69 protein-coding genes (1 of these 69 only partly in view) are annotated in these 53,517 nt (G+C 44.9%); 45 read left to right on the top strand and 24 right to left on the bottom strand.

The window, feature by feature from the left end; all coding sequences use genetic code 11:
* The 14 genes from ACHUFM_RS14570 to ACHUFM_RS14505 form a co-directional block, all read left to right on the top strand.
* A protein-coding gene (locus ACHUFM_RS14570; protein ID WP_394183052.1) for a helix-turn-helix domain-containing protein crosses the window boundary here: on the top strand, window positions 1-9 show its 3' end. The gene continues 885 nt to the left of window position 1, outside the view; 9 of the gene's 894 nt are visible here — the last part of the coding sequence; its start codon lies off the left edge, out of view; it ends in the stop codon at window positions 7-9.
* 200 nt (window positions 10-209) lie between these two features.
* Entirely contained in the window at window positions 210-1,037 is an 828-nt protein-coding gene (locus ACHUFM_RS14565; protein ID WP_394183050.1) for an AraC family transcriptional regulator, read from the top strand.
* Between the two features lie 66 nt (window positions 1,038-1,103).
* Window positions 1,104-1,685, top strand: coding sequence for a LysE family translocator (locus ACHUFM_RS14560; protein ID WP_394183049.1), 582 nt, complete (start codon window positions 1,104-1,106; stop codon window positions 1,683-1,685).
* A gap of 283 nt (window positions 1,686-1,968) precedes the next feature.
* The gene (locus ACHUFM_RS14555; RefSeq protein ID WP_063333637.1) at window positions 1,969-2,175 is read left to right on the top strand and encodes a RebB family R body protein; all 207 of its coding nucleotides are present in this window, start codon (window positions 1,969-1,971) and stop codon (window positions 2,173-2,175) included.
* A gap of 249 nt (window positions 2,176-2,424) precedes the next feature.
* On the top strand, window positions 2,425-2,685 hold the full coding sequence (locus ACHUFM_RS14550) for a RebB family R body protein (protein ID WP_063333638.1): 261 nt from the start codon (window positions 2,425-2,427) through the stop codon (window positions 2,683-2,685).
* A gap of 48 nt (window positions 2,686-2,733) precedes the next feature.
* Window positions 2,734-2,994, top strand: a complete 261-nt coding sequence (locus ACHUFM_RS14545; protein WP_063333639.1) for a RebB family R body protein — start codon at window positions 2,734-2,736, stop codon at window positions 2,992-2,994.
* 37 nt (window positions 2,995-3,031) lie between these two features.
* Window positions 3,032-3,292, top strand: a complete 261-nt coding sequence (locus tag ACHUFM_RS14540; protein WP_394183047.1) for a RebB family R body protein — start codon at window positions 3,032-3,034, stop codon at window positions 3,290-3,292.
* Between the two features lie 79 nt (window positions 3,293-3,371).
* Window positions 3,372-3,647, top strand: coding sequence for a RebB family R body protein (locus ACHUFM_RS14535; RefSeq protein ID WP_063333641.1), 276 nt, complete (start codon window positions 3,372-3,374; stop codon window positions 3,645-3,647).
* A gap of 90 nt (window positions 3,648-3,737) precedes the next feature.
* On the top strand, window positions 3,738-4,031 hold the full coding sequence (locus ACHUFM_RS14530; RefSeq protein ID WP_063333642.1) for a RebB family R body protein: 294 nt from the start codon (window positions 3,738-3,740) through the stop codon (window positions 4,029-4,031).
* A 93-nt stretch (window positions 4,032-4,124) separates the two neighbouring features.
* Window positions 4,125-4,556: a RebB family R body protein gene (locus ACHUFM_RS14525; RefSeq protein WP_063333643.1), complete on the top strand. Its 432-nt coding sequence runs from the start codon at window positions 4,125-4,127 to the stop codon at window positions 4,554-4,556.
* Window positions 4,528-4,791: a hypothetical protein gene (locus tag ACHUFM_RS14520; protein WP_156486268.1), complete on the top strand. Its 264-nt coding sequence runs from the start codon at window positions 4,528-4,530 to the stop codon at window positions 4,789-4,791. Before ACHUFM_RS14525 ends, ACHUFM_RS14520 begins: the two co-directional genes overlap by 29 nt.
* Window positions 4,792-4,799: 8 nt before the next feature.
* Window positions 4,800-5,069 (top strand): RebB family R body protein, encoded by a 270-nt coding sequence (locus tag ACHUFM_RS14515; RefSeq protein WP_063333645.1) that lies wholly within the window; start codon window positions 4,800-4,802, stop codon window positions 5,067-5,069.
* Between the two features lie 107 nt (window positions 5,070-5,176).
* A complete protein-coding gene (locus tag ACHUFM_RS14510; RefSeq protein WP_063333646.1) occupies window positions 5,177-5,365 on the top strand; it encodes a RebB family R body protein in 189 nt (62 codons plus the stop codon).
* 13 nt (window positions 5,366-5,378) lie between these two features.
* The gene (locus tag ACHUFM_RS14505) at window positions 5,379-5,648 is read left to right on the top strand and encodes a hypothetical protein (protein ID WP_394183044.1); all 270 of its coding nucleotides are present in this window, start codon (window positions 5,379-5,381) and stop codon (window positions 5,646-5,648) included.
* Window positions 5,649-5,725: 77 nt separating this feature from the next.
* Here the strand turns inward: ACHUFM_RS14505 and ACHUFM_RS14500 are convergent, their stop codons facing one another.
* Window positions 5,726-6,268: an isochorismatase family protein gene (locus tag ACHUFM_RS14500; protein ID WP_394183043.1), complete on the bottom strand. Its 543-nt coding sequence runs from the start codon at window positions 6,266-6,268 to the stop codon at window positions 5,726-5,728.
* The gene (locus tag ACHUFM_RS14495; protein WP_394183042.1) at window positions 6,265-7,239 is read right to left on the bottom strand and encodes a DMT family transporter; all 975 of its coding nucleotides are present in this window, start codon (window positions 7,237-7,239) and stop codon (window positions 6,265-6,267) included. Before ACHUFM_RS14495 ends, ACHUFM_RS14500 begins: the two co-directional genes overlap by 4 nt.
* Before the next feature lie 129 nt (window positions 7,240-7,368).
* Here ACHUFM_RS14495 and ACHUFM_RS14490 point away from each other — a divergent pair, with 129 nt between their 5' ends.
* On the top strand, window positions 7,369-7,842 hold the full coding sequence (locus tag ACHUFM_RS14490) for an Lrp/AsnC family transcriptional regulator (protein ID WP_394183041.1): 474 nt from the start codon (window positions 7,369-7,371) through the stop codon (window positions 7,840-7,842).
* Window positions 7,843-8,113: 271 nt separating this feature from the next.
* Here ACHUFM_RS14490 and ACHUFM_RS14485 read toward each other — a convergent pair whose 3' ends face one another.
* The 6 genes from ACHUFM_RS14485 to ACHUFM_RS14460 all read right to left on the bottom strand — a co-directional run bounded on the left by ACHUFM_RS14485 (window position 8,114) and on the right by ACHUFM_RS14460 (window position 12,669).
* Complete coding sequence (locus ACHUFM_RS14485; RefSeq protein ID WP_394183039.1) at window positions 8,114-9,706, bottom strand: hypothetical protein; 1,593 nt, start codon at window positions 9,704-9,706, stop codon at window positions 8,114-8,116.
* A gap of 51 nt (window positions 9,707-9,757) precedes the next feature.
* Window positions 9,758-10,351 carry a hypothetical protein gene (locus ACHUFM_RS14480; protein ID WP_394183037.1) on the bottom strand — a complete coding sequence of 198 codons (594 nt, stop codon included), beginning with the start codon at window positions 10,349-10,351 and terminating at the stop codon, window positions 9,758-9,760.
* Between the two features lie 85 nt (window positions 10,352-10,436).
* Complete coding sequence (locus ACHUFM_RS14475; RefSeq protein ID WP_394183036.1) at window positions 10,437-11,153, bottom strand: hypothetical protein; 717 nt, start codon at window positions 11,151-11,153, stop codon at window positions 10,437-10,439.
* A 95-nt stretch (window positions 11,154-11,248) separates the two neighbouring features.
* Window positions 11,249-11,869 (bottom strand): hypothetical protein, encoded by a 621-nt coding sequence (locus tag ACHUFM_RS14470; RefSeq protein WP_394183034.1) that lies wholly within the window; start codon window positions 11,867-11,869, stop codon window positions 11,249-11,251.
* Window positions 11,870-11,922: 53 nt separating this feature from the next.
* On the bottom strand, window positions 11,923-12,222 hold the full coding sequence (locus ACHUFM_RS14465; RefSeq protein WP_394183032.1) for a hypothetical protein: 300 nt from the start codon (window positions 12,220-12,222) through the stop codon (window positions 11,923-11,925).
* Window positions 12,223-12,243: 21 nt separating this feature from the next.
* Window positions 12,244-12,669, bottom strand: coding sequence for a hypothetical protein (locus ACHUFM_RS14460; RefSeq protein WP_394183030.1), 426 nt, complete (start codon window positions 12,667-12,669; stop codon window positions 12,244-12,246).
* A gap of 136 nt (window positions 12,670-12,805) precedes the next feature.
* On the opposite strand from ACHUFM_RS14460, the gene ACHUFM_RS14455 reads away from it, so the two are divergent.
* Window positions 12,806-13,057, top strand: a complete 252-nt coding sequence (locus ACHUFM_RS14455; RefSeq protein WP_394183028.1) for a hypothetical protein — start codon at window positions 12,806-12,808, stop codon at window positions 13,055-13,057.
* Here ACHUFM_RS14455 and ACHUFM_RS14450 read toward each other — a convergent pair.
* From ACHUFM_RS14450 to ACHUFM_RS14435, 4 genes are read right to left on the bottom strand one after another with little or no spacing between them, the layout of a single operon-like run.
* Window positions 13,029-13,958 (bottom strand): hypothetical protein, encoded by a 930-nt coding sequence (locus tag ACHUFM_RS14450; RefSeq protein ID WP_394183027.1) that lies wholly within the window; start codon window positions 13,956-13,958, stop codon window positions 13,029-13,031. The two genes, ACHUFM_RS14455 and ACHUFM_RS14450, sit on opposite strands and share 29 nt — an antisense overlap.
* Before the next feature lie 14 nt (window positions 13,959-13,972).
* Window positions 13,973-14,749 (bottom strand): lamin tail domain-containing protein, encoded by a 777-nt coding sequence (locus ACHUFM_RS14445; RefSeq protein WP_394183025.1) that lies wholly within the window; start codon window positions 14,747-14,749, stop codon window positions 13,973-13,975.
* Window positions 14,750-14,786: 37 nt separating this feature from the next.
* The gene (locus tag ACHUFM_RS14440) at window positions 14,787-15,899 is read right to left on the bottom strand and encodes a hypothetical protein (RefSeq protein WP_394183024.1); all 1,113 of its coding nucleotides are present in this window, start codon (window positions 15,897-15,899) and stop codon (window positions 14,787-14,789) included.
* A 54-nt stretch (window positions 15,900-15,953) separates the two neighbouring features.
* A complete protein-coding gene (locus ACHUFM_RS14435; RefSeq protein ID WP_394183022.1) occupies window positions 15,954-16,847 on the bottom strand; it encodes an N-acetylmuramidase family protein in 894 nt (297 codons plus the stop codon).
* A 316-nt stretch (window positions 16,848-17,163) separates the two neighbouring features.
* Between ACHUFM_RS14435 and ACHUFM_RS14430 the strand changes: the two genes are divergently transcribed.
* The 4 genes from ACHUFM_RS14430 (at window position 17,164) to ACHUFM_RS14415 (ending at window position 19,026) form a co-directional block, all read left to right on the top strand.
* On the top strand, window positions 17,164-17,394 hold the full coding sequence (locus tag ACHUFM_RS14430; protein ID WP_394183020.1) for a hypothetical protein: 231 nt from the start codon (window positions 17,164-17,166) through the stop codon (window positions 17,392-17,394).
* A gap of 108 nt (window positions 17,395-17,502) precedes the next feature.
* Window positions 17,503-18,180, top strand: a complete 678-nt coding sequence (locus tag ACHUFM_RS14425; RefSeq protein WP_394183018.1) for a MotA/TolQ/ExbB proton channel family protein — start codon at window positions 17,503-17,505, stop codon at window positions 18,178-18,180.
* Window positions 18,170-18,598 (top strand): ExbD/TolR family protein, encoded by a 429-nt coding sequence (locus ACHUFM_RS14420; protein ID WP_394183017.1) that lies wholly within the window; start codon window positions 18,170-18,172, stop codon window positions 18,596-18,598. Before ACHUFM_RS14425 ends, ACHUFM_RS14420 begins: the two co-directional genes overlap by 11 nt.
* A complete protein-coding gene (locus tag ACHUFM_RS14415) occupies window positions 18,595-19,026 on the top strand; it encodes an ExbD/TolR family protein (protein WP_394183015.1) in 432 nt (143 codons plus the stop codon). Before ACHUFM_RS14420 ends, ACHUFM_RS14415 begins: the two co-directional genes overlap by 4 nt.
* A gap of 178 nt (window positions 19,027-19,204) precedes the next feature.
* Here ACHUFM_RS14415 and ACHUFM_RS14410 read toward each other — a convergent pair whose 3' ends face one another.
* Window positions 19,205-19,402 (bottom strand): hypothetical protein, encoded by a 198-nt coding sequence (locus ACHUFM_RS14410; RefSeq protein WP_394183127.1) that lies wholly within the window; start codon window positions 19,400-19,402, stop codon window positions 19,205-19,207.
* Window positions 19,403-19,631: 229 nt separating this feature from the next.
* Here ACHUFM_RS14410 and ACHUFM_RS14405 point away from each other — a divergent pair, with 229 nt between their 5' ends.
* Window positions 19,632-19,991 carry an energy transducer TonB gene (locus ACHUFM_RS14405; protein WP_394183013.1) on the top strand — a complete coding sequence of 120 codons (360 nt, stop codon included), beginning with the start codon at window positions 19,632-19,634 and terminating at the stop codon, window positions 19,989-19,991.
* A gap of 62 nt (window positions 19,992-20,053) precedes the next feature.
* Here ACHUFM_RS14405 and mltA read toward each other — a convergent pair whose 3' ends face one another.
* Together mltA and ACHUFM_RS14395 are read right to left on the bottom strand one after the other, a co-directional pair.
* Window positions 20,054-21,208: a murein transglycosylase A gene (mltA, locus tag ACHUFM_RS14400; RefSeq protein ID WP_394183011.1), complete on the bottom strand. Its 1,155-nt coding sequence runs from the start codon at window positions 21,206-21,208 to the stop codon at window positions 20,054-20,056.
* Between the two features lie 122 nt (window positions 21,209-21,330).
* Window positions 21,331-21,921 carry a DNA-J related domain-containing protein gene (locus ACHUFM_RS14395; protein ID WP_394183009.1) on the bottom strand — a complete coding sequence of 197 codons (591 nt, stop codon included), beginning with the start codon at window positions 21,919-21,921 and terminating at the stop codon, window positions 21,331-21,333.
* Between the two features lie 104 nt (window positions 21,922-22,025).
* Here ACHUFM_RS14395 and ACHUFM_RS14390 point away from each other — a divergent pair, with 104 nt between their 5' ends.
* Together ACHUFM_RS14390 and ACHUFM_RS14385 are read left to right on the top strand one after the other, a co-directional pair.
* The gene (locus tag ACHUFM_RS14390) at window positions 22,026-22,703 is read left to right on the top strand and encodes a zinc metallopeptidase (protein ID WP_063333668.1); all 678 of its coding nucleotides are present in this window, start codon (window positions 22,026-22,028) and stop codon (window positions 22,701-22,703) included.
* A gap of 203 nt (window positions 22,704-22,906) precedes the next feature.
* Window positions 22,907-24,841 (top strand): bifunctional 2',3'-cyclic-nucleotide 2'-phosphodiesterase/3'-nucleotidase, encoded by a 1,935-nt coding sequence (locus ACHUFM_RS14385; protein ID WP_394183007.1) that lies wholly within the window; start codon window positions 22,907-22,909, stop codon window positions 24,839-24,841.
* Window positions 24,842-24,946: 105 nt separating this feature from the next.
* Here ACHUFM_RS14385 and betA read toward each other — a convergent pair whose 3' ends face one another.
* The 3 genes from betA to ACHUFM_RS14370 all read right to left on the bottom strand — a co-directional run bounded on the left by betA (window position 24,947) and on the right by ACHUFM_RS14370 (window position 28,705).
* Window positions 24,947-26,614 carry a choline dehydrogenase gene (betA, locus tag ACHUFM_RS14380; protein ID WP_394183005.1) on the bottom strand — a complete coding sequence of 556 codons (1,668 nt, stop codon included), beginning with the start codon at window positions 26,612-26,614 and terminating at the stop codon, window positions 24,947-24,949.
* Between the two features lie 26 nt (window positions 26,615-26,640).
* A complete protein-coding gene (gene betB / locus ACHUFM_RS14375; protein WP_394183003.1) occupies window positions 26,641-28,098 on the bottom strand; it encodes a betaine-aldehyde dehydrogenase in 1,458 nt (485 codons plus the stop codon).
* 301 nt (window positions 28,099-28,399) lie between these two features.
* Window positions 28,400-28,705 carry an isoamylase early set domain-containing protein gene (locus tag ACHUFM_RS14370; RefSeq protein ID WP_394183001.1) on the bottom strand — a complete coding sequence of 102 codons (306 nt, stop codon included), beginning with the start codon at window positions 28,703-28,705 and terminating at the stop codon, window positions 28,400-28,402.
* Window positions 28,706-29,008: 303 nt separating this feature from the next.
* Here ACHUFM_RS14370 and ACHUFM_RS14365 point away from each other — a divergent pair, with 303 nt between their 5' ends.
* Entirely contained in the window at window positions 29,009-29,152 is a 144-nt protein-coding gene (locus ACHUFM_RS14365) for a hypothetical protein (RefSeq protein ID WP_394182999.1), read from the top strand.
* Window positions 29,153-29,179: 27 nt separating this feature from the next.
* Here ACHUFM_RS14365 and olsF read toward each other — a convergent pair whose 3' ends face one another.
* The 5 genes from olsF to ACHUFM_RS14340 all read right to left on the bottom strand — a co-directional run bounded on the left by olsF (window position 29,180) and on the right by ACHUFM_RS14340 (window position 33,009).
* Window positions 29,180-30,889: a bifunctional ornithine lipid synthase OlsF gene (gene olsF / locus ACHUFM_RS14360; protein ID WP_394182998.1), complete on the bottom strand. Its 1,710-nt coding sequence runs from the start codon at window positions 30,887-30,889 to the stop codon at window positions 29,180-29,182.
* A 174-nt stretch (window positions 30,890-31,063) separates the two neighbouring features.
* Entirely contained in the window at window positions 31,064-31,270 is a 207-nt protein-coding gene (locus ACHUFM_RS14355) for a hypothetical protein (protein ID WP_394182997.1), read from the bottom strand.
* A gap of 112 nt (window positions 31,271-31,382) precedes the next feature.
* Complete coding sequence (locus ACHUFM_RS14350; protein WP_063333675.1) at window positions 31,383-31,565, bottom strand: hypothetical protein; 183 nt, start codon at window positions 31,563-31,565, stop codon at window positions 31,383-31,385.
* 169 nt (window positions 31,566-31,734) lie between these two features.
* On the bottom strand, window positions 31,735-32,427 hold the full coding sequence (locus ACHUFM_RS14345) for a ChrR family anti-sigma-E factor (protein ID WP_394182996.1): 693 nt from the start codon (window positions 32,425-32,427) through the stop codon (window positions 31,735-31,737).
* Between the two features lie 6 nt (window positions 32,428-32,433).
* Window positions 32,434-33,009 (bottom strand): sigma-70 family RNA polymerase sigma factor, encoded by a 576-nt coding sequence (locus ACHUFM_RS14340; RefSeq protein WP_394182995.1) that lies wholly within the window; start codon window positions 33,007-33,009, stop codon window positions 32,434-32,436.
* 224 nt (window positions 33,010-33,233) lie between these two features.
* On the opposite strand from ACHUFM_RS14340, the gene ACHUFM_RS14335 reads away from it, so the two are divergent.
* The 8 genes from ACHUFM_RS14335 (at window position 33,234) to ACHUFM_RS14300 (ending at window position 39,657) form a co-directional block, all read left to right on the top strand.
* Window positions 33,234-33,677 (top strand): nuclear transport factor 2 family protein, encoded by a 444-nt coding sequence (locus tag ACHUFM_RS14335; protein ID WP_394182994.1) that lies wholly within the window; start codon window positions 33,234-33,236, stop codon window positions 33,675-33,677.
* A gap of 16 nt (window positions 33,678-33,693) precedes the next feature.
* Complete coding sequence (locus ACHUFM_RS14330; protein ID WP_394182992.1) at window positions 33,694-34,467, top strand: SDR family NAD(P)-dependent oxidoreductase; 774 nt, start codon at window positions 33,694-33,696, stop codon at window positions 34,465-34,467.
* A gap of 61 nt (window positions 34,468-34,528) precedes the next feature.
* Window positions 34,529-35,779 carry an NAD(P)/FAD-dependent oxidoreductase gene (locus ACHUFM_RS14325; protein ID WP_394182990.1) on the top strand — a complete coding sequence of 417 codons (1,251 nt, stop codon included), beginning with the start codon at window positions 34,529-34,531 and terminating at the stop codon, window positions 35,777-35,779.
* Window positions 35,779-36,567, top strand: coding sequence for a DUF1365 domain-containing protein (locus tag ACHUFM_RS14320; RefSeq protein ID WP_394182988.1), 789 nt, complete (start codon window positions 35,779-35,781; stop codon window positions 36,565-36,567). The genes ACHUFM_RS14325 and ACHUFM_RS14320 overlap by 1 nt, the downstream gene beginning before the upstream one ends.
* A 22-nt stretch (window positions 36,568-36,589) precedes the next feature.
* Window positions 36,590-37,861, top strand: coding sequence for a class I SAM-dependent methyltransferase (locus tag ACHUFM_RS14315; protein WP_394182986.1), 1,272 nt, complete (start codon window positions 36,590-36,592; stop codon window positions 37,859-37,861).
* Between the two features lie 4 nt (window positions 37,862-37,865).
* A complete protein-coding gene (locus tag ACHUFM_RS14310; RefSeq protein WP_394182985.1) occupies window positions 37,866-38,387 on the top strand; it encodes a DUF2878 domain-containing protein in 522 nt (173 codons plus the stop codon).
* 1 nt (window position 38,388) lies between these two features.
* Window positions 38,389-39,102, top strand: a complete 714-nt coding sequence (locus ACHUFM_RS14305) for a hypothetical protein (RefSeq protein WP_394182983.1) — start codon at window positions 38,389-38,391, stop codon at window positions 39,100-39,102.
* A gap of 18 nt (window positions 39,103-39,120) precedes the next feature.
* A complete protein-coding gene (locus ACHUFM_RS14300; protein ID WP_394182982.1) occupies window positions 39,121-39,657 on the top strand; it encodes a DUF3833 domain-containing protein in 537 nt (178 codons plus the stop codon).
* Between the two features lie 12 nt (window positions 39,658-39,669).
* Here ACHUFM_RS14300 and ACHUFM_RS14295 read toward each other — a convergent pair whose 3' ends face one another.
* Window positions 39,670-40,617, bottom strand: a complete 948-nt coding sequence (locus ACHUFM_RS14295; RefSeq protein WP_394182981.1) for a helix-turn-helix transcriptional regulator — start codon at window positions 40,615-40,617, stop codon at window positions 39,670-39,672.
* Window positions 40,618-40,814: 197 nt separating this feature from the next.
* On the opposite strand from ACHUFM_RS14295, the gene ACHUFM_RS14290 reads away from it, so the two are divergent.
* From ACHUFM_RS14290 to ureC, 13 genes are all read left to right on the top strand, one after another.
* Window positions 40,815-41,048 carry a putative antibiotic biosynthesis monooxygenase gene (locus ACHUFM_RS14290; protein ID WP_394182980.1) on the top strand — a complete coding sequence of 78 codons (234 nt, stop codon included), beginning with the start codon at window positions 40,815-40,817 and terminating at the stop codon, window positions 41,046-41,048.
* Window positions 41,049-41,176: 128 nt separating this feature from the next.
* Window positions 41,177-42,151, top strand: coding sequence for a sensor domain-containing diguanylate cyclase (locus ACHUFM_RS14285; RefSeq protein WP_394182979.1), 975 nt, complete (start codon window positions 41,177-41,179; stop codon window positions 42,149-42,151).
* Window positions 42,152-42,395: 244 nt separating this feature from the next.
* The gene (locus tag ACHUFM_RS14280) at window positions 42,396-43,238 is read left to right on the top strand and encodes a DUF6279 family lipoprotein (protein ID WP_394182978.1); all 843 of its coding nucleotides are present in this window, start codon (window positions 42,396-42,398) and stop codon (window positions 43,236-43,238) included.
* A gap of 249 nt (window positions 43,239-43,487) precedes the next feature.
* Window positions 43,488-44,078: a malonic semialdehyde reductase gene (locus tag ACHUFM_RS14275; RefSeq protein WP_394182977.1), complete on the top strand. Its 591-nt coding sequence runs from the start codon at window positions 43,488-43,490 to the stop codon at window positions 44,076-44,078.
* A gap of 289 nt (window positions 44,079-44,367) precedes the next feature.
* The gene (urtA, locus tag ACHUFM_RS14270; protein WP_394182976.1) at window positions 44,368-45,651 is read left to right on the top strand and encodes an urea ABC transporter substrate-binding protein; all 1,284 of its coding nucleotides are present in this window, start codon (window positions 44,368-44,370) and stop codon (window positions 45,649-45,651) included.
* Between the two features lie 129 nt (window positions 45,652-45,780).
* A complete protein-coding gene (gene urtB, locus ACHUFM_RS14265; RefSeq protein ID WP_394183125.1) occupies window positions 45,781-47,337 on the top strand; it encodes an urea ABC transporter permease subunit UrtB in 1,557 nt (518 codons plus the stop codon).
* Window positions 47,334-48,467, top strand: coding sequence for an urea ABC transporter permease subunit UrtC (gene urtC / locus ACHUFM_RS14260; RefSeq protein WP_394182975.1), 1,134 nt, complete (start codon window positions 47,334-47,336; stop codon window positions 48,465-48,467). The genes urtB and urtC overlap by 4 nt, the downstream gene beginning before the upstream one ends.
* Window positions 48,464-49,321 (top strand): urea ABC transporter ATP-binding protein UrtD, encoded by an 858-nt coding sequence (gene urtD / locus ACHUFM_RS14255; protein WP_394182974.1) that lies wholly within the window; start codon window positions 48,464-48,466, stop codon window positions 49,319-49,321. Before urtC ends, urtD begins: the two co-directional genes overlap by 4 nt.
* A gap of 4 nt (window positions 49,322-49,325) precedes the next feature.
* The gene (urtE, locus tag ACHUFM_RS14250) at window positions 49,326-50,015 is read left to right on the top strand and encodes an urea ABC transporter ATP-binding subunit UrtE (RefSeq protein WP_394182973.1); all 690 of its coding nucleotides are present in this window, start codon (window positions 49,326-49,328) and stop codon (window positions 50,013-50,015) included.
* Window positions 50,012-50,884, top strand: coding sequence for an urease accessory protein UreD (locus ACHUFM_RS14245; protein WP_394182972.1), 873 nt, complete (start codon window positions 50,012-50,014; stop codon window positions 50,882-50,884). Before urtE ends, ACHUFM_RS14245 begins: the two co-directional genes overlap by 4 nt.
* Before the next feature lie 19 nt (window positions 50,885-50,903).
* On the top strand, window positions 50,904-51,206 hold the full coding sequence (locus tag ACHUFM_RS14240) for an urease subunit gamma (RefSeq protein WP_394182971.1): 303 nt from the start codon (window positions 50,904-50,906) through the stop codon (window positions 51,204-51,206).
* A 15-nt stretch (window positions 51,207-51,221) separates the two neighbouring features.
* The gene (locus tag ACHUFM_RS14235; RefSeq protein ID WP_394182970.1) at window positions 51,222-51,545 is read left to right on the top strand and encodes an urease subunit beta; all 324 of its coding nucleotides are present in this window, start codon (window positions 51,222-51,224) and stop codon (window positions 51,543-51,545) included.
* Complete coding sequence (ureC, locus tag ACHUFM_RS14230) at window positions 51,545-53,251, top strand: urease subunit alpha (RefSeq protein WP_394182968.1); 1,707 nt, start codon at window positions 51,545-51,547, stop codon at window positions 53,249-53,251. Before ACHUFM_RS14235 ends, ureC begins: the two co-directional genes overlap by 1 nt.
* Window positions 53,252-53,517: the final 266 nt, after the last annotated feature.

Genomic DNA, 53,517 nt, shown 5'->3' with positions numbered 1-53,517 from the left:
AAGCAATAAGCTAATTAGTCTTCCTAATCACTCTCGTTCGAACCGATTTGATCTTCTTTGAGCGTCGGCGCGTTGTTCTTCATTTCCATTCTGAATCGGTCTGAGTATTGTCTAATGAATGGATTGCGCAATATCGTCCAATCTTTTTGTCTTCAAACTGGATATTCTATTCTAATTGAAGTCGTAAAGAGGCGAGTGAGGAGGTTGTGATGTCGGTAGAAAATCGTTTTCAGTTTGTGAAAAGCGCCTCCTGTGATGAAGTGATGTTGCTCGAAGCGTCAATGAATGACTTTTCTTATGGAACGCATGCCCACGAAGAGTTTTCTTTTGGTGTTACCTTGTCTGGCCGACAAGATTTTTATGCCTTGGGTGAACACCATAAGAGCTATTCTGGCAATGTGATTGTGTTCAACCCAGAGGATGCTCACGACGGTCATTCCGGTACGGACGATACGCTTCATTATAAAATGTTGTATGTCCATCCAGATCAATTAAACCCTATGCTTGAGAGTGCTGGCGTTCGCTGTGCTCAAGATTTTCGTATAGAACACACAGTACAAAACGATCTAGTGCTCCAAGGACATATCTTGCGTTTGGCCAACTTGGTCGAGAACAAGGCGTCATCCGCTTTGGAGTACTCGTCAACTTTGTTTGAATTTGCTGAATATTTAGCCCACCAAAAAGGCATTCAGATTGATCCTAAACGACGTATAAAAGACCCTGTGTTTGAGCGAGTCAGAGACTATTTGCATGCCCATGTCAGTGAAGAGGTTTCTCTCGACGCGCTAAGCCAAGTGGCGCACATGTCTAAGTATCATTTGTTACGTTGTTTTCGTGATTATTTTGGCATGACACCACATCAATATTGGCAAAACTATCGTATCAACCGCGCCAAAGAGGCTCTTTCAATGGGCATGTCATTGACGGATGTCGCGCTGACCTTTGGCTTCACGGATGTCAGTTACTTTAATCGCCGCTTTAAACCCATATTTGGTGTCACTCCCCATCAATTTAGGCGCACCTTGTTACGAACCTAGCGACCTTTCGCACTCACTGATTCATCTGTTTTTCATCTTTATCAAATTATCTTTTGAGGTTTTTCTATGCTTGAAATAATCATCTACGCCTTTGGCGTTATGTACAGCCCAGGCCCTGCCAATACTCTTGCGCTTTTGGCGGGCGTCAATGGACAAGGCTGGCGAGCATTTGGTTACTGTGCTGGTGTTGGTCTGGCGATGTTGATTCTGTTTCTTCTGCTTGGCTATCTTGGTGGTGAAATCATTCCAGAAGGTTATCAGTCGATTATTGCGACCTTGGGTGGGCTGTATATTGCTTATCTGGGGGTGAAAATCATGCAAACCAGTTTTCATCCGACAACCACCGAGTCGGGAGCGACCGTGATTGGCTTTAAAACTGGCCTGATTTTACAGCTTTGCAACCCAAAAGCCTTGGTGGCGATCGTACCCATTGTGACGGTACAGTATCCGCGATATGAGATTACAGGAATGGATATTGCGGTCTGGTCTTTGATTCTTTCAGCCATGGCCTTTGGTGCACCAGGTGTGTATCTGTTGGCGGGATCTCGACTACAACACGTCGCGATGAATCCCAAGGCGATGGCGTGGGTGAACCGTTTGATGTCCCTGTTGTTGTTCTACGTAGCGTATCGGTTTGTATTTGCTTAATGGCAGCAAGCATCATCGCCAATGCTGTCACAGTATTGGCCGCTGACTTTTCCTTTTATCTTCACTTTCTCTCTAGTCGTTTCTGACGTCGATTACGTTTCACTTAACCCCCTTATTTCTATCCGATCTGGGCCTCAGTATGAAGATTCTAGTGGTTTTTATGAGCATAAATGGATGTTTGTGTTACATGGAAAGCCCCTTTTAATCCGTTCTTTTCCCTCAGTTTTTATGTTGTGGCGAAGATAAGGTTACTAATAGACAGATTATTGAAAGGGAGTTTGAGATGCCAATAGATATTGAAAAACTATTAACCGAGTGGTCGCCAGTAAGTTCGCGCAATATGTATCTGAACATGGTCGCGGATTCGTTAGCTAAGGCATCACAAAATGCTACCCATGTTCAGCAACAGATACAAACCATAACGGTCACCAATACGGCGTTAGGTTCAGGGCTGATTTATGCCATTGCCGCTCAAGGCTCAAAGGAATAACCACTAAGGTAACGGACAGCATTTTATTAAGGTTAATGAGCCTGCTTGTTCACACAAAGCGTGGCTCAAGTATGCCTATACGTATGATCATTATTGCTGCAAATGATGACATAAAGTGTAAGGCATTGACTGACTCATGATGATGGATACTGAGACATTAGGTTAGGTATCAAACGTCATATTGAGAGGAGCTAATAGTCTATTAGCTTGTAGCAATACCATTTTAATCAACTGAAAAGGAGTAACACCATGCCAGTAAATGAACAAGTCACAGATTCAGTCACACAGGTCAACACCAAAGTAGTCGGCGAAACACCGGCTATGGCGATGGGCAACCTACTGATGTCTACCAGTCAGGCGTTGAGTAATGCGGCACACAATGCCACTGCGGCTCAGCAACAAGCACAAATCACTATGCAAGCGGCGACGGTTCAAGGGGTTAATTCTCTGATGGCGATTGGCTCTGCGGTGATTGGTCGTGGTGCTGAGGGAATCATTGAGAAAGGCTAAACCGCCCTGAGAGCTCAACAAGATTAGAAAGAGTAAAGGAGTTAAACCATGCCAGTAAATGAGCAAATAACCGACTCGGTCACTCAGGTGAATACCAGTGTAGTGGGTGAAACGCCAGCCATGGCAATGGGGAATTTGTTGTTGTCTACCAGCCAAGCTTTGGGTACAGCAGCTCACAATGCAACATCGGCTCAACAACAAGCCCAGATCACCATGCAAGCTGCCACAGTCCAAGGGGTCAATTCGCTTACAGCAATTGGCTCAGCGGTATTAGGGCGAGGGGCGGAAGGTATCATTGAAAAAGGCTAGTAACGAGTAATCTTAATTCAAAATAAGGAATGTAATCATGCCAGTAAATGAACAAGTTACCGACTCTGTCACGCAGGTCAACACCAAAGTCGTAGGGGAAACACCAGCCATGGCGATGGGCAATATGTTGATGTCAACCAGCCAAGCGTTAGGTACAGCAGCGCACAATGGTACTGGTGCACAGCAGCAGGCGCAAATCACCATGCAAGCGGCCACAGTACAAGGAGTGAATTCCTTGATGTCGATTGGTAGTTCCGTCATTGGACGTAGTGCAGAAAGCATTATCGAACCAGGTTAAAGGGAAAATCGAATAGAGAGTGAAGGCGTCTTCACTCATATTTGAAAATGAAGCCAAGTGAAACAAAAGGAAGAAGATTATGCCAGTAAATGAACAAATCACTGACTCAGTGACGCAGGTGAATACCAAAGTCGTTGGCGAAACGCCAGCCATGGCGATGGGGAACATGTTGCTGTCAACCAGCCAAGCGCTAGGTACGGCAGCTCATAATGGCACCAGTGCGCAGCAACAGGCGCAAATCACCATGCAAGCGGCCACAGTACAAGGTGTGAACTCCTTGATGTCGATTGGTAGTTCCGTCATTGGACGTAGTGCGGAAAGCATTATTGAACCGGATGATGCTCCTGAAGCATAGGCCTCATAAGAGTCATCGATATAACGTAATTAGGCAACACCCTGACCAGTTACTGACTGGACAGGGCGTTATTTAATCAAGGAGAAGAAGATGAAAAATGTAAACATGCCTCCAGATCCGGATACCTCGGCTTTCCATGCGGCGACTCAATCGGTGGCTCAATCCACCGCGATGGCCTTAGTCGATGCAACGGACAACCTACGTAACTTGAATACATTAAGTACAACGGCCATCGGCACCGCATTAAGCCAGCTACTGGAAACGGGCGACAGCAAATACCTTGATGTTATAGAGCAGGCTCAAAAAATCGTTGTGAATGGCACGGAAAATTTTGGGGCTGTGGGGGAAAAAGTGGCCACTGTGTTGTATGAAAGTTCCCCTTAACGCGCCCTTATATCGCTAAGTTGACGTGATATTAGCCGCAATGACCTTTATGTAACTCGATCAAACCATGGCTTAAATGACTAAGGAGTGAAGATGGAATCGCAGGATATACGTTATGAAAATGAGTTTGAGCAAGAAGTTCCTGCTAAAGCTGTTCAGGAGTTCAATACATTACAAACCTTTTCAGTTCAACCAACTGGCCTACTGGAAACCACGTTAACGGATACATTGGGGTTATCAATGCACAATGCCGTGACTAACCAGCAGCAATCACAGATGACCACAGCAGCATCGATTACCAATGCCTGTGCCCGTTTATTAAAGACCCAATCAGTGGTTGCCAAGCCAAAGGCTGCAGAGAAAGCGCCCGCGGCTGAAAATAACACCAAACAGGCAAGTCATGAGGCGCGGGCGAGTATTCCCCCTGAGGAGCCTAAACCGAAGAAAAAGGCCCTGAACGTAAAAGGGTTTTTAAAAGGCAAGAAAGGAGAGAAAGATGATCAAGCCGAGCCTAATGAGGTTTGATCTGGATGCCCAGCTTGAACAAATTGACACCTTTACCCAGCAACAACATTTAGAAGTGAAAAACCTGATATCCAGCACACAGGAGAAACTGTCTAAGGCTGAGTCAGAGAGTGCGGTGAATAAGGTGGAGCAAGAAGTCAGTCAAATACTCAGTGCCATCGAATCCACGTTAGATGAAGAGATGGCAAACATCAATCAGCAGTTACAAACCATGCTGCCAGTAGAGAAAAAATAGAGGTTATTATGGCTAAGAAAGTGAATGAACAAATTACCGACTCGCTAACACAAACCAATACCCAAGTCTTAGCGTCAACGCCCGCCAGCGCCATGGGCAACCTATACACAGCAATGGGGCAAGCCATGTCAAACATGAGCAGCAACGCCGCCAGTGCTCAGCAACAAGCATCGATCGGTATGCAAGCCGCTACCGTACAAGGTGTGAATTCCATGACCGCTATTGGTTCTGCCGTGCTGAGCCGTGCTTCTGAAAGTGTTGTTGAGAAAGACGACTGATCAGCATAGGTAACATAAATGATCTGTAGAAAAGCAACGCTCCAAGCCTAACGGTTTGCATATTAGCTTGTAGTGATGCATGACAGAAGCCGAACAGAGGAGGAAGCATGAGCGATGAGAACTCACAAGACTTGCAGCAAGTTAATGAGGTGATTGATCAGCTGACCGAATCTGCGATGTCAGACTCTATGGGGTTACAAATGCAAAATGCCGTTACGATTCAGCAGGGCATGCAAACCATCAGTAATGCAGCGACCTCTACGGCGTGTGCTCTCATTCTCAAAAAAGGCGGCTGATGAGTGATGTCTCATGGCCAATGAAAGCGCCACAGATAAGGCCAAACAATCGGTTGCTCAATCCACTGCCATTGCGGTACAGGATGCGGCGGATAATTTGCGCAACCTCAATACCATCAGTACGACGGCCATTGGTGTGGCTCTGTCAGAACTGTTGGCAACGGGTGATCCGAAATACATTGACGTGATAGAGCAAGCACAAAAGGTCATGTCAAAAGGCACTGAGAACTTCGCTGAGTTGGGAGCAAAAGCGGCGGAAGTGGCGAAGAAATTTAGTGAATGATTTTGTCATTCAGGAGCGCTTAGCACTTTGGTGTTGATTTTGTGCCATACCCCCTGGTTGTTGATCGCATCTTTCTTTTATTTAGTTAATTTGAGAATGTCTTTAAATTCAGGTGCGTTACTGTCAGCGACTAATTCATACAAACACATTTCTACACTGCTGGTGGCAGCACCGTTGGCGAGCAGCTTTGAAATGGCCAGTTCTTTATTAAACAACGATCGAGAAGAAACGCAGTCAACCACCACTTCTACCTTGTAACCTAAGTCGAGTAGTTGCATGGCGGTTTGGTAGACACAAATATGTGTTTCAATGCCACAAATAAGCCAAGTCTTTACCGGCGTTTGTTTCACCGCCGCGATAAATTCTGCTGACCCTGCACCGCTAAAGGTGTGTTTTTTAATGGGTTCTTGGGATGCCAATAGATTGGCAATTTGAGCTTGAGTAGAGCCGATTTTATCGGGTGTTTGTTCTAACCACAGAATGGGTAACCTTAACAGCTTGGCACCTTGAATCAGCTTGGCAGTTTGATCCATGAGAGTGCCACTGTCGTGAACAATGTCTGCCAGCTTGCCTTGGATATCAACAACCATTAACCCTGTGTTCTGTCTGCTTAGCATCATGATTCCTTAGTTGTTTGGTTACTGGCACTTTGCTCTTTTGAATCGCGTTTTTTTAATATCATTAAATAGCTCGAAATTGTCCAATTAAATTTCACCGCGCTGACAGCCAGTAAGATAAGAATGACCCCCAATATTTGTAGCTGACAAATATGAGTCGCGAAAGCCAAATGATCCACTACCAGTGCTGTTATCGGATAAATAAAAGACAGCAAAGCAATCAAGCTGGTGGGCAATTTTTGGAAGCTGTCGTACATGATGATGTACATAAAGCCAGTCAACACTGCTCCTAATATCAGTAGGTCTAACCACTGACTGGTTTGAGTTGGTAAGTTGTTGAAATCCGCAAATGGCAAGAGCATAACTATACCAACCATAACCTGTACTAACGCGACAAAGGTTGAGGGTACTTTGCTGACTTGCTTCGTAATCATGGTCGTCACGGTATAGAGGATGGCGGCCCCCAAGGCGAGTAATAACCCCCAAAAAGCCACTGAACTGGTTTCAGTGGATTCCTCTACCCACAATTGACGCATATCGTTCCAATTAAGTTCGGTCATGAGAAATAAGCCAACAAACGCCATGAGAAGCCAGAATACTAATCCTATGGACAATTTTTCTTTTGCTATCAGTGTGCCGGCTAACACCAAAAAGAGGGGTTGCATATGGTAGGCAACGGTTGCGATAGAAAAAGGGATAAAGTTGAACGATGCGAATAGAAAAACCCAATTTCCCACTAAGGTTATGCCTCCCAGAATGATCATGATCAGTACACTGGGTTGAAAAAAACCACGACGAATCACGCCTGAGAAATAGGCGTATATACCTAAGACAACCGCTGCAATGGCACAGCGAAAAAACACCACATTCCAAAAGTCTTGCGCTGAGTTAATGACAAAATAGCCAATGGTGCCTGACAGCATCATGGCGAGAATGAGTTCAAAGGAGCCGATATTAATGGTTGAGCCTTTCATGGTTTTCTCCTTGTATAGACGGTGATTGAAACGATACGCTACAGAGAATAGATTAAAGTGTCATCAAGGTTTTTGGCATATGGAAATAAAGGCAAATTAAAGAAATTGCCGTATAGATTAGAGGTAAAAATGCGAAATCGACTTGGAAATTATCAAATCCACCTTGATGGTACCGATGTTAAGCTGATTGAGCTTCTGTATGACAATGCCAGAACGCCCATTGCTGAACTCGCTCGCGCTGTCGGTATGACGGCCCCCAGTGTGAATGAACGATTAAAACGACTGGAAGAGAATGGCGTTATTTCGGGCTATCGCATTGAGGTTAACCCTGTGGTGTTAGGCTATCGTCTGATGGCCATTGTGCGCATGCGCCAACACCCTGGCAAAGTGAAACAATTGGAAAGCCTGATAGAGTCCATCGCTGAGTTTGTCGAATGCGATAAGGTAACGGGAGACGATTGTTATATTGCCCGCTTGTATTTACAAGATATCAGCGATCTTGACCCTATTCTTGACCCTATTCTTGATCGTGTTGCAGAAATAGCGGATACCAATACCGCTATTGTAAAATCGACCCCGGTAAAGCGGCGACTATTGCTTTGAGCCTTTGCCTTTTAAAGGGGGATAGAGAAGGAGCTTAGTTAAGCATTTTTTGAGCAAATCTAAGTCTTTATACAAGCTTAATCGAGGATCGTGTTGTAGTGGTTAATTGTTATTTCTTTAAGGCGGGAATTAAGAGGCTACAACTAATATTGTATTTATTCACTGAAAGCTAAGTTTTTCTATGAGATAATTCAGTCTTATATCTTTGCTATTAGGTTATTGCCCCACAATTCATGTAGGGCATCAAGCAGCATCACTAATATTATTAATCTTATTGTTTTTTTCGTGGCGTAATAGGTACAGCGAAATTTTGCGGTGCTTTCCATCCACCTGACCAAAGTTTCACTAGGCTGAGCTCTTTCATGAGCATGTAACCTTCTGATCCAAGAACATCGCGGATATTTTGACCCTGTTTTAACTGATCGGGGGTTGGGTTGCGGGTTTCAAAATAGCCTTTTATTGTGCTGTCTTTTGAAATGTATGTGACGTGAGGCGTTGTGCCCATTTTTGTAATGGTGCGATTTTTCCAAACATCATCTGGTTCGGGAGAAGGAGGATTTTGTATTTTAGCGCTTTGATAGCATTCCGTCGCGGCAGCACTGAGTGTGGCGGGGCCCCGGTAGGCATTGTAGACTTCTAAGGTTTCATATACACCGGGTATTAAGGCTTGAGTACCTTCTAAAAAAACGTCAAGAGCCAAATTGACAGGGCTTAAACGCTGGTAGGGCGTATAGTTTAAAAAGACGTCTAATAAATCTAAGTGTTGCCACTCAAGGCTATCGTTTCCGATTCTGCCGTCGTTCGTTTGGTAGTCATAAGTCACTAAATGATTATCACCTTTTGGCCTATAGCCCACATTGGGAGAGGTATCTTTAGGTTGTCCTTGGTACACCACGCCACCTTGGTTTCGGTTTTGAGTAGGACCTGCGCTGACTGGTTTACTAAATAGAGTATTTAGGTCTCGTATTATTTTGCTTTCTGCATACTCTGAAGAAGCATGTAAGGGCATGACGGTCCAGCCTTCATCTGAGATTCCACTTCCTATGTCGTTAAAGTAATAATGATGCCTTTCACCTGTTTTTTGGTAGGCACCAGGGTCATAATCTTTCCCAATGATGGCTGGAAGCACGGTAGTGTCTGTGGTTAAACCACCAAAATGGCTACGGAGTAAAAGCGCTAATATTTCTTTACCGGTAATGATGGCGCTGTGATGGTGCCCACCAGCGGCGCGATCAAGGTGTTTTTGAATTTCCGTGTTGTTATCTATATCTTTTTTCCATTCAATATAAGAGTGCAAGATGTCGCCAAACCAAACCCACGGAGTGGCTTTAGCGAGCTTATTTAATGGGTCATAGGTGTCTTTCCATGCTTGGATAGCAGTCCCTTCATCCCCTTGACTGGACCAAGCAACTAAGATGATGACGGGTTTTAACGCTTGCTCGTTATCACCTGTCTTATCGATTTCAAATTGGCCATCGTCTTGCCGCTTTAAACAATTGATGTTTCTTATTGTTTGATAGCAAGGGCCGCATCGCATGGCTGAAAAAGCCGCACTCTCTTTTATGTGTTTCTGTTCGTCTGGGCTGTATCCTATTTCTTGCTTTGTTTGTTCGTAAGGGCAATCTTGTGGTTGAGGTTCCCACCATTTATCTTTTGTTGGACTTCCTGGTCCAAACCAGACATAAAATAAGAGAGGCCTGTTATCTTTTCTTGCTTGCTCTACTATTGTTTTGAAATTGGGCCCACCCATTCTCCAATTACGTAAATCTAACGGAGGCACTTTGCGGTTGCTTTGGTCGTTCTTAAGTGGCCCTCCGTGAGGGCTTTGATTGGTGAGCGGGGCTGTATGTTTATTTTTGCACATAACTAATTCCTCTATAGGGACTGTTTTTGATTTATCCGTATGGCATGGGTATTAAAATGCGGCCAATAAAAATCGTTCTTCACCGCTTTTTTTCATCTGACACAGACGCGAAATTTGACCGCTGCCGGTGAGGCCACTGTCGAGCACATAAGCGCATTCTTTGTGGTTATCCAGTGGTTGGAATTGTTGGATATCTTGGCTGTTAAATCGTCCCCACAGTCCAATAAATAAAAGGATGTCGTCTTTAGGCAGGGCGTCACGTAAGGCTCTAACACGGTTGGCATCGTCATAGAGTCTGTTCAGTTCTTTTCCAACGGCAAGGTCATCTTGGTGGAGGACATGAAATTCAAACCAATACTGTTTGCCGGCTGTGGCGAGTTTTAAATCCGCTTTCGAGGCGCTTCTTCTTTCACTCTGCTTAACTTGATTGGTTTTGGCATTGTGTTTGTAATATTGGTCGTCTTGTTGATAGGGACAGGCATATTGAATGCCCGTCACATCAAGAATCTGGCTAAGAGGAAGGCTAAATTCGACCGCCATCCAGGAACGACTGAAAGGTTTGCACTGTGGTCGCGCGATGATCTTGTTTGCATGATCGAAGTCATACTGAGCCGCGATTTTAGCGAGCAAGGATTGCTGTATCATGTCGTGTCTCCTGCATGTTTAGGGTGAAAAAATCCGCTTTGATGCGACCATGAACCTGATTGTTAAGGGAAATATTCCTTAGTGGCTATTGTTCTGGTCCAGCGAGCGCTAAGTTAGTTTGGGCTGTCCCATTGCTGTGCTGAATGGCTTTTACAAACTGGTTAATGGCATTTTCGGCGTGACTTTTTTCGACGTTTTCCTGATTAATGTAAGGGTCGAGCTCGGTGCGAATGTGGCCACCAGTAAGCGCATCTTTTTCTCTTTGTACTACAATGGCGTGAACGGCTTGGCAGAAGGCAAAGGCATCGGTTTTGCTGTAAATGCGGTGTTGTCGTCCTATGTTGCCAGTATCTGGATAACGCGGCGCAGCATAAGACACTAGGTAAGGTTGGGTTCTTGGATCGTTGCCTATCATTTCTTCACATGAAAAAAGAACAAAGTCGGTGGATTTATAGTTGTCCATGATGTTATTACAGATGGGAGCGTTAGCTTGTATTCCTAAGTTGTAGTCGCAGAAGAATACATCGACGCCTTTGATTAGAGAGGCCATCATGGTGTCGAAGGCAGATTGGAGCTCTGCGGGTAATTCAGCATCTTCGGGTAGCTTGTTAAACTCTGCAGATTTCACGATGAAGGAACTGCGCCAGCTCGCTAATAGCTCTGTGCCATTCGAATTATCTCGGTTTTTGTAGGCCACTTTGTAGCCGCTGTCGAAGACATCTTCGACATTGGGCTGATCGGAAAGGCAGGCAAATATCCGCCCGTCTGATGCTTCACATAATCGAAAAATGAGTTGGCTCATTGTGTTCTCCTATAGGGTGATAATTCATTGAGACTAGAAGAATAGGCTGTTCTCTATAGAGAGACTCGGTGGAACCTTTTAATCACACGGTTGGATTAATGGTTTGATGCCAGCATACATGACGGAATATTCGATAAGTCATGAAGGCAAGGGCTGACGAGCAGGGCTGTACGAGCAGGAGAGGCGTTTTTGTCTGTTTGGCCTGAGAGTATTTGGTCGGGTATTTCGTTGTTTGTCATCCGTGCCGTGGCGCTTTCTTCGTCGTCAGTATCATCACCCTTTGTCTCTTCGCTGTCTGAATGCTCGTTGCTTTTATTGTTATCTGTCTGTTCATCTTGCACTGAGGTATGGGTATTGGCTGATTGCTTGGTTTGACTGTTAGCAGTGTAGTGATCTTGTGTTTGGTGGTTGGAAGCGTCCCGGATAAAGGTGCCTTGAGGCAGATCTGGGAGCTGTATGGAAAGGTTGTCCATGAATTGTTGATAAGGGTTGCAGCTAAAGTCGAAATGAACCAAGGGGCTACTCGCGTTAACAACGCACGTTTGCGACGTGAGTGCTTGTTTTTCTGTGGCTTCAGTCGGTGACTTGTCTGATTGCCGCTGTGGTTGTTGTGAGGGTGATTGGGCTTTTTTTACTCGCTTCTTCGTTGATTTTGAGCGCGTGTTGAGGCGAAAACCATAGGTAATGTGGACCACACGACGTTTGGGACGTTTCATTTTCCTCTCCTTGACTGGAGGGAGGCAAGTAACAGTCTACTTGCCTCATTGGCTTAAAGAAGGCCTTTGCTCAGAGACTGGATGGCATCATTGACCAATTTTTGGACTTCCGCTTTGGCCGTAATTTGTTTGGTGAGCATTTCAGCTTCCAGTATGTCTTTTTCTCTGTTCAGTTCCATGTCGAGTTCTTCTTGCGAAATAACCCCTTCTTGTTTGGCTTGTAGTAAGGCACTCAGGGTGTCTTGTTGTTTTGTTAAGCTACTGGTTAAGGCTTCACCAAGAGCATTTTTTAAGGGGGAATCTTCTACTTGATCTAATGTTTGTTTAACAATTTGGTTAAAAATATGCTTCATTTTCCTGTCTCCTACTCGTGGTTATTGTTTGGCCATTTCCCCTTGAATAAGGGTTTTCATTAGTCGCTGATATTGGTCCATGCGGCGTTTAATAATGAAATCGGATACTGAATTCTGGCGTTTATGGTTAGTCATATCTTGCTGCCAAAAGGCGTTGAGCGTCTTTGTTTGGGCTAGCGTTTCTTCGTTTTTATCACGCATAGCTTGGCGTCTTTCTAAACTTCGAATGTTGACTTCAATGTTTAAATATTGATCAGAGAACAGTTCGTAAGTCCGGTCGGACTCTGACTGTGTCTGTAAGGTCAGGTAGAAGCGATCAATGTCTTGGTTGATGCGCTCCATTTGTTCAAGGGTTTTTGCATCATAGGAAGAAACAAGTTGGATAGAGCATCCGCTGAACCAGATAACACTGAGCAGCAGACAAAAGAGAGGAAGTCGCTTTTTCATGTGGATTCCTTGGTTTGATGAATGAGGTTGATAGTGTGGATCAGTTTATAGTGAAAAACTCAGGCTTATCGGTGCAGTTGTTTGCCCGAGTGATGTTGTCCCAAAAAAAGGAGAATATGGGTTTTGGACAGCCGATATGGGCGACTTAGAGAAAACATTAAAGATTGTCTTGGATACATTAAAGCCAAAACCACAAAAGCCAAAACTCACGCCAGAACAATTCCAGCAACTGGCTAAAGTAAACATGACGTTACAGCTGGTTTTATTAGGCAAAAAGACCCCTAAAGATTTGCAAGACGACACGAATAAGATGTTAGAGAAATTGGCGAAAACCTTCATTGATGATGCCATAAAAAAAGCTAATGAGAAGGGGGGGGGGGGGGCGTAGAATTGGTCTGACGACGCAGACTGTCTATGAGTTTATCGAGCAACGAAAAGAGAACTTCGATGCTGTAGCCTGCTAAGAAAGCCAAAGCCATGGGAGAAAGTGCCATTTCTCCCATTTCGGGTTTAAGAAACCAGCCTGTAATCATGCCCGCAAGACAGCCTAGGGTTAAACGTAAGCGATAGCCGATTTCCCGGCTGGCGGTATAAGTCAGACTTCTTACTTGCTGTAAAAGGGTGCGTAAGACAAAGATTAAAGCGCCTAATAATCCGTAGATTAAGGGCAGTAAATAGCTTTGCAACATTTGTATAAAAGATTGGGCAGCAATCAGATTAGCTGAGAACTCAATGCCGAAATGTTGCTTATCTAGGGGGACGTCAAGTTGAATTGTTTGGCCGAACATCCACAAAAAATTCCATTGTTTTAGTAATTGATAATTCGCTTCAATATCATCAGGAAGCGGGCCGGAGATAGGCTGGGGAAAGGGTTTTAAATCTTCAAGCAAGGTATAACCAAAGAGATAAAACATCTGCACCATTAATAAGAAGAGTAATGTGAAGACGGTGTAATAGCGATATAAGGTGATGGTTTTAGACGCTGTTGGTTTGGATTGTTTACCATTTGTGATGATCGGTACTACAGCTTTAATGCTTTCTATCGTGACTGGATAAATTTGACGTGCTAGTCGGTCATAACATTGAATTAAGTATATTTCATCGCCTACGGACCAATTATCGTTTTCTATTTTTGTACTGACCGTGGTAATGCCTTTGGCGATTTCTGGGCTAATGGTTAAATTGCCGTGACGAGCAACATAGTGCAATAAACAACGACTGTCTTCAGCGAGCTTAATCAGTTCTTTTTGAGCGCTGGAAGATGTTTTGCTTGCCTCATCGTTCGTCACTGGCAATTACCCCTTTAGTAACGGTATTCTGAAACTTGGCAACCTTGATAATCAAGCAGCTGGCAGCCTCCGCCAGAGTTGTTCCAAATGGCTCTAGGACTGTTAAAACTGAATTCGTCTGGTTTTAAGTCTGTTTTATTGGTGTAGACTTTGATCGAGGTGAACGCGTTAAGCTTAGTATGTATGGGAAAGCAGAATTCATTTTGATTTGTGATAGCGTCTAAACGCCACTCATCTAATATGACATCACAATCTGATATATTGCTGATTTCAACGAATTCATCACCTTCGCTACGGTGTTCTTCGCCATCATAATTCATGTGGCTAATGACGACTTTATCATGCGCACTTTTGCCATACGCTAAACAAGAAATGACCTTGTTTTGGTCATCGAGTAAAGAGCCTAAATCCCCTTTATTGTTCCACAGAGGCTGACTGGATTGAAAATTGAAAGTACTGTCTCCTGATGTGTCGACTTGCAAGCAGGTGTAGGGAAGTAGAAAGCTGCCTTTTGGAAAGACATATTGTTGTTTGGGAGACCCTGCTTGGATTCGCCAGCCACTAATGTCAATGTGCAGTCCTCCTGAGTTTTGAATCGTAATGAACTCATCTAATTGCGTTGGTATACCTCTATATTGGATATTTTTAATCGCTACCTGGCTCAGTGCTTGAAGTGTATTTAGGTGTTGCCATAGGTCGTCTGCTTCGGTTTGTCTAATCGGAGGACAAGAGGCCAGAGCTTCGAGTGTTTTGGTGATATTGCTTTGCAATTGGTTGGTAAAATATGACATGTTGGTTTCCTTATTTGTGGATTGATATGACGGTTGTTTACAGGGATGACGCTCGTTCTTTCAGGCGATCAAACATGACTTTCTGGTTACTGCTGTCTGCGAAAGCCATTTCATTTGAAATATAAATGTTGTTTCGGGTATCTAGAGTGAGTAGCCGTGCTCGCCCTGTGGTGCCCCAAAAGGTATTCATTAATTTGCGGTCTTCTATGGGGTAGCTGCTCAAGATTTTTGTGCGGTAATGGATAATTTGGGTGGACGCTGGCTTTATTTCAGCTTGTCTTTGGTACTCCTGCATGTGTAGGCGTAAGTCGACATAATTGTTGTCACTGATGTTGACTCTAACGAGAGCAACTGGACGTAATGAGGCGCTGACTCGTCCGTTATTGGTTACCACAACATCAAGGTTGAAATAACTGTATAGGTGGTTTTGCTCGAGTTGTAGTGTCTGGATTTGAGTCTCAATGCCGCGCATATTGTCTCGTAACTTTTCTAACCTGCGATTGTTAGAGACGATCACGTCATAGAGGTCTTCTTTGACATCGGATAATAAAAAAATCAGGGCTGGGGTATTAATAGTTGGAATTTCTCTGCCTTTAAATTCCATGTTGGTATAGTTCCGGGTAATGCTTAATACCTGTTGTAAATAGTGTTGAGCTTCATCGTCATCAATGTAATTTCGAAGTGACCATTCTTTCATTTCCGCGACGCGAAATTCCGTTAATAAATTCACCTCATTTTCAGGGTCTAGATATTGGTCGATGGTATGCATGTGCTGTATTAGAAGCGCTTTTGTTTCGGCTATGTTTTTAAGGTCCAGCTTTGCTTTTTCAAAAGCGCTGTGAAGCGTGTTAACGGAGAATGAAGGGTAACGAATCTTATCGCCTCGCTGACCATTGCTGTTATATTCATAGAAAAGCTCTTCATCTATATAGGGCGTCAGCAGCTTGAGTTCATCGGTTGCTAATGTGACCTCAAAGTGATTTGAATTCAAACGTTTTATTTCTGCTAGCTCAACACTGAGATCAGATTGTTCGACAAAATAAACTTGCCAGATAGGGATAATGGCGGCTGAGACAACCCCGATTATAAACAGCGAAATCCCACGAATGTGCTTGTGTGATTTTTGTTTTAAAGAGGTTAAGTCCATCATGAATCCCCATCTTGGCTCAGTTTGTCAGATTGAAATGTTCGTGACTCTGGTTCGCTATTGTTCTGCGTTATGCTTCTCATAAGCGGATTGCAGTTTTTCGTCATAATGGTTTTCAGCGTAGCTAGGACCATTGTAGTAACGAGCAAATGTTGACCAATCCAGATTTTGGATGGCCTCAAGCAAGCGATTGTTAGACTTAATAAAGTGGACGAAGGCGATCAGGTGATGGCGTTCGGCAAAAAACATATCGCTAACAAAGCTTTCGACGTCTTCGTAGCCTGCGGCTTCGTGGTTAAATCCCATAATTTGATAGCGTCCAAAAGACGCCGATTTAAGGGCGGCCGAACGGTCCAACTCCATGGCTTTTTGCAGGCGTTCATATTCTTTTTCACCGCCGACATACAATGATCTGTCCCATTTTGGTGACGAAATGTCGGGGTGTGACTCGTCAAAACGATGACCGCTGTATTTGGAAAATTGATGGGCCTCAAACAGGATGCAAGGCGCATTATTTTTAAAGTAACCACTGCCAGAAGATTCGACTTCTGACACGGCTTTGATGGCCGCAACATCACAGCTCAATAATTCTGCGGCTTGCTCAAAGTCTGCTTCTTTTAGATCTTTTTCAGGCACAATTTTGGGTAAAAACATACTGAGTATTGGCTCGGACTCTACTAGGGCTTTTTTTAATGCTTTATGAGTCATGCCATTACAGCTGATTAATGCATCCGGATTTTTAAATCCCAGTAGGTGGCGTTGCAGTAAGGTAATGGCTTGGCAGGTTGGTGAGTCTGTTTCATCCTCGCCAATTTCGCCATCTTCTGCGAGGGGCTCGCTGAGTTCAATTTTTTCATAAATAGCATTTAAGGCTTTTTGTACGACGAGTACATCGTCGGTTTGGTTTTCACCACCAATACCGACAGACGATGAAAGAGTGAGTTTTGACATGTTTCTTCTCCATATTTAAAGGTGGGGTGACGCTAAAATAGTAATTAGGTTCGTATGTGGTTTATTGGGCTGAGCTATGTATTCTTCGGGCAAATGGATGGCATTGAATGGACCGAAAGAATAGGAGAAGGCGTTTTGCGTGGTATAAGGTGTTGAAGAACGCATACGTAACCACACAGCGCATTTTGATATTAGCCATACAGATTGTCTGTATGGCCTTCTGTCTGTTTAAGAAAGCACCTACCTGCCTCTATAGATAGGTGATCGATACCTCTATGATTACCTTTCTGGTCGTAAATTTGGTGAGGGCGTAGATATGATTATGATTGCATTAATACAGCACGTTTCATGGTGTTTTCAGCGATATTGGTCACGCAGGAAACTGGCTTCTTTATCTCATGAGTTACGTAAAGATATGGGCATTATGCAAGATGACTTTGAAATGGAAGTGCGTAAAGGCAATGGGGTTCATTTGATCAAAGAATTGTGCCAGTTTGCGAGTTCAAACTCGAGTTCAACTCGCACAAGGCCGTTTAACGACAAATAACGTGACGTTAAGTCGAATTAACCTCGGACTTCCACAATTCCTCTATTGAAAATGTGGTTGAGAATGAATACCATTTGAAATCATGTTTTTACTCACTTGGAGAGTATTGTGGAAGATTCAATTCAGCAGAAAATAGTTGATTTCTTACAGGTCGGTGGCCCCGTTGTTTGGATTTTGATGGTGTTTTCTGTCGTTGCGCTGACGATCGTGTTGCTTAAACTTTGGCAGTTTTCTGCTTTGCGTGCTGAGAGTTTAAAAACCACCAATTTGGCGCTTGCCGAATGGCGTAACAAGAGTGTTGAAGGAGCGTTGGAAATATTGGAGCGAAAGCGTCCGATTGATAGTTTAGTGGCCTATTCAATGGAAGCCTTGGTGAATGGTTCTATGACGGCGGATTTGATTCGTGAAGAAGTGGAGCGTCGTGCCATGAATTTGCTGAGTGAATTACGTTCTTTTTTACGACCTCTGGAAATTATTGCAACACTGAGTCCATTGTTAGGTTTGCTGGGTACCGTATTGGGTATGATCACGGCGTTCCAGCAAATGGAAGGGGCGGGTAATCAAGTTGATCCTTCGGTGTTATCTGGTGGTATTTGGCAAGCACTATTGACCACTGCGGTTGGTTTGGCTGTCGCGATTCCGGTTGTAACCTTGCAAAGTTGGTTAGAGCGAAAAGTAGAACGTATCGCGCACAATATGAATGATGCAGTGACTCAGGTTTTCACTAGCCCAAAGGCAAAGGAGTTGGTGGAAGAAGCTGAGAAAGAGATCCTTCATGCCGCTTAAGCTGACTCAGCCAAAACGCAAGAATGCCATCAGCTTAACACCCTTAATTGATGTGGTGTTTATCCTGCTGCTGTTTTTCATGTTGACGTCCAGTTTTGTGCCTTGGCGCATTGTTGACACACCATTGTCTGTGGCGTCCGATGCGCCCAAGCCTGAGACTGAAAGTGACAACCTGATTTTGACTCTTAAGCTTAACGACAACCAAGTTTGGTTAGCGGATCAATCGATCAGTTTATCCGATCAAGCAGCTTTTCAGTCTTTAGTGGAAGAAAACAATGAGGGTGTTTTCATTATTAAGGCGGAAGACGGTGTGACCTTGCAATCCTTAATGAAACTGGCTGACCGCCTGAAAGAAAACGGTGCCAATACCGTTTCTATTGCCAATGCTTTTGCTATGCCGGAGAGCTCCTCAGAATGAAAATAGGAGAAAAGTACGCCGCTCGAAATGCCTCAAGTGACGATAATATGGTGCCCTTGATCAATGTGGTATTCCTTATGTTGGTCTTCTTTATGGTGGCAGGTCAAATTCAAAAAGCCGATCCGATTGCCGTTATTCCGCCAGAATCCATAAATGATAACCGTGCTGAAACGGATCCCAGTGTGGCGATCTTTGTCGGTTTAAACAATGAGCTTTATGTGGAAGATAACGTGTTTCAGATAGCGGATGTGAAAGGCTATCTGGAGCGTGAGTTTGAACAAGCAGAAGATAAAAACGCTTTTTGGGTACAAATTAAAGCCGATGGCAGCATTCCGCTAGAAAAACTGCGACCTGTGTTTGATCAAGTTCGACAAGCCGGATTAACAAAAGTGAGTTTGGCGACTCAGCTAGAGCGAGGCACTGAATGATCTCTGTACGTCATTGGTTTGTCGCTGGTGGTTTGGCCATCTCAGTTCATGCAGGGGCATTTTACTTTGCGTTTTACAGTGATGACTCTGAAGGAAGTCAAACAGCGGGTGTTCAAGGCATAGAGTTTGATTTAGGGATGATGGGTGACTTAGGGGTGGCGGCGCAAACGACCCTTGCTCAAGAAGAAGTTGAGGAAGTTGAAGAACCGATTGAAGAACCTGAACCTGAAGTGGAACCAGAGCGAGAAGTGGAACCAGAGCGAGAAGTGGAACCAGAGCCAGAAGTCGAGCCAGAACCAGAAGTCGAGCCAGAACCAGAAGTCGAGCCTGAGCCAATCGTTGAACCAGAACCAATCATTGAACCAGAACCAATCATTGAACCAGAGCCAATTGTTGAACCTGAACCCGTTGAGGTAAAGCAAGATTCGCCAATAGAGGTCGAAAAGGTTGAACCAGAGCCAGAGCCAGAGCCAGAGCCAGAGCCAGAGCCAAAACCTGAGCCAAAACCTGAGCCAAAACCTGAGCCAAAACCTGAGCCAAAACCTGAGCCAAAACCCGTTAAGAAAGTGGTGAAAGCGACGCCTAAAAAAGTTGCCCCACCTTCTATGGCGAATATGAAGGCGACAACTGGCAGCAGCAATGCCTCGACGACCGGCGGTAACCCGGGTGCAAAAGCGACGTATTTCTCTAAGCTGAAAGCGGTCTTGGCAAAGAATAAACGTTACCCAAGACAATCACGCCGTCGTAACGAAGAAGGGGTAGTATCTTTGTCCTTTATTGCTTATGCCGATGGTTCTGTGTCAGATGTACAGATTACCAAGAGTTCCGGTTACAAGCGTTTGGACGCAGCTGTAATGAAGATGATTCGAAATGCGACGCCTTTGCCAAAGTTCCCTAAAGACATGGCTGAAACGGAATTGAAAATCAACATTCCAGTGTCCTTTAAATTGAGTGATTTAAGATAAATTATAATCGGCTCATCAAATGCCGCGTCTGATAAGAGTCGCGGCATTTTTAATGGCTTAATTTAGCGTGACGATGGATTGGATGATGGTAATAATAACCAGACTTTACCAAAGTGCTTCAGTTGGCCTGCTAGTCGATGAGCTTCTTCTCCGATGCCCTGATACCAGTCGATATGACCTGAGCCTTTAATGGCACCGCCTTTGTCTTGCGCTAACAGCAGGCGAAATTCGTGACCAATGAGTTCACCTGCTTGATCCAACTTTGGTACTTGCGCTAATAAAATCGAGCCCAAAGGAATGACGTTAGGATCGACCGCTGCTGAGTATAATGGTGTCAGTGGTACGTTGGCTGCACCAACGGGTTTTTCCAGACCTTCGCTAAAAAATAAATAGCTAGGGTTAGTGGAGAGGATTTCACGCATTCTGTGAGGGTGTTCATCTAGCCACTGACGAATGCTTTGTGCCGAAATATTGGCTCTGTCTATTTCCCCTCGTTCGATCAATTCTTTGCCAATGCTGCGATAAGGGTGACCATTCACCCCACCCCAAGATAACAGCTTCTGTTCGCCATCCTCGTATTCGATCACTCCTGACCCTTGTACATGCAAAAAGAAGTTGTCGACTAGATCGGCCGTGTAAGCGATTTCCAAATCTTGACCTGCAAGGGCACTTTCAAAATCAATTTCTTCTCGGGATGGATAACGACCTTCGGCGTTGGTCTGTGTCGGCTTACGATACAAGGGGTAGCGGTATTCTTCATCCGGTAAATGACGAACAGGCATCACCGGAACGTAATAACCCGTGATCTGCACATTGCCTCGTTGATCTTGCCCCGCCAGTTGATGAGCAACCAGATGAGGAGTGTATTTAGGGTTGTCTAGCCATAAAGAGATTTCATAGGCCACATGTTTGAGATCCGCCAAATCCACTTCTGTGTTGTCCAGTTGGAACTGTCGTTCTGATAAGCGATTCAAGTAGGTTTGTTGCTGAGTCAGTCCTTCACGAAAACTGTCATCAGGGTAAGGTAAACTAGGTGGCAGACTTTCTTTTAAATACAATTGATCTCGCTTCAATGCCGTGACGTCACGACCATTATTTTCAAAGTCGTTGGAATGATCGATTTCGTTAAAGCTACAAGCGGCAATCAAGGAGAAACTAGCGAAACAGAAAGGACGTAAAAGTAGACGAGATCCATGTAAAAAACGCAATATTGGCATAATATTCAACTTATTATTCGATATTAGATGTAGGTCATTCAAAAAATAGCGCGAATGACAGCGACACGTCATCTTGAATATTTATGGCAGCGAAAGCAATGTTTTGGCGGGCTTTTTACACTTTAGACGTGTGCCTGCAGCATCAATTGCTCATACGCTTCGCGAAGGCTAATGAATATTGCTTGGTCTCCCCCTCGGTCTGGGTGATGTTGTTGCGCTAATTTGCGGTATTGTTGTTTGATGCTGTTCTTGCTTGGATTATCTTCTTCCAGTTCTAGGACTTTTAAGGCAGAACGTCGATCCCCCGTATGACAGATGCCTTTATAAAAGCTGTCGAGTAAGCGGACTACATCTGCTTCGTCAGTTTTTTCGTATTCATTCCAATCTAGATAATAAGCAGCAAGCTTGGCATCTGGGCTATTATTGATACTGGTATTGTTGGAAGTCGATATGTGTTGCGTACTGAAAAGACGAATCTGCGTAGCTTCTATACTTAGCATGAGGTTGTCTTCCTGCCAGAGTTGGCTTTGCAACTGATACAAAGCGTTCATGATCAAGAAATGCTGACGAAACAGTTGAAGGTTTGTATCATCGGCCAACTGGCTGAATTTAGGAAACTGGCTCTGCAAAGATTTGAGGATATCAAACTCTTTTAAGCTATGAGGTTGTGCTTTTAGCATGGTAAGAATTGGCGTGATAAGCGGATTGTTCATGATCGTCTCGCGTTGTGCCTTTTATTGACAGTGTATGTGATGCAAAGCAATAGTGCCAAATACTCTACTACAGGGTGACGGTTTACAGAGAAAAAGGCAAAAGTATGTTGTGGGTTTTATTGGTTATTTTGGCTTTGGTATTGATCCTTGGCCCCAACCTTTGGGTTAAGTACACCTTGAAACGTTATGCGCAAGAACGTGGCGATATCCCGGGGACTGGTGGGGAATTGGCCGAGCATTTGGTGACGCGGTTTGAGTTGCCGCGAGTAGCGGTTGAAACCACGCAAGAAGGACGCGATCATTTTGACTTTAAACAACACGCGGTTCGTCTTAGTCCAAGCGTATTCAATGGACGTTCTTTGACCGCCGTGGCCGTGGCGGCTCATGAGGTAGGCCATGCGATCGCCCATGAGAAGAAACAACCTATCTCTCATCTTAGTTCTCGATATCTTCCACTGGCGCATGGTTTGAATCGAATTGCCGGTGCGTTGCTACTGGGTTGGCCGGTGATATCGGTTTTGTTGCATTTACCTTATGCCGTACCTTTGCATGCTGCCGTGGTGGGGTTATCTGGTTTATTGGCCGTATTTGTCCATCTGGCCATGCTGCCAGAAGAGTGGGACGCCAGTTTCAAGAAAGCCTTACCCATCTTGGCGGAAGGGAATTATGTTCACGCTGAAGACTTACCCAAAATCAAACGCATTCTCACTGCTTGTGCCATGACTTACGTGGCTGCAGCTTTAATGCGCATACTCTTTGTATGGCGTTGGTTTAGACGTTAATGTTTCGTTTACAGCAAGACAGGCGTAAATCCAATATACGGAATGTGTTAGACGGTCAACTTTGGCACCTATATGTATCACTAATTTGATATTTTCTCCGCTTTGTCACAAAAAACTCATGAATTCATCATCTTTTCGTTTTATGATCAAAAAACTGACTATTTGGTAAGTATTGATTTTTTTAATCTTGATGGAGTATTAACATGGCGTTTGACCTATCTAAGAAGGCCGCTTTTTTGGCTTCTTCTCTGGCCTTTGCTTCCTTAGCGCAGGCTTCTACCATTGACTTGCGAGTAATGGAAACCACGGATATTCATATGAATTTAGTGGATTACGATTACTATGGCGACAAGCAAAGTGATGCGGTAGGTTTATCCCGTGTGGCTACTCTCATTAAAGCGGCGCGCGCTGAAGTAACTAACTCTGTACTGGTCGACAATGGTGATTTGTTGCAAGGTACGCCATTGGGTGATTACGTCGCTAAAGGTCGTGTGCTACGTTTTGGTGAAACTCACCCCGCGTTTAAAGCCATGAACCTGCTGGATTATGATGTGGGTAACATAGGTAACCATGAGTTCAACTACGGCTTAGATTTCTTGATGAAAAGCTTGAGTGGCGCCAACTTCCCATACATTAGTTCAAACGTATACGTAGATGATGGTGACAATGATGCCAGCAATGATCAACCTTACTTCCAGCCTTATTTGATCAAAGCAAAAACCTTCGTTGATTCGGATGGCAAATCACAAACAGTCAATATCGGCTACATAGGGTTTGTGCCGCCACAGATCATGACGTGGGATAAAGACAATCTCACCAATAAAGTCATCGCCAAAGATATTGTCGAAACGGCGAAAAAATACGTTCCAGAAATGAAAGCCAATGGCGCGGATGTCATCATCGCTATTCCACACAGTGGCATGATGAACTCACCTTATATGAAGGGTGAAGAACATGCGTCTTATCATCTAGCTAAAGTGGATGGCATCGATGCGATTTTATTTGGTCATTCGCACCGCGTGTTCCCAGGAGATAAAACCATTGGTCAATTCGACGGCGTAGACAATGAAAAAGGCACTGTTTACGGTAAACCTGCGACTATGCCTGGCTTCTGGGGATCGCACCTAGGTGTGGTGGATTTAACCTTGGAACCTGCGGGTGATGGTTGGAAAGTGGCCGATGGTAAAGCGCAAGTACGTGCTATTTCTCGTCGTGAAGGTCGTAAGACGATCCCATTGGTGGAAGCCGATGTTGCCATCAATGACGCGGTAGAAACGGAGCACGAAGGAACACTAGCTTACATGCGTCGTAAAGTGGGTGAGTCCACATCGGATATCAACAGCTTCTTTGCCTTGGTGCAGGACGATCCCTCAATTCAAATCGTAAACAACGCGCAAGTTTGGTACGTTGAAAACATTGTGCGTGGAACCTCGTATGAAGGTTTGCCTATTTTGTCTGCCGCCGCGCCTTTCAAAGCGGGTGGTCGCGGTGGTCCAGAATATTACACAGACGTACCAAAAGGTGACATTGCGTTGAAAAACGTCAGTGACTTGTACATCTATCCAAACGATTTGAAAGTGGTGAAGTTGACCGGAGCACAGGTGGTGGAATGGCTTGAGCGTGCGGCGGGTCAGTTTAATCAAATCGACCCAAAGTCTAATACCGCGCAAGACTTAGTAAACCAGTCTTTCCCAACTTATAACTTTGATGTCATCGACGGTATTTCATACCGCATTGATGTGACTCAACCGGCTCGCTATGACTCAGAAGGTAAGGTGGCGAATCCAAATTCGCACCGTATCCTAGATGTGACGTTCCAAGGTAAAGCAATGGATATGACGGCCGACTTTCTTGTGGCGACCAACAACTACCGTGCTGGCGGTGGTGGTAGTTTCCCTAACTTGTCTGGTGACACCATTGTCATTGATGCACCTGATAAAAACCGAGATGTCGTCGCGAACTACTTGTTAAGTCAGAAAACCATTAACCCAGCAGCAGATGGTAACTGGTCTTTCGCAGACTTTGGTCAGGCAAAAGTTCTGTTCACCACAGCGTCTAAAGCCAAAGAAGCAGCAGGCAGCAACATGGTTTACCAATCTATGAATAACGATGGTTTTGCAGTATTTGAACTGAAATAAGCCTTTTCTTTCTGTTTGGAAGACAAGGTTGAATCATAAAAAAAACCTAAAGTAATCATTGCTTTAGGCTTTTTAATGAACTCTCGCTCAAATCGGAAGGGGCGATTAACGCTGTTTGGTTTCGTATTCAGGATGAATCCAAACCGGTGCATCTAGGCTAGGCAGTGGCGCTTTACCAAGGATGATCTCCGCGGCTTTTTCCGCCACCATAATGGTTGGTGCGTTCAAATTGCCATTGGTGATGGTGGGGAATATGGACGAATCCACCACGCGTAAACTCTCCACGCCTCGTACGCGACACGCTTCATCCAGGACCGCCATTGGGTCATTGTCTGCGCCCATTTTACAGGTACAAGATGGGTGGTAAGCACTTTCAACGTTCTCTTTTACCCACTGATCAATTTCTTCATCGCTTTGTACGTTCAAACCTGGCTGAATCTCTTCGCCACGAAATTCGTCCATTGCCGATTGTTGAAGAATCTCACGGCTTAGGCGAATGGTGTCACGCCAGTCTTGTTTGTCCTGCTCAGTTGAAATGTAGTTGAATAAAATACGTGGTTTGGCCGCAGGGTCTGCTGACTCAATCCATAATTTACCGCGACTTTCTGGCTTATTCGGCCCAACATGCACTTGGTAGCCGTGACCGTCAAAGGCAGAGCGACCATCGTAGCGCATTGCTGCTGGTAAGAAGTGGTATTGAATGTTCGGCCATTTCAAGCCAGCACGAGAGCGAATGAAGCCACAAGATTCAAAGTGGTTGGTCGCCCCTAAGCCGTCTTTGAATAAGATCCAGCGAGTACCGATCAAGCCTTTGCTGATCAAATCCAATTTGCCGTTTAGAGTAACAGGCTGATTACAGCGATATTGGAAGTAGACTTCCAAGTGATCTTGCAAGTTTTCCCCAACGCCTGGTAGTTCTTGAACCACAGGAACACCAGCTTTTTCAAGCACGTCTTTTGGACCCACGCCAGACAATTGCAACAATTGCGGGGAACCCACAGAACCAGCGGATAGGATGACTTCGTTGTTGGCTTTGACTTGACTGACCGAGCCATTCTTACTGAATTCGATGCCAACAGCACGTTTGCCTTCAAACAAGACCTTATGACTAAGCACACCGGTTTTCAGTGTTAGATTTGGGCGTTTTAGAGCTCGACGCAAGTACACATTAGAGGTGGAAGCGCGAACACCGTTTTTCACCGTCATGTGCATTGGGCCAAAGCCTTCCTGACGGAAGCCATTGTAATCGTCAGTTTTGCCATATCCGGCTTCATTACCAGCTTCAATAAAGGCTTGGTAAAGCGGGTTGTAACTCATGTCGTTGCCATTGTTGGTAGCCAATGGACCTTCACCACCGCGGTATAGGTCGGCACCGCCTTTCCAGGATTCCGCTTTTTTGAAGTAAGGCAGGCAAGACTGGTAGTTCCAACCTTTGGCGCCATTTTCTTCCCACTCATCAAAATCACAGGCATGGCCGCGAACGTATACCATGCCATTGATGGAAGAGGAGCCGCCTAACACTTTTCCGCGCGGACAGTGCATTTCACGACCGTCTAGGCCGGGCTCTTTTTCCGTATGAAATTGCCAAGCGTACTTTTCTGTGTTCATTGGATACGACAAAGCGGTCGGCATTTGGATAAAGATGCTTTTATCTGAGCCACCCATTTCCAGCAGCAAGACCTTGTGTTCACCGCTTTCTGTTAAACGGTCTGCCAGTACACAGCCTGCGGAACCTGCACCGACAATAACGTAATCGTAAGTTTCGTTTACCATTCTTTCTCTCGCTTACTCAGTCTTGCTTAATAAGGGTTTTGAATGTCGTTAAGGTCGACAAAGATGCTCTTGTTTTGCGTGTAGTGGTAAAGCGTGTCGATGCCGTTTTCGCGACCAATACCGGACTCTTTGTAACCACCGACCGGCATTTCTGCAGGGGATGCGCCCCACGCGTTAATCCAACAAATACCCGCTTGCATTTGATTGATCACGCGATGAGCTCGAGCGAAGTCTTTAGTAAAGACGCCTGCTGCTAAGCCCATTTTAGTGTCATTAGCACGAGCAATGGCTTCGTCTTCGTCTTTAAAACTCAAGACGGACATGACAGGGCCGAAGATCTCATCTTTTACTTGTGGCATGTCGTCGGTGCAGTCGGTGAACACGGTTGGTGCCACAAACGCGCCTTTGTCTAAACCGTTTTCCGTTACTTGGTAACCGCCACATAGCAAGGTCGCGCCAGCGTCTTTTGCCGCTTGGATGTAACCCAAAACCTTCTGCATGTGATTTTTCGAGATCAAAGCGCCAACTTGCGTTGCCATGTCCATTGGGTCGCCGATAATCATGGCTTCAGTGCGTTCTTTAAGTTCTTTGGTAAAGGCTTCAAGAATGTCTTCATGGACAAACACACGTGTGCCGTTAGTACAAACCTCACCTTGAGTATAGAAGTTCGCCAACATAGCGGCCGATACCGCTTGATCGATTGGCATGTCTGGGAAGATGATCATAGGGGACTTACCGCCCAGCTCCATGGTCACTTCTTTCAGTGTTTGAGCGGATGCCGTCATCACTTTTTTACCTGTGCCGACTTCACCGGTGAAGGAAACTTTATCGATTTCAGGATGGCTCGTAATCATTTGACCAGTACGACCATCACCTTGTACGACATTGAAAACACCGTCTGGTAATCCCGCTTCGGTAAAGATCTCTGCCAGTTTTAACGCCGTTAATGGCGTTTCTTCAGACGGTTTGAAGATCATAGCGTTGCCAGCTGCTAGTGCTGGGCCTGATTTCCACATGGCGATCTGAATAGGGTAGTTCCATGCGCCAATACCCGCACAAATACCCAGTGGCTCACGGCGAGTGTAGAAGAAATTTCCATTGCCCAAATCTTGGTATTCGCCTTGAATTTTATCGGTTAGGCCCGCGTAATATTCGATGACATCCGCACCGGTTTCGATGTCGACGCAGATGGCTTCTTGCAGTGGTTTACCGGTATCTAATACTTCCAGTTTAGCTAACTCTTCATTACGTTCACGCAGAAGCTCGGCGGCTTTCTTAAGAATACGGCCACGTTCTACTGGGCTCATTGCTGCCCAGACTTTTTGACCTTGTTTGGCAGATTCAACCGCAGCATCGAGCTCAGCTTGCCCTGCATGTTCAACCGTTGCGATGATTTCCCCAGTGGCTGGGTTGATGGTTTCGAAATGTTCACCGCTGGTGGATGCATGGTAGCGGCCATGAATGTATTGCTGCTTGTGTGCCATGTTGTTTGCCTCTCTTGATTGGGTTCAATGCCTTGTACTCGTGGTATCAAGGTATTAATTTTTTATTAAATGCGCGTTTAATAAAAAACATTGTAACATTTTTGCTCACTAATATCAGCCCGCTGACTGAGAGCGACGTAAAGAGTTCGTTGTGCGTCGTTTCAAATACGCTGTAACAGTGTAGTGGTTTTTTATGACAAGGTCGGGAAAGGTTGGTTTATTAAGGGCAAGAAAATACGGCCCCTCAATTCCGCTGGAATCTTGAGGCACCGTCATAGGTTGGCAGGTGAAATAAGCAATGCTAGAGGTTTAATACACCGTTGTTGTCATGGCTAACAGGGCTCGGAACATAAGCGTCTGCCATATCGTCGTTGAGCCAATGAACATTGTCTGCCACGTAACGGAATTGGTAAGTGTGATCCACTTCCAAATTTAATGTTGATGCGAACAAACCGGTTTTTTGCTTTTTCAGCGGATTGGCCTCTGCGTCCCAGTTATTAAAATCACCCACAACCGATACTTTACTGGCATCACCGATGGCGTCTGCAGGCAAGGAAAATTTAACTTTGCATTTTGGCTTCGTTTTTAGGTAGGTTTTCTCAATCATTTCCAGCTCCATATGATTTAACAAGAGAGACAATAACAAGGCTACTGCAAAAGCCTGAGAGGGTAGTATTATATAAAGCAAGGCTTGCGCCAGCTTTGGTAACTCATTAACGCTATTGGGAAAGCCTGTGAGGTTAGAACTCAACAGAAGGCGTTTTAAGCTCGCTTTTCGGCAAATCGTTGCAAAAATGCCCTGTTGTAGGGCTTCACTCACCTTTACTATTATAGGACGTAAATTCACATTTACGCGGGAATATCTGAACTACACTCAAGTAGCACTCACAAAAAATAGAAGAGGTGTTTTATGGATATTCAAATGGTTGTCCTCATCGTATTAAGTCTATTGCTGGTGGCCAAAATCATCTATCTCGTGGCGACGAGAAAAACAGATGAAGAGCAAGATCACTCTACTCATCATCATCGCCATCACCACGATCACCATCAATAGTAACGTGTCACATTAAAATGTGTCTTGTTAGCCTCGGTAGCGTTTATTTTTCGCTTCTTTGACTGTGTTTAAATCGACCAAAACCAAACCGTCCACACAGTAACCAAAGTCGGCATCCACACCAAAGTCTAAGAAGCGAACGCCACCAGGTTCACACAACTCACTGTACTGCTTGAATAAGGTTGGCACGCTGGCACCAAAGTGACCGAGTTGCTCCTTCAATACTTTAAAATCTTCCTCGTAGTTATCGCCAGCAAACATATTTCGAATAATGTCTTTGTGTTCTGGGTTCACCTGATAAGGGGTGAACGAACGTGCCAAATGCTCTTTATCAGCAAAATACAGTTGGTAAAACGACACAATAAAATCTTTGGCGGCTTGCGGATAACTATTGCTTAAGCTGACAGGGCCAAACATATAGCGAATCTCTGGATGACGCTTTAAATAGGCACCGATGCCGTACCATAAATAATCCAGACTGCGTTTGCCCCAGTATTTTGGCTGTACAAAGCTACGACCCAGTTCGATGCCTTGTTCAAAATACGGTTCCATATCACAGGAGTAGCGGAATAATTCGGCACTGTAAATACGATTAGGTGACTCTTCTTTCATGTAGCGAGCCACTTCGCCAATGCGATACGCTCCTACGATTTCCAATTCTTCTTCATCCCAAAGAATCAGGTGGCGATAATATTGGTCAAACTTGTCTAAGTCGGAGCGTTCTCCCGTGCCTTCGCCTACTTTACGAAACGCGACTTCCCGTAAACGGCCAATTTCTTTCATGGTGACCGACGCGGCATCGTAGTTGAATAAGTAAATTTGCTTATTATCTTTGGTGCTGCCAAGGTGCTCAGACTGTTTTAGTTCGTGTTTAATTAACTGACGATTTTGCGGATGATCCACTGTTTTTTCGGTTTTTAATAATGGCTTCTTACCTTTGGCAATGCGGTACAGATGACGTTTGACCAGCTTGTTTTTTTCTTTATCACTCAATGGTAATTGCGCCAATTCTTGGATTGGAATGGCTTGACCCACTTGCATTGGAATCTTGCGGTTTCGCTGGCGAAACATTTCGTTGGCAAGTTGAATGGTAGATAACGGTCGATACACTAACGAGCTGGTGTAAAACAGCATGGAGTTACGGCCACCAATGTGCACTGGCAGTAATGGACTGTTGGTTTTTTGCGCCAATTTAAGATAGTTCTGATTCCATTTCTGGTCTTTTACGCCACTAGGTGACATGCGAGAGACTTCGCCAGCCGGAAAAATGATAATGGCTTCTTCGTTGTGGAGGCAGTTCATAATGGCTTTGAGTTGCTGACGGCCGGTTTTGCCACCTAGATTGTCGACTGGCAAGACTAAGTCTTTTAAGCCGTCGAAGCCCATTAACATATCATTGGCGACGATTTTAACATCGGGTCGAATTTCACCGACTAAACGCAGTAATGCCAAACCGTCTAGAGCACCAAGAGGGTGATTGGCAATGATCATAACGCGACCTACCGCAGGAATATTACGACGATCCATCTGGCTGACTTGATAGCCAAAGTTGAAATGATCCAAAACACGATCTATGAATTCAAAACCAGCACAACTGTCGTTTTGCTCAAGAAACTCGTTCACTTCATTCTCATGAAACAAGCGTTTTAACAGGCTTAGCGTTGGGCGAGTGATGAGTGGACTTTTGTCGAAAAACTGAGGTGATTTACTGGCAATCATTTGCTCGACTTGTATCACAATGGCGCTCCGTTCTGAATAAACTTTTGATGATTTATTGTTCAGATTAGAGTGTCTGTGTGACAACGAAGTGACGTTAATGTGGCGAAAACATGACCAATTTGTAACAGAAAAAAGTCATGCTTTTTTCTGTCGTGAGTTTTATGACAGTATTTTTGATATTAACAGGAAGGATTATTGAGACGAATTGTTTTCGTCGGTGTCGTCTTCAAAGCGATAAAAAAAATTCCACACACAGTAGACGGTCAGTAAAACGGCGAAGCTGGCCCACATGGGTTCATCATAGAGCCATTCGATGCTGGCCCAGACAGCACAAGTCAATGTCGCGACGACACGACGCCAAAATGGCTTGAAAAATTGACGATCTGTTTCACTTAGCATAATCAATCCAACCAAATAGAAATGGGCAGGCTCACACAAATGTCGTTGAATAGTACATGACTGATCAAGAGGCAATGTTGTTGTGCACGCAATGTGCGTGAGCCTGAGGGTGTTACTGTGCTTTTGTTTTGCTGTTGCCCAGTGAAATATGGCGCGATCCGGTTAGTTGAGATTGGCCACTCACACCAGAATCGATCTTGTTAATTTGACCACCTTTCGCGAGAAACTCTTGCATTTGTTTTTCGATGGATTCCGAGGTTTCCGTTGCGGCTGGCTGTTTCTTTTTTGTTGCCATGACTGGTAGTCCTTGTTGTTTAATTGAGCAACCACTATATCAGAGTTTCACATTTTTTTCTTGTTGTGGATGAAAAACATCCGCACCGGAATGGCCGGTGATAAAAAACCACAAACAGAGGCGATCCTTCGCGCTCTGTTTGAGAAATGTTTTGGGCGTGGAACGAGGGCTATAAGCTGGTATGAGGGTGGTAGCGGCGTAAAATTGGGTTTAAGAGGCGTGTAAACCAGCCAGTAAACTCAATCGGCGCGTCCAGCACCGTCAAACAGATGCACTCAGCGTCTTTGGTGACAATTGGCTTGTGCTTGTGTCGGGCGTCACGACTAATGAAATCACCTTGTCGGTAAATGCCTGTTTCGTCGGAGAACGCGCCTTCCAATACTAGGGTAATCTCGTCACCAGTATGAGTATGAGTCGGCATGTGAGCGCCAGCTTTCACTCGCGTCAAAGCAATCTGAGCGCCGCCTTCTTCATTGTGAAGTGTGGCGATTTTAAACGAAGGTGATAAATGTATCCAAGTCAGATCATCATAGCTCTTAGTAACAAACTGACGCAGACTTTTGGGAATCTGGTAGCCGTTATCTTCGATCGATTCAACGATTTTTGCCGTTTGATTGGCGTCAGCTGACGTATTTTTCTGTTCTAATTTGGCAAAAAATTGATCTTTTAAATGTCTTAACTCTTGAGGTGGCATGTGGTTTTGTTCAAACAGCTGAGCCCCCAACATTTCTAATTTTTTCACTTGTTGCTGACACTCAGGGCAGTGCTCTAAGTGGGTGGAAACACACAAAGAATGTGACAGAGGCAAAGCGCCTGCCGCATAGTCCGTTAATGTTTCTATTGATGGATGGTAGTGGGTCATCAAATACTACCTCTTTACGTAAATGGTCAGTTTCTGGAGTGCCAAGCGGACTCTAGATTTTATGGTTCCAAGCGGTAGGGATAACTCTTCCGCTGCTTCTTTATGAGTTTTACCTTCTAAATACACTTTGGACAAAACTTGTCGTTGGTCAACAGGCAGTTTTTTAAGGCTCTGTTGGATCATTTGTTGATCTCGCTTTTGCTGCGCATCCTGAAACGGATCTGAGTTTTCATCAACAATGTTTTGCCATAGGTATTCTGGGTCAATATCAGACTGATAGCGGCTGTTCTTACGTAGGTAATCTATCCGAGCATTTCGCGCAAGGGTAAATACCCAGGTATTGAGTGAAGCCGCTTCCGGTTTATAAGTGTGCGCTTTATTCCAAATACGGATCATCACTTCTTGGGCGATGTCATCGGCCATCAAATTCGCGCCTGGCTGAGCGGCCAAACAAAAACTGCGAATCTTTGGCGCATAATGATCAAACAAACGTGCTAAAGCGACTTGATCCCGTTGCTCAGCAATGGCAAACATGTCTTGCACTCTTTGTTTGTCTGGTTCTATTTTGGTTGCGCTTTCCATTTATTACTCCGCTTCAGGAGAAAGGCCGACGAGGCCTGATCTGAATATTGTTCAATACGTGTATCACGTAATATAAATCTTACGTCGTGATATCTTTTTCGGATCACTGTTTATTTTAAAAATGTCTAAAATAAAAAAGTGATCTAATTTGCGATTTACGACGTTTAAAACTTTGATGGACAAAATCGTGTCCTTAACGGTAACAACAAAGACAAGTGATGTGTATGACGGACTCTCAATCGCCACCTAATCTTCAATTAATCGATCGATTTAAAGATTTTTATCGTGATGTGAAGCATCCCAAGTTAGGAAGTATAGATCAGGTTTATGCTGACGATGTGCTTTTTAAAGATCCAGTGCATGAGCTCAGAGGCGCTGAAGCACTGCATACTTACTTGTCTGAAATGAGTGTCAATGTACAAAGTGGGCGCTTTGAGTATCTCGATCAGATCGTTTCTAACGACATGGCTTATATTAAATGGAACATGCATTTTAAACACCCTCGTTTGGGTAAAGACACCATCACAGTTCGAGGCATGAGTCAGGTGCAGTTTCATGATCGCATCTACTTTCACGAAGATGTGTATGATCTAGGCCAACTTATTTATGAGCATGTTCCATTATTAGGTAGCGTGGTAAAAGGCCTAAAAAAGCGCCTAGCCGTATAGGATGAAGGAGACAGCAGTGGAACCGCTTAATGATGAAAGTCAAAAGGTTGTGTGGATTACGGGAGCCAGCTCTGGCATCGGTCTTGCTCTTGTGAAGCGCTACTTAAAGTCGGGTTGGCAAGTCATCGCCAGTGCGCGCACGCAAGGTGAATTAGCTGATTTGATTGAACATGAAAGTCATCTTTCTTTCGTCGCGTTTGATATTGTCGACAAAGCACAGATTGCACCTGTTCGGGATGCGCTTAGTCAACTAGCGCCACATCTGGACTGTGCGATACTCAATGCAGGAACGTGTGAATACCTTGATATAGATGGTGATACGACCGACTGGCAAATGATGGAACGGGTTATGTCGGTGAATTACTTTGGGTTGGTGAACAGTGTTGATGTTTGCTTGCCATTACTAAAACGCGCTTCGCAACCACACTTGGTCGGCGTCAGTTCTCAAGCGGTACAAGCGGCGTTCCCTCGAGCTGAAGCCTATGGCGCAAGTAAGGCTGCTATTCGTTATTTTCTATCCTCACTGCGTATGGATTTAAAAGCCGATGGTATTGATGTTAGCTGTATCTTACCGGGGTTCGTGGATACACCTCTAACACGGAAAAATACCTTTGATATGCCTTTTCTCATGTCGTCCGACGAGGCGGCCAAGCGAACCTACCAAGCGTTACAGCATCGCCCCTATGAATTTGCCTTTCCTAAGCGTTTGACGGCCTTACTTTGGCTAGGTCGTCACTTGCCAAAATGGTGGTTAGGAAAGCTTGCCCCAAACAAACATGACAATTTGTAACGACAAAAAACACAGTTGCAGAATATCTTTATTAAGACATCCCAGTTTAAGGAGACGATGAGTGAAAATCGCCATTATTGGTTCAGGGATTTCTGGGCTAACTAGTGCTTATTTATTACAGAAGCAACATGATGTGACGGTATATGAATCCGCTGAGCGCATTGGTGGTCATACGGCAACCGTTGAGGTACAAGAAGCTGGGAAAATTCGCGCTATAGACACAGGTTTTATTGTTTTTAATGACTGGACTTACCCAAATTTCATTCGTCTGATGGATGAAATTGGTGTGGTTTCTAAGCCCACGGAAATGAGTTTTAGTGTTAGCTGTCAGCGAACGGGGTTGGAATACGGTGGTAATAATCTCAATACCCTGTTTGCTCAACGTCGTAACTTATTGAATTTGCTTTATTTAGGCATGTTAAAAGACATTCTACGTTTTAATAAAGAAGCCATCCAAGATCTTGAAAACGGACAACTAAAAGCCGACATCACCCTTGGCGAATACCTGCAAGATCGTGGTTACGGTAAGCGTTTTGCTGAGCATTATTTGATTCCAATGGGCAGTGCTATTTGGTCGTCTACCTTGGATGAAATGATGGACTTCCCGTTGGTTTTTTTCGTACGATTCTTTAAAAATCATGGACTTTTGAGTGTCAGTGATAGGCCTCAGTGGCGTGTTATTGAAGGTGGCTCGTCTGCCTATTTGCAACCCTTGGTAGATCGTTTCAAAGACAAGATTGTACTGAATGCCGATATTAAGGCTGTCCAGCGTTCAGACCACAACGTGGTATTGGAATTCGCGGAAGGTCACAGTGAGATGTTCGATGAGGTTGTATTTGCCTGTCACAGTGACCAAGCGTTGGCTTTGTTGGCGGATTCAAGTAAAGACGAGCAAGAGATTTTAAAGGCCATTCCATACCGTAATAATGATGTGGTATTGCACACGGACACGCATTTATTGCCTAAAGCTAAGTTGGCTTGGTCGAGCTGGAACTATCACTTGAGTGATGTCCGTGATGAGCCAGCGACTCTCAGCTACAACATGAACATTCTTCAGCACCTCGACAGTGACACGACCTATGTCGTGACATTGAATCAGACGGACATGATTGATCAGAGTAAGATTCTCGGTCGCTTCCAATATGCTCATCCAACCTTCACTTTAGAAGGCATTCAAGCTCAGTCGCGTTGGTCGGAGATTAATGGTGTGAATCGCACTTGGTTCTGTGGCGCATACTGGCGCAACGGCTTCCATGAAGACGGCTGTTGGAGTGGTGTGCGGGTTGCTGAGGGGCTGGGGGTAAATTGGTAATGCCTGTTAGCGGTTCTCCATCCAATGTCACGCACAGCGCCATTTATTATGGCACGGTGCGCCATCGTCGTTTTGAACCTCGTCATCATGCCTTTCAATATAGGGTTTTCATGATGTACTTTGACTTGGATGAGGTAGATCAAGCTTTGTCCATGAGCGCTTGGTGGTCAACCAAATTTTGGTCATTGGCACGCTTTGCACGCAAAGATTATTTTGGTGATAACGGCCTTCCGATCAAGCAAGCTGTTCAAGGCGAAGTCTTCCGTCAAATGGGGATAAGCCTAAATGGCCCCGTTCGCATGCTGACTAACTGTCGTTACTTTGGTTTTATCATCAATCCCATCACTGTCTATTACTGCTTCGACCATGAAGAGCAGCTACAGGCCATGCTCTTGGAAGTGACCAATACGCCTTGGGGAGAAAAGGTGGCTTATGTGCTGAAATGTGATCCACAGCAGAGCCGTCAACGTATCCAATTTAATAAGGATATGCACGTGTCGCCCTTTCATCCGATGAACCATTTTTATGATTGGCGGAGTAGTCTGCCAGAGTCTAAATTGACGGTACACATGCAAAATAAAGTTGTAGAGTCGAACGAGTGCGTATTTGATGCCACCTTGGCTTTATCGAGATTGCCAATGGACAGTAAGAGCCTACGTAAAATCTTATTTTCCTACCCTTTTATGACCGCCAAAGTGGCGTTCGGAATATATTGGCAAGCAATGAAGTTGTGGCTGAAAAAAGTACCCTTTTACAGTCATCCTAACACCATAACCAAAGCAGAATAGAAAGATAAGAGGTTCCATTAGTATGAGTTTGGCCAGTGCAGAAAATCAGAAACAAGCTAAGAAATCCTCTCCCTCCCGACTTGATGGTATGGCGCGAAAAATGGTATTCGCCATGCTCAATCGTCTTGCGATTGGCCACCTGACGCTTGAGGAAGAGGGCATTGTGTTTTCTTTCGGAGAAGCTCGCCATTCCGCCAAACACATTGCGCACATCCGAGTCGAACATCGCCATGCCTACCGAGATGTTTTTTTAAACAGCAGTATTGGTGCGGGTGAAGCTTACATGAAAGGTCATTGGAGTTCGCCGGATTTGGTTGGGGTGATTCGATTGATGGTGGCTAATCTAAACTTGATTAATAAAATGGATCAGAAGAGACCATTTTGGTCGCGGATTGGCACGAAAATACTGCACAAAATGAATGCCAATACAAAGAAAGGTTCTCGTGAAAATATCTCTGCTCACTATGATTTAGGTAACGATTTCTTCTCTCTCTTTTTAGACCCAACCATGATGTATTCTGCTGCCTTCTATCCTGAGAAAAACGCGTCTTTGGAAGAGGCTTCGGTGTTTAAGTTGGATCGTATTTGCCAAAAACTTCAGCTTAAAGAAACCGATCATTTATTAGAAATTGGAACAGGTTGGGGCGGGATGGCGATTCATGCCGCTAAATATTATGGTTGCCAAGTCACGACAACAACGATTTCGAAAGAACAATATGAATTCGCTCAAGCGCGTGTCAAAGCGGAAGGTTTAGAGAATAAAGTAACCCTTTTGTTGGATGACTATCGTGACTTGCAAGGCCAATATGACAAGCTGGTGTCGATTGAAATGATCGAAGCCGTGGGTCATGAGTACTACGACAGTTATTTCTCTAAGTGCAGTGAATTATTAAAACCTGAAGGTTTAATGGTAATTCAAGCCATTACCATCGCAGATCAACGCTACGATTACGCACGTCGCTCCGTGGACTTTATTCAACGTTACATCTTTCCAGGCGGATGTTTACCATCAAACCAAGTGATAGCGGATAAGATTTCGGCCAAAACAGACATGCAAATCGTCGGTTTGGAAGACATTACAGAGCATTATGCCAAAACCTTAGCAGACTGGCGTACACGTTTCCATGAGGCTCGCCAAGAGGTCGTCAAACAAGGGTTTGATGATGTTTTTTGTCGCATGTGGGATTTCTACTTAGCGTATTGTGAAGGTGGCTTCAAAGAGCGGGCGATCAGCACAGGTCAGTTTGTGTTTGCCAAACCTGAGCATCGCTTAACGTTGCCTTCAGGGGCGTAATATCGTGGCAAAGAAGGCGATCATTAACGCGGTATTATTTCAAACAATATGGTTTGTATGTCTTCTTATGGGGTCATTATGGGCATTGCTGGCCACTATGTGTTACCTCGCTTTTCATCACCTATTCATTATGAAAAACCGCCATGAATGGCGGTTGATTTGTGTCTTTCTATTGTTGGGTTTTGTTGTCGATGGCAGTTTATTTCGCCTGTCTGTTTTTACATCGACCACCGCATCTTGGACGACATTCGGTGTGCCTCCAGTCTGGCTAATATGCTTGTGGGTCAGTGTGGCGACCTTATTCGCCCATAGCCTGTCTTTTTTAAGAAAGCGATATGCTCTAGCGGCTGGTTTAGGATTGATTGGCCCGACCATGAGTTATTTTGCTGGTGCCAACATGGCCGGTATTACTTTGGCCTCACCGCTCATTTATAGCTTGTTACTGGTCGCTGCGTTGTGGGCGATGATCTTGCCGTTTGGGGTTTGGCTAACGGATATATGGCAACTGACCGATAGGAAGGATTAATATGCAGTTAATGTATTCTCTTCGTGTTTTACTCACCGGTACACTCTTGTTTACTAGTGGATTGTTGTTGGCGAATGCGCCCAGTTCCGCCATAGGCCAAGCTTTTAGTTTGGAAACGGGAGATCTAGTTTATACGGAAAAACACATCAAATTAGACCGGGCACAACATCAGGTGATGTATTCTGAACCTGATGGTACCGAGTTTGCGCGCAAACAAATCGACTTCTCAAGGTCTTTAATACGCCCCAGTTTTCAACAGTTAAATGATCGCAATGGCGAAGCGATTGAGGTGAAGCAGGTGGGTGAAACGTTTTTGGTGAAATACCGCAAACAGAATGGCAGCGAAGCAAAAGAAGACACGATTGCCGACAAACCCAATATGGTCATAGATGCTGGTTTTGACGCTTTTGTTCGTCAATATTGGCAACCTTTGATATCTGGTAAGACGATGGACATTGAATATTTGGTTCCCAGTAAACACACCACTTTTTCCTTCCGTTTCCAACAGGCTGATTGCCTAGCTGATACATCACCAAGTGTGGTCTGCTTTACTTTGTCGCCAGTGTCTTGGCTGGTCAAGATGGCGGTTGATCCCATTGTGGTGGCGTATGACTCAAGCACGCAAAGATTGCTGCGTTTCACTGGCAGAGCCAACATCAGCAATGCTGCAGGAAAATACCAAAGTGTTGATATTCGTTACCAATACAATGATTGAATTTAGAGGATTTGAACGATGTATGTGAGATACAAAAAATGGCTCATGGTGTTATTGAGTGCTATGACTTTGTCGGCTTGTTCTACGGCGGATGTGTCCATTTACGCCAACAACACCCCTAAGTTTGAGCTACAGTCCTTCTTTTCTGGCCAATTGCGCGCCCATGGTATTTTGAAAAATCGCAGTGGCGAAGTGATTCGTTATTTTAATGCCACGTTAGATGGTAGCTGGGAAAACGGTGTGGGGACTTTAGCGGAAGTGTTTGTGTTTGATGACGGTGAGATTCAGAACCGTACTTGGACCCTGACACCAAACACAGATGGCCAATACATAGCCACCGCCAATGATGTCGTCGGTTCAGGCGAGGTTAGAATAGCAGGCAACGCCTTGTTCATGAAATACGTACTGCAAGTGCCTTACGATGGTGACATTATCGAGGTTACCGTTGACGATCGCATGTATATGGTCAAAGACGGCGTAGTGATTAATGAATCCGTGATGACCAAGTTCGGCTTCGAAGTGGGTTATCTGTCAATCGTGATTGAGAAGGTGTAGTTCTAGCTTGTTTTACTGCCGTTGGACCAGCAGGGATTTGGGTGAAAAACCATAATATCGATTAAACGCGGCACTGAAATTAGAAGCGTGTTGATAGCCGACAGAGTAAGCAGTTTGAGACACATTGCTGCCCGTCATTAACTGTTCCCAAGCTTTTTCCATACGAATCTGCAAAAGCAATTGGTGCGGTGACAATTGATAGAGAGCTTTGGTGCCTTGTTTGAGTTTACTTTCACTAATGCCCACCGCCTGACAGACGTTGGCGAGGGTGATGGGAAGGGACATATTTTGAATCATATATCGTTTTGCTGAGATGATGTTGGCTTCGTCTCTGTGGTGAAATACTGGTTGATATTCTTGATGATTTGCCTGCAATAACGACAATTGTTCACTTAATAGATTTAACACCAGAATGTGTTTCTCTAAAGGCCGCTCTGGTTGATTCGAGTACATCAAGGTCATCAAACGTTTTAAGTAATGTATTGTGTTCTGACTGATTTTCGTATGTTGCTGCTGAATAGGAAATGCAACATCCTTGGCCTCTTTGGGAAATGGAATACTAAGACGATCAAATGCGTTTCCACTTATGAGTATCCGCAACTGATCGATTTTATGCCCCTCTTTATATATTCGTTCTCCTTCGCTATTGCCAAAGGTCGTCAATGTGGCATGGTTTTCCGAAAAGACTAGGTCATCTGTTAAGGCACTTTTACACTGGTAAATGGATTGTCCGGATAAACCGAATGTTAAACTCAACCTTGTCTCTGACGTTTCAATCCGGCTTTCTTCAACGAAATTTTCGCTGGCAGTATAACTTGAATAAGCAATGGCGATGCCGGGTTCGATGAGTTCTCTATCAACGTAACAAGTGCCTAATACTGCCGGTAAACGTTGTCTTTTTACGCCATTAGATGGCTGATCCACCGAAATAATATTGTTTTGATTCACTCTATATGTCATCGAATCTTCCCATTTCTCACCTTTTCACCGAAATGAATAGGTTTTATGCCGGAATGCATAAAAATACAAATGATAATCACTACTAAAAATACTAGCATAGTTTCATCTGATTTCGACAAGTGAAATGGCTTTAAGTAAGAGAGCGGTGTGTGATTTATACAACCGCTTTTACCCATTTAAGAGTAAGGAGAACTAATATGCTAAATGATCAAAAAACGAAGCCAAAGGCCCCGAGAAAATGGAAAGCCATGTTGTTGGTTTGGCTAACAATTTATCCCTTGTTGAATTTGTTTTTTCCGTTACTTGATCCCTATATAGGCCAATTCAGTTTACCCCTGCGTTTGCTTATTATGACGATCATTATTGTCCCCATTATGAGTAGCATTTTGGCATTCCTGCATAAGAAACTCTTCTCTTGGGTGAGAGCGTAATGGCTTGAGTTAAGAGGAGACTGAAGTGTAAAACTTTGTTAGCCAATATTGAATCTGAGACATGAAGTGCTAGGTTTAAAGCAGCGTTAAGGAGAAGATCATTCAGGTCGAAAACCACAAGGTGCAAAATGCAAATACCAGACATTCCGAAAGACGAACAGCTTAGACTCAGTAACCTGAGAAGTTTAGGTATTTTAGATTCGGATGCAGAAGAGCGTTTTGATCGCGTGACAAGATTGGCGCAGCGTATGTTTGATGTGCCAATTGCATTGGTTAGTCTCGTTGATGAAAGCCGTCAATGGTTCAAGTCCTGTCTCGGTCTGGAGGTTAGAGAAACGCCTCGAGACATTTCTTTTTGTGGTCATGCTATCTTGGGAGCTGAACCGTTCATTGTTCCTGATGCTTCATTAGATCAGCGTTTTGCCGATAACCCCTTGGTGACTGGACCGCCTAATATTCGATTTTATGCAGGCGTACCATTGGCTTATGGCGACGGTACAAAAATGGGCACACTTTGTATTATTGATCAGCGGCCGCATGACTTGTCAGAGCGGGATCTGGAAGCCTTGGTTGATCTGGCTAAAATGGCCGAGTACGAGCTCTTAGCGACCCACATTGCCTCAGTAGATGAACTCACTCAATTGTTTAATCGTCGTGGCTTCATTCGACAAGCCCAGCACCAACTCACGGTTTCTCATTTAGTGAAAGAGACGTTTTCTTTGGTCTACATGGATCTTAATCTGTTTAAACCTATTAATGACCAATTTGGTCATGATGAGGGGGATCGAGCCTTGCAACAATTTGCCGCATTGATGCGTGAAAACTTTCGTTCTTCCGATATTCTATGTCGATTAGGAGGTGATGAATTTGTTGTCTTTATGCCAGGTATAAACCTAAAGACGGCCAAACAAGTTATGGCTCGTTTTAAACGTGCTATTGAGCACTACAATCAAACGGCACTTCATGAATACGATTTGTTGTATAGCGCTGGGTTTGCCGTGACAAATTCCGCTGAGAGAAAATTAATCGACACCCTTTTGAAGGAAGCGGATCGGTCAATGTACGCTGCAAAACAACAAACCCCATCTATTGATTTTAAGTGAAGATAGAGAGAGATAATACTTCTTCTCGACAAACCAAGAAGTGCTTCATCACGCTGTGTTTTTTAGTCGATTAACCACGACTGTTCGTTAGAGTTCTCCCTCTGAACTGACTTCTCAACAGCCAGTTTTATTTTGATATAACCTATAAAGCACAATACTAACTAAAAGAAAGCTTGACTAAAAAGGTTGAATCACCTCAATATAAAATGGATTTATATCAACTGGTCTAAAGGGCGGAGTCCCAATGAAAAAGACAAAATTCTCGCTGGTACTATTGTTTAGTGTGTTGTTGAGTGCTTGCTCGTCCTCTTTTGTGTACAACAATCTTGATTGGCTGTTGTATTGGTATGTGGATGATTATATTGAATTGACCACAGAGCAAAAAGCCCTTTTGGATGAACGTGTCGATTCGTGGCATGCTTGGCATCGCTCCGAAGAACTGAAAACTTATGAAAGCCAGCTTAACGCCCTAAGATCACAACTCCAGACAGCTCCCCTTGATCAGCAGCAATGGCTGAATGTGTTTGATGAAATACAGCAGAACGTACAGCGCCTACGCGATAAAATTTCTCCAGAATTGGCCTTACTGGCGCCGTATTTGTCACCCTCTCAAATAGACGATTTTTTATCAGTGTGGCAGAAAAAGCGAGAGGAAAGGCTGTCCAGAGAGGCCGCAGAAAGCAAAGAGGCGCGTTTAGCGGATCGACAACAAGATTTGATTAAACAAGTGGAAGACAACATTGGCAAACTGACACCAGAGCAAATGCAAATTATTCAGCGCTATGTTCAGGCATTTACGCCGACGTTTGAGTTGAGAATGGCTTACCAAATGAGACTTCAAACGATGGTCAAAGACCTCTTTGCTGACCGTAAATCACCAGACTTTTCTCAGCGACTGAGTAGTATCATGATTCATCCTGAGCAATATAAAACACCGCAACACAATGTTGCTTCTGAACATAATAAGATCTTATATGCAAAAATGCTGGCTGAGTTAAACCACTCTCTGACTGAAAAGCAGCGACAATCATTTGATGATGAACTCCAAGATTGGTTGCAATTTTTGGCTGGTTTGGTGCGATCTTAATGTCTGGTTTTCGTTTTATAACAAGAGAGTTGAAGAGGGCATCAATCAGACCGGATGTGAACAGGGGCTTTGAGGAAAATATGTTTGATCTGAGACGCAAAATTTTAGTCATGATCTATACTTCTATTAGATCGTTTTGTGAAACACACATGTTCTTATTCGAGCCTATATGCTCCACTTGTGGCGTCGTATACTCTGTCTCGAAATCCAGATACCTTTTTGTTAAACACATTTTTTTTAGGAGATTGTATGAGCACATCATTAGACAAAAATGCTTTAGATCAGTTGTTTCTAGAAGCTAGAACCTATAATGAATTTTTAGATACGCCTGTTCATGAGGAAACGATCAAAGCTTTATACGATCTATGTAAATGGGGGCCAACTTCCATGAATGCTCAGCCTGCGCGCTTTGTATTTTTGAACAGTACTGAGAGCAAAGAAAGACTATTACCCGCTTTGGCTCCAGGTAATGTCGACAAAACGCGTGCAGCGCCATTAACCTTAATTGTTGCTTCTGACTCTGAATTTTACAATCATCTACCAACACAATTTCCGGTAGTAGATGCCAAACCTATGTTTGAGAATGACGCCGCTTTATCTGAATCAACGGCATTCCGTAACAGTAGTTTGCAAGGTGCCTACGTTATCTTAGCCGCTCGCGCATTAGGTTTGTCTGCTGGTCCTATGAGTGGTTTTAACCCTGCTGCTGTTGATGCGGAATTCTTTGCAGATGGTCGTTTCAAAACAAACTTTATCATCAACCTAGGTTATGGCAAACCAGAGGGTTACCATCCACGAGGCCCGCGTCTTGATTTTGAGGAAGTCGCTAAAATTCTATAAGCTCATGACCTCATGATTCCATAAAGGCGAATGTCACTGATGACATTCGCCTTTTTTCTTTTTCTCTCTTCCTACCTTAAACAGTCTTAATTGAAACGATCATGTGTTTTCAGCTCATGTTTGAAAGAGTCTACGTCATTTAACGTAGCTCCATAGGGTAATTAGCGCATACCCTAGGTTGTGGTTTTTTTGAATACTGTACAGGCTGCTCACTAGGTCATAACCATACGATAAAGCGCCTAAGTGATCAGTTTGAACGCATCAAAAATCACAATAGGACGACTCAATCATGAAAATTAAGACGCTTGCTTCTGCGATTGCGCTGACCAGTGCGACGCTTATTGCTTTCCCTTCTCTGGCCGCCGACACAATTAAAGTCGGTGTATTGCATTCCCTATCTGGCACCATGGCCATTTCTGAAACGACCCTGAAAGACACGGTTCTGATGATGGTCGAAGAACAGAACAAAAAAGGTGGTTTGCTCGGTAAAAAACTCGAAGCAGTGGTGGTGGATCCAGCATCGAACTGGCCTCTGTTTGCGGAAAAAGCCCGTGAATTATTAACGGAAGAAGAAGTGGATGTCATTTTCGGTTGTTGGACGTCCGTATCTCGTAAGTCTGTCTTGCCTGTTATTGAAGAACTCAACGGTTTGATGTTCTACCCAGTGCAATACGAGGGTGAAGAATCTTCTAAAAATGTTTTCTACACAGGCGCAGCGCCAAACCAACAAGCCATTCCTGCGGTTAATTACTTAAAAGACGAGTTAGGTGTAGAGCGTTGGGTGCTAGCGGGTACGGATTACGTTTATCCGCGTACCACCAACAAGATTCTAGAAGCCTATCTGAAAGACATGGGGGTCGCGGAAGAAGACATCATGATCAATTACACGCCATTTGGTCACTCTGATTGGCAGTCTATCGTTTCCGACATTAAAAAATTCGGTAGCGCAGGCAAGAAAACCGCTGTGGTATCGACCATCAATGGTGATGCCAACGTGCCTTTCTACAAAGAATTGGGTAACCAAGGTATTTCTTCAGAAGACATTCCAGTGGTGGCTTTCTCTGTGGGTGAGGAAGAGTTATCTGGTCTAGACACGGCGCCTCTAGTGGGTCACTTGGCCGCTTGGAACTACTTCCAAAGCGTAGAGAGTGATGAAAATGAAGAATTTATTACCCAGTGGAAAGCCTTTACTGGCAACCCTGATCGTGTGACCAATGACCCAATGGAAGCCACTTTTATCGGCTTTAACATGTGGGCCAATGCGGTAACCGAAGCCGGTACAACCGACGTAGATGCGGTTGAGCAGGCCATGATAGGTCAGGAAACGCCTAACCTAACAGGCGGCATTGCGGTAATGAACAAAAACCACCATTTGAGTAAGCCTGTGCTGATTGGCGAGATTCAAGACGACGGTCAGTTTGAAACCGTTTGGGAGACCGATGGTGTGGTTCCGGGCGACGCTTGGTCTGACTTCTTACCAGGTTCGAAAGATCTGATTGCTGATTGGACCGATCCACTTAAATGTGGCAACTACAACACTAAGACCAAAATGTGTTCTGGACAAAATTACTAATTTGACCACCCCCAGGGTTGAAACTTGGTTTCCAGCATTTGCTGGAAACCTTTTTTACCGCTTATGTTCGACTGATTCCGGAGAAATATCGTGAAACGTATTTTGCGTCTCTGTCTGATAGGGATTTTTATGGCATTGCCAACTTGGTTGATGGCTGTGGAAACCGAAGGCCTGCTGTCTGAGCTTACTCAAACCAAGTTATCCAAAATGCCGGCTATGTTGGTGCAACTGGAAGCGCAGGGCGATGAGTCATTATTACCTGTGTTTAGAGCTTGGTTGGATGGCGACCTATACTACACTCGAGCGGAGGGGCGGTTAGTTGTCAAAACCAATACGGCAGGTGAAACCCTCTATGTGGATGTCTTTAGTCAACAAGCGAATGCCCAGTTAGGCAGTAAGCAAGTTCGCAAAATCAAAGTAAATAATAAATTACGCAGTATGTTGCGAGGGACCATTGCACGTCTGCAATTAACCTCAAAAGACCCTGAATTACGTGAAAGTGCGGTGCGTGAATTGTTAGCGGATCTGGATAGTGACACTTTTGCTACTTTAGAAGCACTTTACCCTCAAGAAACCCATCCAAACGTACAAGAAATGATGCAAACCGCCTTGTCTTTGTACACAGCAAAAGAGGTTGAACAGAGTCAAAGTGCTCGTTTGGCAGCCATTGAATTTTTGTCCAGCAGCTTGGAAAACGATGTGCGCAATGGCTTGGTCACCTTAAGCCAAGATGCGAATGATGTGATTGCATCGGCAGCGACTCAGGCACTTGAGAAGATCAATCAAAGTGTCCAGCGATATGCGTTTGTTGATCAGTTGTTTTTTGGCTTGAGTTTAGGTTCCGTATTGTTATTGGCGTCAATTGGTTTGGCCATCACCTTTGGGGTGATGGGAGTCATCAATATGGCGCACGGTGAAATGATCATGTTGGGTGCCTATACCACTTATGTGGTGCAGTTGATTATGCCCAACTACATAGATTATTCCATTTGGGTGGCGATTCCTGCGGCCTTTTTGGTGTCGGGCTTAATGGGTGTGTTGATTGAACGCTTGGTGATTTGTCGCTTACACGGTCGACCATTGGAAACCCTGTTGGCCACCTTTGGTATCAGTCTGATTTTACAGCAGCTGGTACGAACTATTTTCTCTCCTTTGAACCGTCAAGTATCCACCCCAAGTTGGATGAGTGGTTCATGGGAAATCAATCCCGTCTTATCTTTGACGTTAAACCGTTTGTATATCCTAGCCTTTGCTTTGTTGGTATTCATCGTATTGGTGCTGATTTTAAAGAAAAGTTCACTGGGCTTGAACGTGCGTGCGGTATCGCAAAATCGCAACATGGCCAAAGCCATGGGGGTGAAAACCGAATGGGTGGATGCCATGACTTTTGGGTTAGGATCAGGCATTGCTGGCATCGCGGGCGTGGCATTATCTCAGCTTACCAATGTGGGGCCAAATTTGGGCCAAGCTTACATCATTGATTCCTTTATGGTGGTGGTGTTTGGCGGCGTGGGGAATTTATTGGGTACCTTAGTGGCGGCGTTCACCTTGGGTATTGCTAATAAGTTCTTGGAGCCGACCACTGGTGCCGTGTTGGCCGCCATTTTTGTGTTGGTGTTCATCATTCTCTTTATTCAGAAACGTCCTAAAGGACTCTTCCCACAAAAAGGCAGGGCTGCAGAATGAGTAAGTTATTGCATTGGTTTAGCGCAGGGCGCACGTCTGGCAAATACACCTTGCCCTTTGTGATTTTGTTATTGGGGGTCACCTTGTTGGCATCGGCTGCGAATTTACTTTTACCAGAAAGCTCGGCTCTGCATGTGAGCACCTACAGTATTACCTTGTTGGGTAAGTATTTATGTTACGCCATGTTGGCTTTGGCGGTGGACATCATTTGGGGATATTGCGGTATTTTAAGCCTAGGGCATGGGGCGTTTTTTGCTTTGGGCGGTTATGCCATGGGCATGTATCTGATGCGTCAAATTGGTGACCGCGGTGTCTATGGTCATCCTGTTCTACCGGACTTTATGGTGTTCCTTGATTGGCAAGAGCTGCCTTGGTTCTGGTTGGGGATGGACCAGTTTTGGTTCGCCATGATAATGGCGGTGTTGGTACCGGGGTTATTGGCTTTTGTGTTTGGTTGGCTAGCCTTTCGTTCCCGTGTGACCGGGGTGTATCTGTCCATCATGACACAAGCCTTAACCTACGCTTTGTTGTTGGCCTTCTTCCGTAATGAAATGGGATTTGGTGGCAATAACGGGCTAACCGATTTTAAGGAAATTTTAGGCTTTGATTTGCAGTCTGATGCCACAAGAGTGGCGCTGTTTATTATAACGGCACTGTTATTAGCCTTAGTTTTGTTAGTCAGTCAGCGCATTCTGTCTTCTCGTTTGGGTAAGGTGACTTTGGCTGTTCGAGATGCGGAAGCTCGCACCCGTTTTATTGGCTATCGCACGGAACGTTATAAGGTGTGGTTGTTTGTCTACTCGGCGGTGATCGCTGGTGTGGCGGGCGCCTTGTATGTTCCTCAAGTGGGCATTATCAACCCAGGGGAGTTTTCTCCGATTAATTCCATTGAAATCGTTATTTGGGTTGCTGTTGGCGGCCGCGGCACCTTAATTGGCGCCATTATCGGTGCTCTGTTGGTGAATTACGCTAAAACCCGTTTTACCGCCATCATGCCAGATGGTTGGTTATTTGCCTTAGGCGCGTTATTTGTCTTAGTGACCCTGTTTTTACCAAAAGGCTTAATCGGTCTATACGGACAGCTTAAATCCAAGCGCCAAAGCCTATCGACACAGGAGGCGTCATCATGAATGCCATAGATCAATCACTACAAAGTCTAAGAGACACCTTCCGTCGTGATCAGGTATGGCCATTTTTAGCGCCAGAACAAGCGGCGAAAGTGGATGTTTCAAATCAGATGATTCTTTATGTAGAAGGCTTGAACCTGAGTTTTGATGGTTTCAAAGCGTTGAACGATCTCAACTTGTATGTCAAAGACGGAGAGTTGCGCTGCCTTATTGGTGCCAATGGCGCGGGCAAAACCACTTTAATGGATGTGATTACCGGCAAGTCCAAACCGGATTCGGGGTCGGTGTTTTTCGGTCAAACCCATAATTTGCTCAGTAAAGACGAAGCGGACATAGCGCAATTGGGGATTGGACGTAAGTTTCAGAAACCCACGGTATTTGAAGAGCAAAGTGTGTTCGACAACTTGGAGCTGTCTTTGAAAACCGATAAGCGAGTAATTCAAACTCTGTTTTCTCGATTGTCACCCAGTGAAATCGATCGTATCGATGAGGTGCTGAAAATCATAGGTTTGAGTGAGCAGCGTTTTATGCAAGCTGGCGCTTTGTCTCATGGGCAGAAGCAATGGTTGGAAATAGGCATGCTTCTTGTATCTGATCCTAGACTTTTACTGATTGATGAACCGGTAGCTGGCATGACAGCTCAGGAAACCGAACGCACCGCGGAGTTGCTGACGTCCTTAGCCGGAGAACGCACCGTTATTGTGGTGGAGCACGATATGGAGTTTGTACGCAGTATTGCTCGCACTGTGACTGTGCTGCATCAAGGATCGGTATTAGCCGAAGGCACCATGGATCAGATTCAGAACAATAAAGACGTCATTGAAGTCTATTTAGGCGAAGAAGCGGTGGAGGCCTAACCCTATGATCAGCATGAAAAAAGTCAGCCAATTGTATGGTGGCACACAAATTTTATGGGATCTGGATTTGGACATAGTACCAGGCTCCATCACTTGCATTATGGGCCGCAACGGTGTCGGTAAGACGACCTTGATGAAAGCCATTATGGGCTTGTTACCCATTAAAAGCGGTGAAATTTTACTGAACCAGCAAGCCTTGCATAAACAAAGTGCTGAACGACGTGCTTACGCTGGCATTGGCTATGTACCACAAGGTCGCGACATTTTTCCCATGTTAACGGTGGAGGAAAACCTGCGCATTGGTCTGCCAGTAAAGAAGAAAAAAGCCATACCGGAAAAAGTCTTTGAACTCTTTCCGGTGTTGAAGGAAATGTTGCATCGTCGTGGTGGCGATTTGTCGGGTGGTCAGCAGCAACAATTGGCCATTGGACGGGCGTTGGTATTAGAACCAAAAGTCTTAATTTTGGACGAACCAAATGAAGGTATTCAGCCAAATATCGTTAAACAAATTGGTGATGTGATTCTCAAACTGAACGAGGAAGAAGGCCTAACCGTGATCTTAATTGAACAAAAACTGGGCTTTGCTCGTCGTGTGGGTAAAGAGTTTCGTCTCATGGAAAAAGGTCGAATTGTCGCTGCGGATAAGATGGAAAACCTGAATGACGATCTCATTAAACAGTATTTAGCCGTATGACCCTTGCTTTAAGTCATCCCAATACTGAGCAAACAGCCAGTCAATGGCAAGCCTATTTGCGCTTGGGGTTTGCGCATGGCGCTCGTGGAACTGTATTGAAAACCTGTGATCATAAAGGGCCTTTGTATGTGCAAAAGCCTTTCTACCCTGAAGGTCAAGACACGGCCCATGTGTATTTGTTGCACCCACCAGGCGGCTTGGTGTCGGGGGATGAATTGGTCATTGAATCACGTCAACAGCCGCATACTCATGTATTGATTACCACACCCGGAGCGGGTCGGGTTTACCGTGCTCGGCCAGACAAATTGTTACAGCGTCAAACCACCCATTTGCACGTGCCAAATCAGGCCATCATGGAGTGGTTACCACAAGAAACCATCTTGTATCCCGATGCTAATACGGCGTTAGTGAATCAGATTCACCTTGCCTCTGGGGCGCGTTTTATTGGTTGGGAAATCACCTGTTTTGGCTTGCCCGCTAATCAATTGGATTTTGCTCAAGGACGCGCCAGCCAAAGTTTTCAGATCAATGTGGATGGTCGTATCAGGCTGCGCGAGCGGTTACGCATTGATCAGGATTCCGCAGCGGTAATGCATTCGGCGGCTGGCTTACAGGGACAAGCGGTGAATGGTTTGTTGGTGGCTGGGCCTTTTACGCATTTATCAGACGATACCTTAACGGCTTTACGCGAGTCTTGTGCGGAGTTCGCCGGTTTGGCGGGAGTGTCTTTAGTGAAAGAATTTATTTTGGTGCGCGCTGTGCATGGTGACAGCGAGCAAATGAAACACTTATTTAATCAGTGTTGGCAACAACTCCGACCTGAATTGATACAACGCAATGCCTGTGCGCCACGAATTTGGGCGACCTAATGATGAAGAGGCTTTGACTATGGAATTACTACCAAGAGAAAAAGACAAACTGCTGGTGTTTACCGCTGCCTTGTTGGCTGAGCGTCGCTTAAATCGCGGCCTAAAACTTAACTATCCTGAGGCCATGGCTTACCTCACGATGGAAATTATCGAAGGCGCTCGAGATGGTAAAAGTGTTGCAGAGTTAATGGCTTATGGAAAAACCTTACTGAGTGCCGAGCAGGTTATGGATGGTGTTGTGGATTTGATTCATGAGGTTCAGGTTGAGGCAACCTTTCCGGACGGCACTAAGCTGGTCACGGTTCACAACCCGATCAATTAACTGGGGAGAAGCAAGATGATTCCAGGAGAAATACAGGTTAGCGAAGGCGACATTGTTCTGAATCAAGGACGTAAAACCTTGAGCGTTCGAGTGGAAAACACCGGTGATCGCCCAGTACAAATCGGCTCCCACTATCATTTTTATGAAGTGAATCCAGCGTTAGTCTTTGATCGACCTGTCACCAAAGGCTATCGCCTTAATATTGCTTCCGGGACGGCGGTGCGCTTCGAACCCGGTCAAGGACGAGAAGTGGAACTGGTGGCCTACGCTGGCAACAACAGCATTTACGGTTTTCGTGGTGAGGTGATGGGCAAACTGGCGACCGAGGAGACAGACTGATGGCAAACATGGACCGACAAAGTTACTCACAAATGTTTGGCCCGACCACTGGCGACAGAGTGCGTTTAGGCGACACCGACTTATGGATTCAAGTGGAGCAGGACTTCACTACCTATGGGGATGAAGTGAAATTTGGTGGTGGCAAGGTCATTCGTGATGGTATGGGGCAAAGTCAGTTGACCAATGAGGTCGCCGTTGATTTGGTGATTACCAATGCCTTGGTACTGGATCATTGGGGCATAGTCAAAGGCGATGTTGGGGTCAAAAACGGCCGTATCTTCAAAGTGGGTAAAGCCGGTAACCCAGATGTACAAGATAATGTGGACATTGTCATTGGCCCAGGTACTGAAGTCATTGCTGGGGAAGGTTCTATTCTCACCGCGGGCGGTATCGACGCGCACATTCACTTTATTTGTCCGCAACAAATTGAAGAAGCCCTTACCTCAGGTGTGACCACCATGATAGGTGGTGGCACGGGGCCGGCGACGGGCACCAATGCCACTACCTGTACGCCGGGGCCTTGGTATTTGGGCAAAATGCTGCAAGCCACCGACAGTATGCCAATGAATTTGGGCTTCTTAGGAAAGGGCAATGCCAGCTTACCTGAGGCCCTTGAGGAGCAATTGGAAGCTGGCGCTTGTGGCTTGAAATTACACGAAGATTGGGGCACCACACCTGCGTCTATCGATTGTTGTTTGTCGGTCGCGGAAAAATACGATGTACAGGTAGCGATTCATACCGATACCTTGAACGAATCTGGCTTTGTTGACAGTACCTTGAGTGCCTTTAAAGACAGAGTGATTCACACTTATCATACGGAAGGAGCGGGTGGTGGTCATGCGCCAGACATCATTCGTGCAGCAGGGCACGCCAATGTGCTGCCATCTTCGACCAACCCAACTCGTCCTTACACCCATAATACAGTCGATGAACATCTGGACATGTTGATGGTGTGTCATCATCTAGACAGTAATATCCCTGAAGATGTGGCTTTTGCTGACTCTCGTATCCGTAAGGAAACCATTGCCGCAGAAGACATTTTCCATGATCGTGGTGCTTTCTCCATGATCTCATCCGATTCACAAGCCATGGGACGAGTGGGTGAAGTGGTCACTCGAACTTGGCAGACGGCGCACAAAATGAAGCAGCAATTCGGCTTGTTACCAGAAGATGCTGAGCTGGGTGCAGACAACTTCCGTGCTAAGCGTTATATCGCCAAATACACCATTAACCCAGCGATTGCGCATGGCGTTAGTCATGAAGTGGGTTCCATTGAGGCGGGCAAATTGGCGGACTTGGTATTGTGGAAGCCGGCCTTTTTTGCGGTTAAACCTTCTTTGATTATTAAGGGCGGCATGATTGCCAATGCTCCCATGGGCGACCCTAATGCATCGATACCTACGCCACAGCCTGTGCATTATCGCCCTATGTTTGGCTCCTTTGGTAAGGCCAGTGCGGCCACCTCGGTGACCTTTGTATCACAGGCCTCATTAGACAATGGCATTAAGCAAAGTTTGGGATTAGAGCGTACTTTAGTGGCCTGTAAAAACACTCGCAATATAGGTAAATCTGACATGGTTCACAATGACTGGATGCCAGAGATTACTGTGGATCCCCAGACTTATGAAGTCAGGGCGGATGGCGAGTTACTGACTTGTGAACCGGCCAAAGAACTGCCTTTAGCACAGTTGTATAACTTGTTTTGACTCTCTCCCTTTAAAGGGTGGAAAGTGTGAAGTGTTTGGGTAACAGTAAGTTTGCTACCCCCTCCCAGCCTCCCCCTTGTTAAGGGGGAGGGGCAAGATAGTTTCCCTCCCTTGTTAAAAGGGGGAGGGGCAAGATAGTTTCCCTCTCTTGCTAAGAGGGGGAGGGGCAAGATAGTTTCCCTCCCTTGTTAAGAGGGGGAGGGGCAAGATAGTTTCCCTCCCTTGTTAAGAGGGGGAGGGGCAAGATAGTTTCCCTCCCTTGTTAA

This window comes from Marinomonas posidonica (assembly GCF_043643765.1).
In the GTDB taxonomy this organism is placed as follows: domain Bacteria; phylum Pseudomonadota; class Gammaproteobacteria; order Pseudomonadales; family Marinomonadaceae; genus Marinomonas; species Marinomonas posidonica_A.
This window is presented reverse-complemented; position numbering and strand designations above follow the sequence as displayed.

Excerpts from the sequence above, each read along its gene's own strand:
- ACHUFM_RS14565 (WP_394183050.1), top strand. The coding sequence starts at position 210 with ATGTCGGTAGAAAATCGTTTTCAGTTTGTGAAAAGCGCCTCCTGTGAT.
- ACHUFM_RS14560 (WP_394183049.1), top strand. The coding sequence starts at position 1,104 with ATGCTTGAAATAATCATCTACGCCTTTGGCGTTATGTACAGCCCAGGC.
- ACHUFM_RS14555 (WP_063333637.1), top strand. The coding sequence starts at position 1,969 with ATGCCAATAGATATTGAAAAACTATTAACCGAGTGGTCGCCAGTAAGT.
- ACHUFM_RS14550 (WP_063333638.1), top strand. The coding sequence starts at position 2,425 with ATGCCAGTAAATGAACAAGTCACAGATTCAGTCACACAGGTCAACACC.
- ACHUFM_RS14545 (WP_063333639.1), top strand. The coding sequence starts at position 2,734 with ATGCCAGTAAATGAGCAAATAACCGACTCGGTCACTCAGGTGAATACC.
- ACHUFM_RS14540 (WP_394183047.1), top strand. The coding sequence starts at position 3,032 with ATGCCAGTAAATGAACAAGTTACCGACTCTGTCACGCAGGTCAACACC.
- ACHUFM_RS14535 (WP_063333641.1), top strand. The coding sequence starts at position 3,372 with ATGCCAGTAAATGAACAAATCACTGACTCAGTGACGCAGGTGAATACC.
- ACHUFM_RS14530 (WP_063333642.1), top strand. The coding sequence starts at position 3,738 with ATGAAAAATGTAAACATGCCTCCAGATCCGGATACCTCGGCTTTCCAT.
- ACHUFM_RS14525 (WP_063333643.1), top strand. The coding sequence starts at position 4,125 with ATGGAATCGCAGGATATACGTTATGAAAATGAGTTTGAGCAAGAAGTT.
- ACHUFM_RS14520 (WP_156486268.1), top strand. The coding sequence starts at position 4,528 with ATGATCAAGCCGAGCCTAATGAGGTTTGATCTGGATGCCCAGCTTGAA.
- ACHUFM_RS14515 (WP_063333645.1), top strand. The coding sequence starts at position 4,800 with ATGGCTAAGAAAGTGAATGAACAAATTACCGACTCGCTAACACAAACC.
- ACHUFM_RS14510 (WP_063333646.1), top strand. The coding sequence starts at position 5,177 with ATGAGCGATGAGAACTCACAAGACTTGCAGCAAGTTAATGAGGTGATT.
- ACHUFM_RS14505 (WP_394183044.1), top strand. The coding sequence starts at position 5,379 with ATGGCCAATGAAAGCGCCACAGATAAGGCCAAACAATCGGTTGCTCAA.
- ACHUFM_RS14500 (WP_394183043.1), bottom strand. The coding sequence starts at position 6,268 with ATGATGCTAAGCAGACAGAACACAGGGTTAATGGTTGTTGATATCCAA.
- ACHUFM_RS14495 (WP_394183042.1), bottom strand. The coding sequence starts at position 7,239 with ATGAAAGGCTCAACCATTAATATCGGCTCCTTTGAACTCATTCTCGCC.
- ACHUFM_RS14490 (WP_394183041.1), top strand. The coding sequence starts at position 7,369 with ATGCGAAATCGACTTGGAAATTATCAAATCCACCTTGATGGTACCGAT.
- ACHUFM_RS14485 (WP_394183039.1), bottom strand. The coding sequence starts at position 9,706 with ATGTGCAAAAATAAACATACAGCCCCGCTCACCAATCAAAGCCCTCAC.
- ACHUFM_RS14480 (WP_394183037.1), bottom strand. The coding sequence starts at position 10,351 with ATGATACAGCAATCCTTGCTCGCTAAAATCGCGGCTCAGTATGACTTC.
- ACHUFM_RS14475 (WP_394183036.1), bottom strand. The coding sequence starts at position 11,153 with ATGAGCCAACTCATTTTTCGATTATGTGAAGCATCAGACGGGCGGATA.
- ACHUFM_RS14470 (WP_394183034.1), bottom strand. The coding sequence starts at position 11,869 with ATGAAACGTCCCAAACGTCGTGTGGTCCACATTACCTATGGTTTTCGC.
- ACHUFM_RS14465 (WP_394183032.1), bottom strand. The coding sequence starts at position 12,222 with ATGAAGCATATTTTTAACCAAATTGTTAAACAAACATTAGATCAAGTA.
- ACHUFM_RS14460 (WP_394183030.1), bottom strand. The coding sequence starts at position 12,669 with ATGAAAAAGCGACTTCCTCTCTTTTGTCTGCTGCTCAGTGTTATCTGG.
- ACHUFM_RS14455 (WP_394183028.1), top strand. The coding sequence starts at position 12,806 with ATGGGCGACTTAGAGAAAACATTAAAGATTGTCTTGGATACATTAAAG.
- ACHUFM_RS14445 (WP_394183025.1), bottom strand. The coding sequence starts at position 14,749 with ATGTCATATTTTACCAACCAATTGCAAAGCAATATCACCAAAACACTC.
- ACHUFM_RS14440 (WP_394183024.1), bottom strand. The coding sequence starts at position 15,899 with ATGATGGACTTAACCTCTTTAAAACAAAAATCACACAAGCACATTCGT.
- ACHUFM_RS14435 (WP_394183022.1), bottom strand. The coding sequence starts at position 16,847 with ATGTCAAAACTCACTCTTTCATCGTCTGTCGGTATTGGTGGTGAAAAC.
- ACHUFM_RS14430 (WP_394183020.1), top strand. The coding sequence starts at position 17,164 with ATGATTATGATTGCATTAATACAGCACGTTTCATGGTGTTTTCAGCGA.
- ACHUFM_RS14420 (WP_394183017.1), top strand. The coding sequence starts at position 18,170 with ATGCCGCTTAAGCTGACTCAGCCAAAACGCAAGAATGCCATCAGCTTA.
- ACHUFM_RS14415 (WP_394183015.1), top strand. The coding sequence starts at position 18,595 with ATGAAAATAGGAGAAAAGTACGCCGCTCGAAATGCCTCAAGTGACGAT.
- ACHUFM_RS14410 (WP_394183127.1), bottom strand. The coding sequence starts at position 19,402 with ATGATTGGTTCTGGTTCAATGATTGGTTCTGGTTCAACGATTGGCTCA.
- ACHUFM_RS14405 (WP_394183013.1), top strand. The coding sequence starts at position 19,632 with ATGGCGAATATGAAGGCGACAACTGGCAGCAGCAATGCCTCGACGACC.
- mltA (WP_394183011.1), bottom strand. The coding sequence starts at position 21,208 with ATGCCAATATTGCGTTTTTTACATGGATCTCGTCTACTTTTACGTCCT.
- ACHUFM_RS14395 (WP_394183009.1), bottom strand. The coding sequence starts at position 21,921 with ATGAACAATCCGCTTATCACGCCAATTCTTACCATGCTAAAAGCACAA.
- ACHUFM_RS14390 (WP_063333668.1), top strand. The coding sequence starts at position 22,026 with ATGTTGTGGGTTTTATTGGTTATTTTGGCTTTGGTATTGATCCTTGGC.
- ACHUFM_RS14385 (WP_394183007.1), top strand. The coding sequence starts at position 22,907 with ATGGCGTTTGACCTATCTAAGAAGGCCGCTTTTTTGGCTTCTTCTCTG.
- betA (WP_394183005.1), bottom strand. The coding sequence starts at position 26,614 with ATGGTAAACGAAACTTACGATTACGTTATTGTCGGTGCAGGTTCCGCA.
- betB (WP_394183003.1), bottom strand. The coding sequence starts at position 28,098 with ATGGCACACAAGCAGCAATACATTCATGGCCGCTACCATGCATCCACC.
- ACHUFM_RS14370 (WP_394183001.1), bottom strand. The coding sequence starts at position 28,705 with ATGATTGAGAAAACCTACCTAAAAACGAAGCCAAAATGCAAAGTTAAA.
- ACHUFM_RS14365 (WP_394182999.1), top strand. The coding sequence starts at position 29,009 with ATGGATATTCAAATGGTTGTCCTCATCGTATTAAGTCTATTGCTGGTG.
- ACHUFM_RS14355 (WP_394182997.1), bottom strand. The coding sequence starts at position 31,270 with ATGCTAAGTGAAACAGATCGTCAATTTTTCAAGCCATTTTGGCGTCGT.
- ACHUFM_RS14350 (WP_063333675.1), bottom strand. The coding sequence starts at position 31,565 with ATGGCAACAAAAAAGAAACAGCCAGCCGCAACGGAAACCTCGGAATCC.
- ACHUFM_RS14345 (WP_394182996.1), bottom strand. The coding sequence starts at position 32,427 with ATGACCCACTACCATCCATCAATAGAAACATTAACGGACTATGCGGCA.
- ACHUFM_RS14340 (WP_394182995.1), bottom strand. The coding sequence starts at position 33,009 with ATGGAAAGCGCAACCAAAATAGAACCAGACAAACAAAGAGTGCAAGAC.
- ACHUFM_RS14335 (WP_394182994.1), top strand. The coding sequence starts at position 33,234 with ATGACGGACTCTCAATCGCCACCTAATCTTCAATTAATCGATCGATTT.
- ACHUFM_RS14320 (WP_394182988.1), top strand. The coding sequence starts at position 35,779 with ATGCCTGTTAGCGGTTCTCCATCCAATGTCACGCACAGCGCCATTTAT.
- ACHUFM_RS14315 (WP_394182986.1), top strand. The coding sequence starts at position 36,590 with ATGAGTTTGGCCAGTGCAGAAAATCAGAAACAAGCTAAGAAATCCTCT.
- ACHUFM_RS14305 (WP_394182983.1), top strand. The coding sequence starts at position 38,389 with ATGCAGTTAATGTATTCTCTTCGTGTTTTACTCACCGGTACACTCTTG.
- ACHUFM_RS14300 (WP_394182982.1), top strand. The coding sequence starts at position 39,121 with ATGTATGTGAGATACAAAAAATGGCTCATGGTGTTATTGAGTGCTATG.
- ACHUFM_RS14295 (WP_394182981.1), bottom strand. The coding sequence starts at position 40,617 with ATGACATATAGAGTGAATCAAAACAATATTATTTCGGTGGATCAGCCA.
- ACHUFM_RS14290 (WP_394182980.1), top strand. The coding sequence starts at position 40,815 with ATGCTAAATGATCAAAAAACGAAGCCAAAGGCCCCGAGAAAATGGAAA.
- ACHUFM_RS14285 (WP_394182979.1), top strand. The coding sequence starts at position 41,177 with ATGCAAATACCAGACATTCCGAAAGACGAACAGCTTAGACTCAGTAAC.
- ACHUFM_RS14280 (WP_394182978.1), top strand. The coding sequence starts at position 42,396 with ATGAAAAAGACAAAATTCTCGCTGGTACTATTGTTTAGTGTGTTGTTG.
- ACHUFM_RS14275 (WP_394182977.1), top strand. The coding sequence starts at position 43,488 with ATGAGCACATCATTAGACAAAAATGCTTTAGATCAGTTGTTTCTAGAA.
- urtA (WP_394182976.1), top strand. The coding sequence starts at position 44,368 with ATGAAAATTAAGACGCTTGCTTCTGCGATTGCGCTGACCAGTGCGACG.
- urtB (WP_394183125.1), top strand. The coding sequence starts at position 45,781 with ATGGCATTGCCAACTTGGTTGATGGCTGTGGAAACCGAAGGCCTGCTG.
- urtC (WP_394182975.1), top strand. The coding sequence starts at position 47,334 with ATGAGTAAGTTATTGCATTGGTTTAGCGCAGGGCGCACGTCTGGCAAA.
- urtD (WP_394182974.1), top strand. The coding sequence starts at position 48,464 with ATGAATGCCATAGATCAATCACTACAAAGTCTAAGAGACACCTTCCGT.
- urtE (WP_394182973.1), top strand. The coding sequence starts at position 49,326 with ATGATCAGCATGAAAAAAGTCAGCCAATTGTATGGTGGCACACAAATT.
- ACHUFM_RS14245 (WP_394182972.1), top strand. The coding sequence starts at position 50,012 with ATGACCCTTGCTTTAAGTCATCCCAATACTGAGCAAACAGCCAGTCAA.
- ACHUFM_RS14240 (WP_394182971.1), top strand. The coding sequence starts at position 50,904 with ATGGAATTACTACCAAGAGAAAAAGACAAACTGCTGGTGTTTACCGCT.
- ACHUFM_RS14235 (WP_394182970.1), top strand. The coding sequence starts at position 51,222 with ATGATTCCAGGAGAAATACAGGTTAGCGAAGGCGACATTGTTCTGAAT.
- ureC (WP_394182968.1), top strand. The coding sequence starts at position 51,545 with ATGGCAAACATGGACCGACAAAGTTACTCACAAATGTTTGGCCCGACC.